50 protein-coding genes and 1 tRNA gene (1 of these 51 only partly in view) are annotated in these 56,966 nt (G+C 65.4%); 28 read left to right on the top strand and 23 right to left on the bottom strand.

Going from position 1 to position 56,966, the window contains the following annotated elements; translation table 11 throughout:
* The first annotated feature begins 368 nt into the window (after positions 1-368).
* The gene (pnp, locus tag XH96_RS00250; protein ID WP_194390563.1) at positions 369-2,531 is read left to right on the top strand and encodes a polyribonucleotide nucleotidyltransferase; all 2,163 of its coding nucleotides are present in this window, start codon (positions 369-371) and stop codon (positions 2,529-2,531) included.
* A gap of 111 nt (positions 2,532-2,642) precedes the next feature.
* On the opposite strand, the gene katG is transcribed toward pnp, so the two are convergent.
* Complete coding sequence (gene katG, locus XH96_RS00255) at positions 2,643-4,808, bottom strand: catalase/peroxidase HPI (protein ID WP_194390564.1); 2,166 nt, start codon at positions 4,806-4,808, stop codon at positions 2,643-2,645.
* A gap of 114 nt (positions 4,809-4,922) precedes the next feature.
* Here katG and XH96_RS00260 point away from each other — a divergent pair, with 114 nt between their 5' ends.
* The 5 genes from XH96_RS00260 (at position 4,923) to XH96_RS00280 (ending at position 8,872) form a co-directional block, all read left to right on the top strand.
* A complete protein-coding gene (locus XH96_RS00260) occupies positions 4,923-5,849 on the top strand; it encodes a hydrogen peroxide-inducible genes activator (RefSeq protein ID WP_061879924.1) in 927 nt (308 codons plus the stop codon).
* A 7-nt stretch (positions 5,850-5,856) separates the two neighbouring features.
* Entirely contained in the window at positions 5,857-6,321 is a 465-nt protein-coding gene (locus tag XH96_RS00265; RefSeq protein WP_194390565.1) for a GNAT family N-acetyltransferase, read from the top strand.
* Positions 6,322-6,412: 91 nt separating this feature from the next.
* Positions 6,413-7,249 (top strand): hypothetical protein, encoded by an 837-nt coding sequence (locus XH96_RS00270; protein ID WP_194390566.1) that lies wholly within the window; start codon positions 6,413-6,415, stop codon positions 7,247-7,249.
* Between the two features lie 62 nt (positions 7,250-7,311).
* On the top strand, positions 7,312-8,160 hold the full coding sequence (locus XH96_RS00275) for a hypothetical protein (protein WP_246789898.1): 849 nt from the start codon (positions 7,312-7,314) through the stop codon (positions 8,158-8,160).
* A 115-nt stretch (positions 8,161-8,275) separates the two neighbouring features.
* Positions 8,276-8,872, top strand: a complete 597-nt coding sequence (locus tag XH96_RS00280; RefSeq protein WP_194390567.1) for a glutathione S-transferase family protein — start codon at positions 8,276-8,278, stop codon at positions 8,870-8,872.
* A 117-nt stretch (positions 8,873-8,989) separates the two neighbouring features.
* Here the strand turns inward: XH96_RS00280 and fabI are convergent, their stop codons facing one another.
* The 3 genes from fabI to fabA form a co-directional block, all read right to left on the bottom strand.
* A complete protein-coding gene (gene fabI / locus XH96_RS00285) occupies positions 8,990-9,787 on the bottom strand; it encodes an enoyl-ACP reductase FabI (protein WP_194390568.1) in 798 nt (265 codons plus the stop codon).
* A gap of 165 nt (positions 9,788-9,952) precedes the next feature.
* Positions 9,953-11,176: a beta-ketoacyl-ACP synthase I gene (gene fabB / locus XH96_RS00290; protein WP_194390569.1), complete on the bottom strand. Its 1,224-nt coding sequence runs from the start codon at positions 11,174-11,176 to the stop codon at positions 9,953-9,955.
* Positions 11,177-11,215: 39 nt separating this feature from the next.
* On the bottom strand, positions 11,216-11,737 hold the full coding sequence (gene fabA / locus XH96_RS00295; protein ID WP_194390570.1) for a bifunctional 3-hydroxydecanoyl-ACP dehydratase/trans-2-decenoyl-ACP isomerase: 522 nt from the start codon (positions 11,735-11,737) through the stop codon (positions 11,216-11,218).
* A gap of 352 nt (positions 11,738-12,089) precedes the next feature.
* Here fabA and irrA point away from each other — a divergent pair, with 352 nt between their 5' ends.
* Positions 12,090-12,581 (top strand): iron response transcriptional regulator IrrA, encoded by a 492-nt coding sequence (irrA, locus tag XH96_RS00300; RefSeq protein WP_035674497.1) that lies wholly within the window; start codon positions 12,090-12,092, stop codon positions 12,579-12,581.
* 145 nt (positions 12,582-12,726) lie between these two features.
* On the opposite strand, the gene XH96_RS00305 is transcribed toward irrA, so the two are convergent.
* Positions 12,727-13,257 (bottom strand): SH3 domain-containing protein, encoded by a 531-nt coding sequence (locus tag XH96_RS00305; protein WP_028176484.1) that lies wholly within the window; start codon positions 13,255-13,257, stop codon positions 12,727-12,729.
* A gap of 323 nt (positions 13,258-13,580) precedes the next feature.
* Here XH96_RS00305 and XH96_RS00310 point away from each other — a divergent pair, with 323 nt between their 5' ends.
* Positions 13,581-14,582 (top strand): D-glycerate dehydrogenase, encoded by a 1,002-nt coding sequence (locus XH96_RS00310; RefSeq protein ID WP_194390571.1) that lies wholly within the window; start codon positions 13,581-13,583, stop codon positions 14,580-14,582.
* 3 nt (positions 14,583-14,585) lie between these two features.
* On the opposite strand, the gene XH96_RS00315 is transcribed toward XH96_RS00310, so the two are convergent.
* Positions 14,586-15,497, bottom strand: coding sequence for a LysR family transcriptional regulator (locus XH96_RS00315; RefSeq protein WP_194390572.1), 912 nt, complete (start codon positions 15,495-15,497; stop codon positions 14,586-14,588).
* A gap of 113 nt (positions 15,498-15,610) precedes the next feature.
* Between XH96_RS00315 and XH96_RS00320 the strand changes: the two genes are divergently transcribed.
* On the top strand, positions 15,611-16,618 hold the full coding sequence (locus XH96_RS00320) for an aldo/keto reductase (protein ID WP_194390573.1): 1,008 nt from the start codon (positions 15,611-15,613) through the stop codon (positions 16,616-16,618).
* Positions 16,619-16,627: 9 nt separating this feature from the next.
* On the opposite strand, the gene XH96_RS00325 is transcribed toward XH96_RS00320, so the two are convergent.
* Positions 16,628-17,431, bottom strand: coding sequence for a molybdopterin-synthase adenylyltransferase MoeB (locus XH96_RS00325; protein WP_194390574.1), 804 nt, complete (start codon positions 17,429-17,431; stop codon positions 16,628-16,630).
* A 232-nt stretch (positions 17,432-17,663) separates the two neighbouring features.
* Between XH96_RS00325 and XH96_RS00330 the strand changes: the two genes are divergently transcribed.
* Positions 17,664-19,022, top strand: a complete 1,359-nt coding sequence (locus XH96_RS00330; protein ID WP_194390575.1) for a serine protease — start codon at positions 17,664-17,666, stop codon at positions 19,020-19,022.
* Positions 19,023-19,099: 77 nt separating this feature from the next.
* Here XH96_RS00330 and XH96_RS00335 read toward each other — a convergent pair whose 3' ends face one another.
* Positions 19,100-20,041, bottom strand: a complete 942-nt coding sequence (locus tag XH96_RS00335) for a transposase (RefSeq protein WP_194389766.1) — start codon at positions 20,039-20,041, stop codon at positions 19,100-19,102.
* Positions 20,042-20,506: 465 nt separating this feature from the next.
* Between XH96_RS00335 and XH96_RS00340 the strand changes: the two genes are divergently transcribed.
* Positions 20,507-21,250, top strand: a complete 744-nt coding sequence (locus XH96_RS00340) for a ParA family protein (RefSeq protein WP_194390576.1) — start codon at positions 20,507-20,509, stop codon at positions 21,248-21,250.
* A 311-nt stretch (positions 21,251-21,561) separates the two neighbouring features.
* On the opposite strand, the gene mutM is transcribed toward XH96_RS00340, so the two are convergent.
* Complete coding sequence (gene mutM, locus XH96_RS00345; protein WP_194390577.1) at positions 21,562-22,467, bottom strand: bifunctional DNA-formamidopyrimidine glycosylase/DNA-(apurinic or apyrimidinic site) lyase; 906 nt, start codon at positions 22,465-22,467, stop codon at positions 21,562-21,564.
* Between the two features lie 81 nt (positions 22,468-22,548).
* On the opposite strand from mutM, the gene ubiE reads away from it, so the two are divergent.
* The 4 genes from ubiE to dut are packed head-to-tail and all read left to right on the top strand — an operon-like array spanning position 22,549 to position 26,845.
* Entirely contained in the window at positions 22,549-23,310 is a 762-nt protein-coding gene (ubiE, locus tag XH96_RS00350; protein ID WP_131870472.1) for a bifunctional demethylmenaquinone methyltransferase/2-methoxy-6-polyprenyl-1,4-benzoquinol methylase UbiE, read from the top strand.
* Complete coding sequence (gene ubiB, locus XH96_RS00355; protein WP_194390578.1) at positions 23,307-24,881, top strand: 2-polyprenylphenol 6-hydroxylase; 1,575 nt, start codon at positions 23,307-23,309, stop codon at positions 24,879-24,881. The genes ubiE and ubiB overlap by 4 nt, the downstream gene beginning before the upstream one ends.
* A 57-nt stretch (positions 24,882-24,938) precedes the next feature.
* The gene (gene coaBC, locus XH96_RS00360) at positions 24,939-26,390 is read left to right on the top strand and encodes a bifunctional phosphopantothenoylcysteine decarboxylase/phosphopantothenate--cysteine ligase CoaBC (RefSeq protein ID WP_194390579.1); all 1,452 of its coding nucleotides are present in this window, start codon (positions 24,939-24,941) and stop codon (positions 26,388-26,390) included.
* Positions 26,387-26,845 (top strand): dUTP diphosphatase, encoded by a 459-nt coding sequence (gene dut / locus XH96_RS00365; RefSeq protein ID WP_194390580.1) that lies wholly within the window; start codon positions 26,387-26,389, stop codon positions 26,843-26,845. Before coaBC ends, dut begins: the two co-directional genes overlap by 4 nt.
* Before the next feature lie 144 nt (positions 26,846-26,989).
* On the opposite strand, the gene XH96_RS00370 is transcribed toward dut, so the two are convergent.
* Complete coding sequence (locus XH96_RS00370; protein ID WP_194389004.1) at positions 26,990-28,003, bottom strand: IS5 family transposase; 1,014 nt, start codon at positions 28,001-28,003, stop codon at positions 26,990-26,992.
* Positions 28,004-28,411: 408 nt separating this feature from the next.
* Here XH96_RS00370 and XH96_RS00375 point away from each other — a divergent pair, with 408 nt between their 5' ends.
* The 8 genes from XH96_RS00375 to XH96_RS00410 all read left to right on the top strand — a co-directional run bounded on the left by XH96_RS00375 (position 28,412) and on the right by XH96_RS00410 (position 42,109).
* Positions 28,412-30,916, top strand: a complete 2,505-nt coding sequence (locus tag XH96_RS00375) for a PAS domain-containing sensor histidine kinase (protein WP_194390581.1) — start codon at positions 28,412-28,414, stop codon at positions 30,914-30,916.
* Positions 30,913-32,436 carry a tRNA (adenosine(37)-N6)-threonylcarbamoyltransferase complex ATPase subunit type 1 TsaE gene (tsaE, locus tag XH96_RS00380; RefSeq protein WP_194390582.1) on the top strand — a complete coding sequence of 508 codons (1,524 nt, stop codon included), beginning with the start codon at positions 30,913-30,915 and terminating at the stop codon, positions 32,434-32,436. The genes XH96_RS00375 and tsaE overlap by 4 nt, the downstream gene beginning before the upstream one ends.
* A gap of 87 nt (positions 32,437-32,523) precedes the next feature.
* Positions 32,524-32,841 (top strand): PilZ domain-containing protein, encoded by a 318-nt coding sequence (locus tag XH96_RS00385; RefSeq protein ID WP_194390583.1) that lies wholly within the window; start codon positions 32,524-32,526, stop codon positions 32,839-32,841.
* A 118-nt stretch (positions 32,842-32,959) separates the two neighbouring features.
* Positions 32,960-33,682: a nucleotidyltransferase family protein gene (locus tag XH96_RS00390; protein ID WP_194390584.1), complete on the top strand. Its 723-nt coding sequence runs from the start codon at positions 32,960-32,962 to the stop codon at positions 33,680-33,682.
* Positions 33,683-33,904: 222 nt separating this feature from the next.
* The gene (gene addB / locus XH96_RS00395) at positions 33,905-37,051 is read left to right on the top strand and encodes a double-strand break repair protein AddB (protein WP_194390585.1); all 3,147 of its coding nucleotides are present in this window, start codon (positions 33,905-33,907) and stop codon (positions 37,049-37,051) included.
* On the top strand, positions 37,045-40,554 hold the full coding sequence (gene addA / locus XH96_RS00400) for a double-strand break repair helicase AddA (RefSeq protein WP_194390586.1): 3,510 nt from the start codon (positions 37,045-37,047) through the stop codon (positions 40,552-40,554). The genes addB and addA overlap by 7 nt, the downstream gene beginning before the upstream one ends.
* A gap of 71 nt (positions 40,555-40,625) precedes the next feature.
* Positions 40,626-40,946: a thioredoxin gene (gene trxA / locus XH96_RS00405; protein WP_008540017.1), complete on the top strand. Its 321-nt coding sequence runs from the start codon at positions 40,626-40,628 to the stop codon at positions 40,944-40,946.
* A gap of 155 nt (positions 40,947-41,101) precedes the next feature.
* Complete coding sequence (locus XH96_RS00410; protein WP_194393977.1) at positions 41,102-42,109, top strand: ATP-dependent DNA ligase; 1,008 nt, start codon at positions 41,102-41,104, stop codon at positions 42,107-42,109.
* Between the two features lie 138 nt (positions 42,110-42,247).
* Here the strand turns inward: XH96_RS00410 and XH96_RS00415 are convergent, their stop codons facing one another.
* From XH96_RS00415 to trpA, 4 genes are all read right to left on the bottom strand, one after another.
* Positions 42,248-42,988 carry a metallophosphoesterase gene (locus tag XH96_RS00415; RefSeq protein ID WP_194393978.1) on the bottom strand — a complete coding sequence of 247 codons (741 nt, stop codon included), beginning with the start codon at positions 42,986-42,988 and terminating at the stop codon, positions 42,248-42,250.
* A gap of 144 nt (positions 42,989-43,132) precedes the next feature.
* Complete coding sequence (locus XH96_RS00420; RefSeq protein ID WP_194390587.1) at positions 43,133-44,476, bottom strand: folylpolyglutamate synthase/dihydrofolate synthase family protein; 1,344 nt, start codon at positions 44,474-44,476, stop codon at positions 43,133-43,135.
* Positions 44,473-45,414, bottom strand: coding sequence for an acetyl-CoA carboxylase, carboxyltransferase subunit beta (gene accD, locus XH96_RS00425; protein WP_194390588.1), 942 nt, complete (start codon positions 45,412-45,414; stop codon positions 44,473-44,475). Before accD ends, XH96_RS00420 begins: the two co-directional genes overlap by 4 nt.
* 105 nt (positions 45,415-45,519) lie before the next feature.
* Positions 45,520-46,356: a tryptophan synthase subunit alpha gene (gene trpA / locus XH96_RS00430; RefSeq protein WP_194390589.1), complete on the bottom strand. Its 837-nt coding sequence runs from the start codon at positions 46,354-46,356 to the stop codon at positions 45,520-45,522.
* Between the two features lie 72 nt (positions 46,357-46,428).
* Between trpA and XH96_RS00435 the strand changes: the two genes are divergently transcribed.
* Complete coding sequence (locus XH96_RS00435) at positions 46,429-46,773, top strand: endonuclease domain-containing protein (protein ID WP_194390590.1); 345 nt, start codon at positions 46,429-46,431, stop codon at positions 46,771-46,773.
* A gap of 79 nt (positions 46,774-46,852) precedes the next feature.
* Here XH96_RS00435 and trpB read toward each other — a convergent pair whose 3' ends face one another.
* The 8 genes from trpB to aroA form a co-directional block, all read right to left on the bottom strand.
* Positions 46,853-48,067, bottom strand: a complete 1,215-nt coding sequence (gene trpB / locus XH96_RS00440; RefSeq protein ID WP_194390591.1) for a tryptophan synthase subunit beta — start codon at positions 48,065-48,067, stop codon at positions 46,853-46,855.
* Entirely contained in the window at positions 48,064-48,735 is a 672-nt protein-coding gene (locus XH96_RS00445; RefSeq protein WP_194390592.1) for a phosphoribosylanthranilate isomerase, read from the bottom strand. The genes trpB and XH96_RS00445 overlap by 4 nt, the downstream gene beginning before the upstream one ends.
* 66 nt (positions 48,736-48,801) lie before the next feature.
* Positions 48,802-49,194, bottom strand: a complete 393-nt coding sequence (locus XH96_RS00450) for a lipopolysaccharide assembly protein LapA domain-containing protein (RefSeq protein ID WP_194390593.1) — start codon at positions 49,192-49,194, stop codon at positions 48,802-48,804.
* Between the two features lie 81 nt (positions 49,195-49,275).
* A complete protein-coding gene (locus XH96_RS00455) occupies positions 49,276-49,581 on the bottom strand; it encodes an integration host factor subunit beta (RefSeq protein ID WP_007598410.1) in 306 nt (101 codons plus the stop codon).
* A gap of 171 nt (positions 49,582-49,752) precedes the next feature.
* Positions 49,753-50,733 carry a signal peptide peptidase SppA gene (sppA, locus tag XH96_RS00460; protein WP_194390594.1) on the bottom strand — a complete coding sequence of 327 codons (981 nt, stop codon included), beginning with the start codon at positions 50,731-50,733 and terminating at the stop codon, positions 49,753-49,755.
* Positions 50,734-51,117: 384 nt separating this feature from the next.
* Positions 51,118-52,824: a 30S ribosomal protein S1 gene (rpsA, locus tag XH96_RS00465; RefSeq protein ID WP_194390595.1), complete on the bottom strand. Its 1,707-nt coding sequence runs from the start codon at positions 52,822-52,824 to the stop codon at positions 51,118-51,120.
* Positions 52,825-53,090: 266 nt separating this feature from the next.
* Positions 53,091-53,729, bottom strand: coding sequence for a (d)CMP kinase (gene cmk, locus XH96_RS00470; RefSeq protein WP_028180115.1), 639 nt, complete (start codon positions 53,727-53,729; stop codon positions 53,091-53,093).
* Positions 53,726-55,063 (bottom strand): 3-phosphoshikimate 1-carboxyvinyltransferase, encoded by a 1,338-nt coding sequence (aroA, locus tag XH96_RS00475; protein WP_194390596.1) that lies wholly within the window; start codon positions 55,061-55,063, stop codon positions 53,726-53,728. Before aroA ends, cmk begins: the two co-directional genes overlap by 4 nt.
* A 160-nt stretch (positions 55,064-55,223) precedes the next feature.
* Between aroA and XH96_RS00480 the strand changes: the two genes are divergently transcribed.
* The 3 genes from XH96_RS00480 (at position 55,224) to XH96_RS00490 (ending at position 56,201) form a co-directional block, all read left to right on the top strand.
* Positions 55,224-55,634 (top strand): TIGR02300 family protein, encoded by a 411-nt coding sequence (locus tag XH96_RS00480; protein ID WP_035673723.1) that lies wholly within the window; start codon positions 55,224-55,226, stop codon positions 55,632-55,634.
* Between the two features lie 95 nt (positions 55,635-55,729).
* Positions 55,730-55,805: transfer RNA gene (locus XH96_RS00485), tRNA-Ala, on the top strand.
* A 159-nt stretch (positions 55,806-55,964) separates the two neighbouring features.
* Positions 55,965-56,201 (top strand): GIY-YIG nuclease family protein, encoded by a 237-nt coding sequence (locus XH96_RS00490; RefSeq protein WP_194390597.1) that lies wholly within the window; start codon positions 55,965-55,967, stop codon positions 56,199-56,201.
* A gap of 3 nt (positions 56,202-56,204) precedes the next feature.
* Here the strand turns inward: XH96_RS00490 and XH96_RS00495 are convergent, their stop codons facing one another.
* A complete protein-coding gene (locus tag XH96_RS00495; protein WP_028180119.1) occupies positions 56,205-56,666 on the bottom strand; it encodes a MarR family winged helix-turn-helix transcriptional regulator in 462 nt (153 codons plus the stop codon).
* Between the two features lie 156 nt (positions 56,667-56,822).
* On the opposite strand from XH96_RS00495, the gene XH96_RS00500 reads away from it, so the two are divergent.
* On the top strand, positions 56,823-56,966 hold the 5' portion of the coding sequence (locus XH96_RS00500; protein ID WP_194390598.1) for an organic hydroperoxide resistance protein. The gene runs 282 nt beyond the window's last position; only the first 144 of its 426 coding nucleotides appear in the window; it begins with the start codon at positions 56,823-56,825; its stop codon lies off the right edge, out of view.

Raw genomic sequence — 56,966 nt, forward strand, 5'->3', positions numbered from 1 at the left:
GCGCGCCACTGGCGCGCGTTTTCGTACGTGGTTTCGAACGAAAGCGCTTCCTTAAAGGTTTTTGATCGAGGCTGCGTCCGCGTCGGATGCGCGTCTTTGAGGATTCGCATCCGGGCATGAAGAGTGAAGACCGCGGTTCGGTGTTCGCGTTCGTGCCGACTGACAGTCCAGCAGCAATCCGGCGGCTGGGCACAACGGGCAAGGCGCCCGTATGACCCGAAAGGATGGACGCCATCCGAAATCCAAAAACCATGGCAGGATCGCAGGACGCTGATCATGCGCTCCGATCAGCGGCCCGCAATCTTGCGCATGGTTTTTGTTTTTCGAGCGCCGTCCCTTCTTTCGAGAACCCATGAAAGAAGACCACTATGTTCAATAAGCATTCAGTCGAGATCGACTGGGGCGGACGCCCACTCAAGCTCGAAACCGGCAAGATCGCCCGCCAGGCCGACGGCGCCGTCGTCGCCACCTATGGCGAGACCGTGGTGCTCGCCACCGTCGTCGCGGCGAAGGCGCCGCGCGAAGGCGTCGACTTCCTGCCGCTGACCGTCGACTACCAGGAGAAGACCTACGCTGCGGGCCGCATCCCCGGCGGCTATTTCAAGCGCGAGGGCCGTCCGACCGAGAAGGAGACGCTGGTCTCCCGCCTGATCGACCGTCCGATCCGCCCGCTGTTCGTCGACGGCTGGCGCAACGAGACCCAGGTGATCGCCACCGTGCTGTCGCACGACATGGAGAACGACCCGGATATCGTCGCGCTGGTCGCGTCGTCGGCTGCGCTGACCCTGTCCGGCGCCCCGTTCAAGGGCCCGATCGGCGCAGCGCGCGTCGGCTTCGCCAATGACGAGTTCATCCTCAACCCGACGCTCGACGAGATGGTCGACACCCAGCTCGACCTCGTCGTCGCCGGCACCGCCGACGCCGTGCTGATGGTGGAATCGGAAGCCAAGGAGCTGAACGAAGACATCATGCTCGGCGCCGTGATGTTCGGTCACCGCCACTTCCAGCCGGTGATCAACGCGATCATCGAGCTCGCCGAGAAGGCCGCCAAGGAGCCGCGCGAAGTCACCGTGATCGACAACGCCGCGCTCGAGAAGGAGATGCTCGGCCTCGTCGAGCAGGAGCTGCGCGCCGCCTACGCGATTCCCGTCAAGCAGGATCGCTACGCCGCGGTCGGCAAGGTCAAGGAAAAGGTGATCGCCCACTACTTCCCCGAAGGGCAGGAGCCGAAATACGACAAGCTCCGCATCGCCGGCGTATTCAAGGAGCTGGAAGCCAAGATCGTTCGCTGGAACATCCTGGACACCGGCAAGCGCATCGACGGCCGCGACAGCAAGACGGTCCGCAACATCATCGCCGAAGTCGGCGTGCTGCCCCGCGCCCACGGCTCGGCGCTGTTCACCCGCGGCGAGACCCAGGCGATGGTCGTGACCACGCTCGGCACCGGCGAGGACGAGCAGTACATCGACGCGCTGTCCGGGACGTACAAGGAAACGTTCCTGCTGCACTACAACTTCCCGCCCTATTCGGTCGGCGAGACCGGCCGCCTCGGCGGCACCAAGCGCCGCGAGATCGGCCACGGCAAGCTGGCCTGGCGCGCGATTCATCCGGTGCTGCCACCGCACCACGAGTTCCCCTACACGGTGCGCGTGGTCTCGGAGATCACCGAATCCAACGGCTCCTCGTCGATGGCGTCGGTCTGCGGCGCCTCGCTGGCGCTGATGGATGCGGGCGTGCCGTTGAAGCGGCCGACCGCGGGCATCGCGATGGGCCTGATCCTCGAGGACAAGCGCTTTGCGGTTCTCTCCGACATCCTCGGTGACGAGGACCATCTCGGCGACATGGACTTCAAGGTCGCCGGCACGGAAGCAGGCATCACCTCGCTCCAGATGGACATCAAGATCGAAGGCATCACCGAAGAGATCATGCGCGTCGCCCTTGGCCAGGCCAAGGAAGGCCGCATCCACATCCTCGGCGAGATGGCCAAGGCGCTGACCAACGCCCGCGCCGAGCTCGGCGAATATGCGCCGCGCATCGAGACCTTCAAGATCCCGACCGACAAGATCCGCGAAGTGATCGGCACCGGCGGCAAGGTGATCCGCGAGATCGTCGAGAAGACCGGCGCCAAGGTCAACATCGAGGACGACGGCACCGTGAAGGTCGCCTCCAGCGACGGCGAAGCCATGAAGGCCGCGATCAAGTGGATCAAGTCGATCGCCTCCGAGCCCGAAGTCGGCCAGATCTATGACGGCACCGTCGTCAAGGTGATGGAGTTCGGCGCCTTCGTGAACTTCTTCGGCTCCAAGGACGGCCTCGTCCACATCAGCCAGCTCGCTTCCAACCGCGTGCAGAAGACCTCCGACGTCGTCAAGGAAGGCGACAAGGTCAAGGTCAAGCTGCTCGGCTTCGACGATCGCGGCAAGACCCGCCTGTCGATGAAGGTGGTCGACCAGACCACTGGCGAGGACCTCGAGGCCAAGGAGAAGGCCGCCGAGGGCGAGAAGGCCCCGCGCGAAGCGGCGGGCGAGTAAGCTCTCGCACCTCAACCAGAAACACGAAGGGCGGCCGAGAGGCCGCCCTTTTTTGTGACTGCTCCGGGGAGTGCTGCGCCCCCTCTCCCGCAAGCGGGAGAGGTGTCACGCTCACGCCACGATGTCGTACCGGTCGAGGTTCATCACCTTGGTCCATGCCTTGGCGAAGTCCTTGACGAACTTCTCCTTGGAGTCCGAGGTGGCATAGACCTCGGCGAAGGCGCGAAGCTGCGAGTGTGCGCCGAAGATCAGATCGACACGCGTGGCGGTCCACTTCACCGCGTTGGTCTTGCGGTCGCGCCCCTCATAGGAGCCGTCGGCCGACGGCGTCCACTGCGTGCTCATGTCGAGCAGGTTGACGAAGTAGTCGTTGCTCAGCGTACCCAGCTTCGAAGTGAAGACGCCGTGCTTCGAACCGTTCGCATTCGCACCGAGCACCCGCAGGCCGCCGACCAGCACCGTCATCTCCGGACCAGTCAGCCTCAGCAGCTGCGCGCGATCGACCAGCGCCTCTTCAGGATGCATGAACTGATGCCGCTTGCCGATATAATTACGGAAGCCATCGGCCCGCGGCTCCAGCGGCGCGAAGGAGGCCGCATCCGTCTGCTCCTGCGAGGCGTCCATGCGGCCCGGCGTGAAGCCGACCTTGACGTCGACGCCGGCGTCCTTGGCGGCCTTCTCGACCGCAGCGGTGCCGCCGAGCACGATCAAGTCTGCCAGCGAGACCTTCTTCGCGCCGGACGACGCGTTGAAGTCCTTCTGGATCGCTTCGAGCTTGCCGAGCACCTTGGCGAGCTGAGCCGGCTCATTCACCTCCCAGTCCTTCTGCGGCGCGAGACGAATACGCGCGCCGTTGGCGCCACCGCGCTTGTCGGAGCCGCGGAACGTCGAGGCTGACGCCCAGGCGGTCGAGACCAGCTCGGGCGCCGAGAGGCCGGAGCCCAGGATCTTGGTCTTCAGGGCGGCGATGTCCTGATCGCTGACCAGCTCGTGATTGACGGCTGGAATGGGGTCCTGCCAGATCAGCGTTTCCTTCGGCACCAGCGGGCCGAGATAGCGCTGGATCGGACCCATATCGCGATGGGTCAGCTTGAACCAGGCGCGGGCGAAGGCGTCAGCGAACTGATCCGGGTTCTCCAGGAAGCGACGCGAGATCTTCTCATACACGGGATCGAAGCGCAGCGAGAGGTCGGTCGTCAGCATCGTCGGCCGATGCTTCTTCGACTTGTCGAAAGCATCGGGGATGATCGCCTCGGCGTTCTTGGCCGTCCACTGCTGCGCACCAGCCGGGCTCTTCGTCAGCTCCCATTCGAAATTGAACAGGTTCTCGAAGAAGTTGTTGCTCCACTTCGTCGGCGTCGTCGTCCACGTCACCTCGAGGCCGCTGGTGATGGAATCAGCACCCAGGCCCGAACCATGCTTGCTCTTCCAGCCGAGCCCCTGATCTTCCAGCTCGCCCGCTTCCGGCTCCGGACCGACCAGCGATGCATCGCCGGCGCCGTGGGTCTTGCCGAAGCTGTGGCCGCCGGCGATCAGCGCGACGGTCTCTTCGTCGTTCATCGCCATGCGGGCGAACGTCTCGCGGATGTCCTTGGCCGCAGCGACCGGATCCGGCTTGCCGTTCGGCCCCTCCGGATTGACGTAGATCAGGCCCATCTGCACCGCGCCGAGCGGCTCGGCGAGCTGACGCTCACCGCTGTAGCGCTCATCGCCGAGCCAGGTGCCTTCCGGACCCCAATAAAGCTCTTCCGGCTCCCAGACGTCGACGCGACCGCCGGCGAAACCAAAGGTCTTGAAGCCCATCGATTCCAGCGCGACGTTGCCGGCGAGCACCATCAGATCGGCCCAGGAAAGCTTGCGGCCGTATTTCTGCTTGATCGGCCAGAGCAGACGGCGCGCCTTGTCGAGATTGGCGTTGTCGGGCCAGCTGTTGAGCGGCGCGAAGCGCTGCTGACCGGCTCCGGCGCCACCGCGGCCGTCGGTGATGCGGTAGGTGCCCGCACTGTGCCAGGCCATGCGGATCATGAGGCCGCCATAGTGACCGAAGTCGGCGGGCCACCATTCCTGCGAATCCGTCATCAAAGCGGTGAGGTCCTTGATGACCGCATTCAGGTCGAGCGACTTGAACTCCTTGGCGTAGTCGAAGTCCTTGTCCATCGGATCGGACTTGTCCGAGTTCTTGTGCAGGACCTCGATGTCGAGCTGAGTTGGCCACCAGTCGCGGTTTGTACGCGCGGGTTTTCCGCCCGAAAACGGGCACTTCGAAGTGTCGTCCATGAATACCTCCTCTGGCGGCGTCGAACTCGCGCCCTTGACCAGGTAGAAGCACTCTAAGCGCCGCATCCCATCAGGGGAAGTTGACTTTAATGATCGCTGCGATAGGATTTTCTTATGATAAATCTGACGCTACGTCAGCTCCGGTATTTCGATGCGCTGGCGCGTCACGGCCATTTTGGCCGCGCGGCCGAATCCTGTTCCATTTCGCAACCGGCCCTGTCGATGCAGATCAAGGAGCTGGAGGAGACGCTCGGCGGGCTGCTGCTGGAGCGCAGCGCGCGGCAGGTCGCGCTGACCCGGTTCGGCGAGGAACTCGCCCAGCGCGTCCGTGACATCCTGCGCTCGGTCGACGAACTCGGTGATTTCGCCCGGGCCTCGCAGGACCGCTTCGCCGGCCGCCTGCGCATCGGCATGATCCCGACCATCGCGCCCTACCTGCTGCCCAAGATCACCAAGAATCTCACGCGCATGCATCCGGAGCTCGATATCCGCGTGCGCGAGACCATGACCCCGCGGCTGATCCAGGAGCTGGTGGAAGGACGGCTCGACACCGCCATCGTGGCGCTCCCGGTGTCGGAACCCTCGCTCACCGAGGTCGCTCTGTTCGAAGAGAAATTCTTGCTGGTCCGGCCGGGCTCCGACGAGGGCACCCCGGTGCCGTCGCGCGAGATGATGCGCGAGATGCGGCTTCTGCTGCTGGAGGAGGGGCACTGCTTCCGCGACCAGGCGCTCTCCTTCTGCAACATGCAATCGGCGCCGCCGCGCGAGATGCTGGACGCCAACTCGCTCTCGACGCTGGTCCAGATGGTCAGCGCCGGCATCGGCGTGACGCTGATCCCGGAGATGGCGGTGCCGGTGGAGACGCGGTCTGCCTCGGTCTCGCTGGCGCGCTTCCGCGACCCCGAGCCGTCGCGCACCATCGGCATGGTCTGGCGCAAGACCAGCCCGCTGGCACGGCAGCTGCTGCAAATCTCCGAGGTGGTCTGCCTGTCGGCCGGCAAGGTCCGCGCGCGTCAGTCCGTGCGCAGCCAGCGGGCTTGAGCGGCGGATGCCGGATCCGATCATCCGCCCTGCCCGCCCGGAGGAGTACGACGAGATCGGCCGTGTCTGGATGGAGAGCTGGGTCTCGACCGGGCTTGCCGAGACGAGCGACTTCCTCCTGGCCAACCTGCGCGCGCGCATCAGGCGCGAGATCGCGAACGGCTGGAGCCTGTTCGTCGCCGACGACCGCGGCACGATCGCTGCGATGCTGGCGCTGCATCTGCCGAAGCTCTATCTCGACATGCTGTTCGTCGCGCCCGCCTATCAGGGCCGATCGATCGGCCGGCAATTGCTCGCCTTCACGCGCACGCAAATGCCCGACGAAATGTACCTGCGTTGCGTGCGCGAGAACGAAAAGGCCTGGCGCTGGTACGAGCGCGAGGGTTTTGTATTCGAGAAGGAAGAGATCGAGCCGTCGAACGGGTTCGTGATGAAGTATTACCGGTGGAAGCGGCAGCGGCCCGGCGAATAGATAGCGATCTCCGGCTGCAGCTTGCGGTTGTCACGATCCCCACCTAGTGTGGCGGGACCGATGACCTCCGCCTTCTAATTCCCTGGAATCCATGTTTCGATTTGCTGCCACGGTGCTTGTGCCGCTGTCCATTCTGGCTCCAGCGGTAGCGCAGACGCCGCCTGCAACCACTGCGCCTTCCGCTCAGACCGCACCACAGGTAAAGCCGACGACCAAGAAAGCGGCGGCGAAGCCGAAGGCGACAGCCAAGCCTGCGGAGCCGGCGACGACCGGTCCGTGTGGTGTCGGCGTGATTGCAGGGACCGAGGACATCTTCGTCGTCCAGAAGATCGGCCTGACCGTGTTCGGGAACGACTATGCAGAAGTCCCGGTATCCTGGGGCCTCGACGATCTCGTCTTTGCGCGGGCGCGGGCAGCAGCAGGCAGCACGCCGGTGCGACGGATCACTTACGCCAAGGGTGTGCTCGATTCCTACTATCATCCCAAGTCCGGCCTATTCCGCAATCGGCGCGAAGAGCTGTCGAACCTGATCCGGCAGGTCGCGGGGAATGCCGGTTGCGAGCGCTATCTCGTCATCATGCGTAGCGAAGGACAGCTCGACGGGACCAATCAGTCGCTCAGCGGCGTCGGAATCTTCAGCCGGGGTGTCGGTCTCATCTCCTATGCGTATGTCTTCGCCTATATCGGCGTGACATGGGTCGACGGCCGCACCTTCGAAATTATGAAAGGCCCGGCCGTAACGTTCGAAGGTGTCATGAAGCATATGGCGGACAACTTCGTCTCGAACGAGCTCTTGCAGAAAGTGGACAAGTCGATGTTTCCGGAGACGGCCACGGACTCCGCCAACAACACCGCCCTGCGCGACACCACGCGCGAATTTCTGACCAAACGGCTGGACAAGATCTTGCCGCCATATTTCGCGCAGTGACGATGATGACGGGAAGCCAAGCTCGCAAGAAAACGACGGTCAAGGCGACTCAGGCTTTCGCAATGATCATCGCGGCTCATCTGCTCGCAACGGCGGGAGCCGAAGCCCAGGCAACGCCAAAGACGAGCACGGCCAACGGCAAGGCGACCACCCGGCGCGATGTGACGGCCAAGCCCGCTTCTGCTGGCGGCGGCCCGTGCGACTTCGGTGTCGTGGTCACCACCGGCGATGAGTTCACCGTGCTGACGACCGGCCTCACCGTATTCCAGAACAAGAAGGTGGTGGTCCCGATTCGAGGCTGGGGGCTCAACGACCTGATCTTCGCGCGGACTCGCGCCGCGATTCCTGCCAGCGGGTCCGTTCTGAGAATCCCCTACAACCCGGCGAAATTTCCTCCCCGCGATGAGTCCAAGGACACATTGAAGGACAGGTTGTTCCGCGATCTCGACGCGGAGCTGGCCGAATACATGCGCCAGGTCGCGAAAGGTACGAATTGCCGACACTACATCCAGATCCTCAATTCAATCAGCCCTATCGGGTCATCCAACTACACGGTCCGCGGCTTCGGCATCCTCAACCAGGATGTGGTGCTCGGGCGTCGCATCTATCTCTACGCCCTGGCTTTTATCCGCATCTTTGACGGGCGCGACTTCTCCGTTGTCAGGCAGAGCTCTGCGCTGATCAACGTGCATCATTCCCTGGTGGTGCAGAGGCTTCTGGGCAGGCACATCAGCGGTCCCTATCGCGAATTACCCGCAGAATCGTTTCCAACGCGCCCTGAAGATGCCGCCGACAATCCCGCACTGCGCGACGGCGTGCGCGCCATGCTGACGGAAAGCCTCGACAAGACGCTGCCGCTTTTGCTCGGGGTTCGACCAGCAGCACGTCAAAGCGAAGCTGGAGAACGTTGACCCACATGTCGTTCACGCCGCTGCCTTCCGCCTAGGGTTAGTGCGTTGCGAATGCCCGGCAAACGCGCCATGAATTGCGCGTTGTTCGCCTCTCGCCTCCGGAGGGTTCTTCGCCATGATCAAGCTCTATTGGTCGCCCCGCTCGCGCTCGTTCACGACGCTTTGGCTGATGGAAGAGAGCGGCCTGCCCTACGAGCGCGTGCTGACCGATATCTCGACCGGCGCGCAGAAAACGCCGGACTTTCTCAAGATCAATCCGATGGGCAAGGTGCCGGCGCTGACCGACGGCGACGCGGCGCTCGGGGAAGCCGCTGCGATCTGCGCCTACATCGCCGACCGCTATCCCGAGACGAAGCTTGCGCCTGGCGTGACCGACCCGCGCCGCGCGCGCTACCTGCAATGGCTGTTCTTCTCGCCGGGCTGCATCGAGCCCGCCATCATCCAGATCTTCACCAAGATCGAGATCCCGACCTCAACCGCGGCGTGGGGCAGTGCGACGCAGGTGTTCGACGTACTGGAAGCCGCGCTTGAGAAAGGACCGTGGATTCTCGGCGAAGAATTTTCCGCCGCCGACATTGCGGTCGGCTCGGGCCTGAATTTCGCGGTGCGCCTGTTCAAGATGGTGCCGTCGCGGCCGGCCTTCGACGCCTATCTGGCGCGCTGCATCGCGCGGCCGGCGTTCCAGCGCGCGGAGAAGATCGCGGCCGGTTAAGCAAGCTCTCGTAGGTGGGCAAAGCGAAGCGTGCCCACCACTTTTCGTCGCGATCCTTGAGAGATCGTGGGCACGGCGCGAAGGGCGCGCCTTTGCTCACCCTACAAGAGCACGAAGCTATTCAGCCTTCAGATCGTCCGGCCGCGGCATCAGGATGATGTTGTAGCCGGAATCCACGTAGTGGATCTCGCCGGTCACGCCGCCGGAGAGATCCGACAGCAGATACAGCGCCGAGCCGCCGAGGTCGTCGAGCGTGACGCCGCGACGGAGCGGCGCATGCTTCTGCATGAAGGCGAACATCGCCCGCGCCTCGCCGATGCCGGAGCCGGCGAGCGTGCGGATGGGGCCCGCGGAGATTGCGTTGACGCGGATGCCGCGCGGTCCGAAATCGGCGGCGAGATAGCGCACGGAAGCTTCCAGCGCCGCCTTCGCCACACCCATCACGTTGTAGTTCGGCATCGCGCGCTCCGACGCGCCGAAGGTCAGCGTGATCATGCTGCCGCCTTCGGTCATCAGCTCGGCGGCGCGTTTTGCGACCTCGGTGAACGAGAAGCAGGAGATCACCATAGTGCGCGAAAAATTCTCGCGGCTGGTGTCGGCGTAGCGGCCCTTGAGCTCGTTCTTGTCGGCAAAGCCGATCGCGTGGATCACGAAGTCGAGCTGGCCCCATTGCTCGCGAAGCGCGGCGAAGGTGGCATCGACGCTGGCGATGTCCTCGACGTCGCAAGGCAGAACCAGATCCACGCCAAGCTGCTCCGCCAGCGGCTTCACACGTTTGCCGAGAGCCTCGCCCTGGAAGGTGAAGGCAAGCTCTGCGCCATGGGCATGCAGCGTCCGCGCCATGCCCCAGGCGATCGAGTGATCATTGGCGATGCCCATGATCAGACCGCGCTTGCCTTTCATCAGACCTTCCATTGCGAAATTACTCTCCGCTCTTCGTCATGCCCGGGCTAGTCCCGGGCATCCACGCCCTTTGCAGCCAGAACCTAAGACGTGGATGGCCGGGACATCTAGCGCGAAGACGCGCTTCGCGCTCTTGCCCGGCCATGACGAGAAATCACGAACGCGTCGACGACGCCGTCACGCATCCAGCCGGCTGAACACCAGCGTGGCGTTGGTGCCGCCGAAGCCGAAGGAGTTCGACAGCACGGTGCCGATCTTGACGTTGTCGATGCGCTTGCGCACGATCGGCATGTCGGCGAATACGGGATCGAGCTCCTGGATGTGCGCGCTCTCGCAGATGAAGCCGTTGTTCATCATCAGCAGCGAATAGATTGCTTCCTGCACGCCGGTGGCGCCCAGCGAGTGGCCGGTCAGCGCCTTGGTCGCCGAGATCGGCGGGCACTTCTCGCCGACGCCGAACACCTTTCGGATCGCCTCGATCTCCGGCGGATCGCCGGCCGGCGTCGAGGTCGCGTGCGGATTGATGTAGTCGACCCTGGTCTTCACCGTCGACATCGCCATGCGCATGCAGCGCTCGGCGCCTTCGCCCGAAGGCGCCACCATGTCGTGGCCGTCCGAGGTCGCGCCATAGCCGACGATCTCGCCATAGATCCTCGCACCGCGCGCCTTGGCATGCTCGAGCTCTTCCAGCACCAGCACGCCGGCGCCGCCGGCGATGACGAAGCCATCGCGATTGAGGTCGTAGGGACGCGAGGCCGTGGCCGGCGTATCGTTGTATTTCGAGGACATCGCGCCCATGGCGTCGAACAGCACCGACAGCGACCAGTCCAGCTCCTCGCAGCCGCCGGCGAAGATGATGTCCTGCTTGCCGATCTGGATCGTCTCGTAGGCGTTGCCGACGCAATGGTTCGACGTCGCGCAGGCCGAGGAGATCGAATAGTTCACGCCCTTGATCTTGAACCAGGTTGCAAGCGTCGCGGAGGCCGTGGAGGACATCGCCTTCGGCACCGCAAACGGGCCGACGCGCTTGGGTCCCTTGGAGCGGGTGATGTCGGCGGCTTCGACGATGGTGCGCGCCGAGGGACCGCCGGAGCCCATAATGATGCCGGTACGGATGTTGGAGACTTCGTCCGGCGACAGGCCGGAGTCCTGGATCGCCTGCTCCATCGCGACGTGATTCCACGCCGCCCCCTGGCCGAGGAAACGCATCGCGCGTCGGTCGACCACCGTCGACGGATCGAGCGTGGGCTCACCTTGCACCTGCGAACGGAAGCCGAGCTCGGCATATTTCCCTGCCCGCGAAATGCCGGACTTCGCCTCGTGAAGGCTCGCAAGCACTTCCTGGGTGTTGTTTCCGATGGACGAGACGATGCCCATTCCGGTGACCACAACCCGCCTCATGACAGCCTCGCCTCAATCGTTGTCTTCTTGGTGATGCGCTCAGCCCAGGCTCGCGCCCTGCTTGAACAGGCCGACCTTCAGATCCTTGGCGCGATAAATAATCTGGTCATCGACCGAAAGCCACCCGTCGGCGATACCGAGCACAAGCTTTGCCCGCATCACGCGTTTGATATCGACGTTGTACACAACCTTGCGGGCGTTGGTCAGCACCTGGCCGCCGAACTTCAGCTCGCTCAGGCCGAGCGCCCGGCCGCGGCCTTCGCCGCCGACCCAGCCGAGGTAAAAGCCGACCATTTGCCACAGCGCATCCAGGCCAAGGCAGCCGGGCATCACCGGGTCGTTCTTGAAATGGCAGCCGAAGAACCAGAGATCAGGCTTCACGTCGAGCTCGGCGCGCACCAGGCCCTTGCCGAATTCACCGCCATTGTCGGTGATTTCCGTGATGCGGTCGAACATCAGCATCGGCGGCAGCGGCAGCTGGGCATTGCCCGGACCGAACATCTCGCCGCGGGCACAGGCCAGCAGATCTTCGTAATCATAACCGTTGCGCCTGTTCAGCATTCACGAGCCTCTGTTCAATCCCGATTGAGCGGCGTTCTTTGGCGAAAATGGCCCCGTCTCGATCGGACAGCAACGCCAATTGCCACCATCGGCCGCGACTCGCGCAAGCCCCGGATGGACTGCGAACCAAGCCTTCATGCTCGGCTGCACCAAAATCGGCTAAGCGGAACCGCGCGCTCTCTAACACAGGCCATTTCGGGTGGCAAAGCGCATCCATGAAGGTAAAATGACGCGCTCACCACGCGGTTCCAAGCCTGATTAGAACCTCTCTAGTTGCGAGAAACTTGCATCTGCATCTTTCTGTTCTTATAGTAACAAAGAGATATTGTTCACGCGTGCCCGAAATCTGGAAATGACCGAGAATACCGCGTCCCACTACGACGACGACGCCCATGCTGCGGCCCTCCTGTCCGGCCGCCAGCCGGCCTTGACCGGCTGCCCGTGGCACGACGTCAACGAAATGCTCCAGTCCGCGGGGCTCCGTCCGACGCGCCAACGCATGGCGCTCGGCTGGCTGCTGTTCGGCAAGGGTGCCCGTCACCTCACGGCTGAAATGCTCTACGAGGAAGCGACGCTGGCCAAGGTTCCGGTATCGCTGGCGACCGTCTACAACACGTTGAACCAGCTCACCGATGCCGGCCTGCTCCGCCAGGTCAGTGTCGACGGCACCAAGACCTATTTCGACACCAACGTCACGACCCACCATCACTACTACCTCGAGAACAGCCACGAGCTGGTCGACATCGAGGACCCGCATCTGGCGCTGTCGAAGATGCCGGAGGTGCCCGAGGGCTACGAGATCTCCCGCATCGACATGGTCGTGCGCCTGCGCAAGAAGCGCTGAGATCGTCTTAAGATCGAACTGAGATCGTCATGGCCGGGCTCGTCCCGGCCATCCACGTTTTTGGACCAGGCGCAAAGGTCGTGGATGCCCGGGACAAGCCCGGGCATGACGCTGGAGCGGCGAGCGCGCCCTCCGCCTGTCGTCGTCAATTCACCTGCTCGTCCGAATAGACGCCCCAGAGGCGCTCCTGCTGGATCCAGCCGTCAAAGCCGTTGCCGATGACGCGGCACCAGTTTGCGGCGCACTTCTTCACCTGCGTGACGACGCCAGCCTGGAGCTTTGCTGCAACCGCGCTGTCGGGATCGGGCCGGTCGTAGATCGGGGCGAGGTCGTCCTTGTGCTTCATGGTGACAACCGCGGTGCGGCGGCCCGACAGCAGCGAGTGATAGACCCAGCCCTCGGCGCCCTCGGAATCGCGCACCCGGCGCCAGTTCTCGAACTCGGCGGTGATTTCGACCGGCAGGCCGGCGCGGGTGTAGACCCAAGCGACGTCATTGTCCTTGGTCGGGCCGGCGCGGACGTTCACGTGATCCGATTTGAGGCTGACATAGCGCGGCACCGGCAAGCCGCTGGCGGTCTGCGGGGTATTGTCCTTCGCCGAATGCGAGGGGCCGACCGAGGCGCTCAACCAGGTGCAAACGAGCGCCATCACCGAACAAAAACGCCCCAACGCCATCAACCCGTCTCCTGTCGAAGACCCGGCCAGGCCGGATCCTCACCCCAAATTCCAAAACCCTGCCGCGTCTGCCCCTTGTCCCGCCCCACGCGGGTTCCAAGCCTCGGCCCGTGGTTCTTGTCTTGGCCCGGCCTTCTGCTAGAGAGGACGGGCACTTGAACAACCAGTTTGCCCCGATTTTCCGGCCGGAAATGTCGGGAGAGCTTGGAGGAAGCGCCGGGGACGGACACGGCAAGGGCAGTGTCGAACAACCGGGTTAATGAGGCCTCAACGGCCGGCCTTTGGCGACAGAGGCGGACCGCGACGCCTCATGAGAGCAGGACATGTCGGTGAAGAAAAAGCCCCTCGTCGTGGTGACGCGCAAGCTGCCGGATTCGATCGAAACGCGAATGCGCGAGCTGTTCGACGCGCGGATCAATCTCGAGGACACGCCGATGTCGGCCGACCAGATCGCGGAAGCCGCGCGCACCGCCGACGTGCTGGTTCCGACCGTGACCGATCACATCAGCGCCGATGTCGTGAACCAGCCCGACTGCAAGCTCCGCCTGATCGCCAATTTCGGCAACGGTGTCGACAATATCGACGTCGCGGCCGCCCATGCCCGCGGCATCACCGTCACCAATACGCCGAAGGTTCTGACCGAAGACACTGCTGACATGACCATGGCGCTGATCCTCGCGGTGCCGAGACGGATGATCGAAGGCGCCTCGATCCTGACCGAAGGAAAGCCCTGGGCGGGCTGGTCGCCGACCTGGATGCTCGGCCACCGCATCGGGGGCAAACGCCTCGGCATCATCGGCATGGGCCGCATCGGCCAGGCGGTGGCGCGCCGCGCGCGCGCGTTCGGCCTGCAGATCCACTATCACAACCGCCGTCCCGTCGCTCCCGTCATCGCCGAAGAGTTAGGGGCGACCTACTGGGAAAGCCTCGACCAGATGCTGGCGCGGATGGACATCATCTCGGTGAACTGTCCGCACACGCCGGCGACCTATCATCTGCTCTCGGCGCGGCGGCTGAAGCTGATCCGCAAGGACGCCTACATCGTCAACACCGCGCGCGGCGAGGTGACCGACGAGGACACGCTGATCAAGCTGATCGAAGGCGGCGAGATTGCCGGCGCCGGCCTCGACGTCTACGAGCACGAGCCCGCGGTCAACCCGAAGCTGGTGCGGCTCGCCAGGGCCGGCAAGGTGACGCTGTTGCCGCATATGGGCTCGGCCACGATCGAGGGCCGCGTCGAGATGGGCGAGAAGGTGATCATCAACATCCGCACCTTCCTCGACGCCCACAAGCCGCCGGATCGCGTGCTGCCGAGCATGCTCTGAGGCTTACGTCCCGCGCCCTTCCCGCTTGCGCCAATCCGCAACGAAATCGATGAAGGCGCGCAGCGCAGGCGGCGTCTGGCGGCGGCTCGGATAGTACAGGAACGGTCCTGGAAACGGCTCGCACCAATCCTCCATCAGGCTGACCAGAGCGCCGGACTTCACGGCATCGCCGACATAGCCGTCCAGCGTGGCCCAGATGCCCACGCCGTCGAGCGCGGCGCGCATCGCAAGGTTCATATTGGTCGAGATCAGCTTCGCCGGCGGATCGACCTTCACGACCTGCCCGGCTCTCTCGAATTCCAGATCGTGCATGACGCCGCTCGAATAGCGCGCGCGGATGCAATCATGGTCGAGCAGGTCCTTCGGATGCTTCGGCCTGCCGCGCCGCGCGATGTAACCGGGCGAAGCGACCACGACATAGCTCTGCGGACCGCTCAGCGGGATCGCCACCATGTCCTGCGCGAGATGCTCGCCATAGCGCACGCCGGCATCGTATCCCCCGCTCACGATGTCGACGAAGCCGCTTTCGCTGACGATGTCGAGATCGACTTGCGGATGGGCGTTCAGGAACGGTCCGGCCATCGGCGCCAGCACCAGATCGACCGCGGGCGGCGGCGCATTGATGCGCAGGCGGCCCGAGGCGACCTCACGCAGGCCCCGCACCTGCTCCAGGGCATCGCCGACATCGCGCAGTGCCGGGGCGACGCGCGAGAGCAACAGCTCGCCCGCCTCGGTCAGCGCGACGCTGCGGGTCGTGCGGTTCATCAGGCGGACGCCGAGCCGTTCCTCCAGGTCCCGCAGCCGCTGGCTAAGGCTCGATACGGACACGCGAATTTCGACCGCCGCCCGCCGGAAATTCCGGGTGCGGGCAACCGCCACGAAGACATCGAGATCGCGCAAATCGGGCTCGGCCATTGTTCGCCAATGTGAACAAGCCATTCTGGATTGTCCAGCTTATCGGCGCAATCGGTCAGGCGCATATCTGCCCTCGTCACGCGGCGCAGCCGCCTTTTCGAGGGATAGAGATCATGGAACAGCGCAAACTCGGTTCAACCGGCCCCACCGTCTCGAGCCTCGGTCTCGGCTGCATGGCCATGTCCGACGCCTACGGTCCTTCCGATCGCGGCGAAAGCATCGCCACCATCCATGCGGCAATCGATGCGGGCATCACGCTGCTCGACACCGGCGATTTCTACGCCATGGGGCACAATGAAATGCTGATCCGCGAGGCGCTCAAGGACGTTTCACGCGAAAAGGTGCGGATCAGCGTCAAGTTCGGCGCACTGCGCGGTCCCGCCGGCGATTTCATCGGCATGGACTGCCGGCCGGCCGCAACCAAGAACTTCCTCGCCTATTCGCTCCAGCGGCTCGGCACCGATCATGTCGACATCTATCGTCCGGCGCGGCTCGATCCGAACGTTCCCATCGAAGACACCATCGGCGGTCTCGCCGATCTCGTGAAGGCCGGCTATGTCAGGCATATCGGCCTGTCCGAGGTCGGCTCCGACACCATCCGCCGCGCGCATGCGGTGCATCCGATCGCCGATCTCCAGATCGAATATTCCCTGATCGAGCGCGGCATCGAACGCGATATCCTGAAGACCTGCCGCGAGCTCGGCATTGGCATCACCGCCTACGGCGTGCTCGCACGCGGCCTGATCGGCGGCCACTGGTCGAAGGATTCGGGTAAGGCCGGCCGTGACTACCGGCTGTTGACGCCGCGTTTCCAGGGCGAGAACCTCGAGACCAATCTCGCGCTGGTGGAGCAGCTGCGCGCAATCGCGAACGAAATCGGCGCAACGCCGGCACAAGTTGCGATCGCCTGGGTCGCTGCACAGGACAACGCCATCGTACCGCTGGTTGGCGCCCGCACCCGCAACCGTCTCAGCGAAGCGCTCGGCGCAACGAAGGTGACGCTGACGCCGATGCATCTCGCGGCGCTGGCCAAGGCGTTTCCGCCCAACATCGCGGCCGGAACGCGCTACGCAGCCGAGCAGATGGCACATCTCGACAGCGAGAAGCCGGCGACAGCGTAATCGCGGCAATCAGGTGCGATGGGTGCTAAGATCCTCGAACACCGGCCCGTCGCCGTTGAGCGGATTGGCGGGATCGCGGCCGTAGCGCAGCGTCTCGAAGCGCATCGCGCGCGCATCGATCATCAGGAGACGGCCGACGAGGCCGTCGCCGAAGCCGACGATCTCGCGGATCGCCTCCAGCGCCATCATCGAGCCGAGCACGCCCGCCAGCGCCCCTATGACGCCGGCCTCCGCACAGGCCGGAACGGTTCCGGGCGGGGGGGCTTCCGGAAACAGGCAGCGATAGGTCGGATTGAACTCGCCCTGCTCGTTCGTCTCGTGCGCGCGGATGGTGGTGAGCGAGCCGTCGAAGGTGCCGAGCGCCGCTGTGATCAGCGGCCGCTTGGCGAAGAAACAGGCGTCGGAGACGAGATAGCGCGTCGAAAAATTGTCGGAGCCGTCGAGCACGAGGTCGTAGTCGCCGATCAGGCTGAGCGCGTTGTCCGCGTTGAGCCAGGTGGCGTGGCCGACGAAACGGACATGCGGATTGAGCGCAGAGATCCGCTCTGCCGCGCTCTCGACCTTGTGGCGGCCGATATCGGGCGTGGTGTGGATCACCTGGCGCTGCAGGTTGGACAGCGACACGACATCGTCGTCGACCACGCCGAGCGTGCCGACGCCGGCCGCAGCCAGATACATCAGCGCGGGCGCGCCGAGCCCGCCGGCGCCGATCACCAGCACGGAGGCCCGCTTCAGCGCGGCCTGGCCCGGCCCGCCGACATCGCGCAGCACGATATGACGGGCATAGCGTTCGAGTTCGTCCGGACTCAGCATCGTCCTAAATTCCTCTCACTCCTCATGGTGAGGAGCGCGGAACGCGCGTCTCGAACCATGAAGGGTCCCGATCTCGCCTGTGGCCATCCTTCGAGACGCGGCCTTTGGGCTGCTCCTCAGGATGAGGACCTGAGGTCGTGGCCTCTCAGCCATCTGAACCACCCCAACATTGTTCGCGACCAACGAGATGTGCTTCAATGACACTGCGTTCAATGGGTGGGCTGGATTTGTCATGAGATCGATGCTTGCGGCAACTCTGATGTTTGCGGCCGCCACAGGCGCGAACGCCCAGATGACGGCGCCGCAGGTCCCCGGCACCAAGCCGAAAACGGTTCAGACCGTACCGATCCAGCCTCCCGCAATGCAGACGCCGTCGGCGACGGCCGATGCCATGTCAAGAGCGGAGCGGCTGTCGCTCCAGTCCGACCTCGCCTGGGTCGGCCAATATAACGGCGCCATCACCGGCGACGTCAGCGAGCGCATGGTCAACGCCATCAAGGAGTATCAGAAGGCCAAGGGCGGCAAGCCGACCGGTGTGCTCAATCCGCAGGAACGCGCCACACTCGCCGAGGCGGCGCGAAAGAAGCAGGAGAGCGTCGGCTGGAAGATCGTGACGGAGCCGACCAGCGGCGCCCGGCTCGGCATCCCCGGCAAGCTGGTGCCGCAGCAGGCAAGCGACGCCAACGGCTCGAAATGGACCTCGCCGACCGGAACCGTGCAGGTGCTGCTCAGCCGGCGCAAGGAGGTGAACCCGACCTCGGCAAAGCTCGCCGACCTGGAGAAGGAGCCGTCCGGGCGCAAGGTCGATTACACCGTGGTGAAGCCCGACTTCTTCGTGCTGTCGGGATTGCAGGGCCTGAAGAAATTTTACGTGCGTGGCACCTTCAAGGGCGACGAGGTCCGCACCATGACGATCCTCTACGACCAGGCGACGGAGAACACGGTCGAGCCGGTGGTGATCGCGATGTCGAGCGCGTTCAATGCATTTCCGTCCGGACCGCTGGCCGGGCCGCCGCCGCGCAAGACGGTCGAATACGGCACCGGCATCGTCGTCAGCGACGACGGTGCGATCGTCACCGACCGCCTCGTCACCGATGGCTGCCTCGCGATCACGATCGCCGGTCATGGCAGCGCCGACCGCCTCGCCGAGGACCAGGAGCATGATCTCGCGCTCCTGCACATCTACGGCGCCCGCGGCCTGAAGCCGCTCAGCCTCGCCGGCGTGGCCGCGAAGACGAGTGTCGACATCGTCGGCATCGCCGATCCGCAGAGCCAGGGCGGCGCGGCCGGCGTGTCGAGCCTCAAGGCTGCGCTGGCGCCGGTGACGAGCAGCAATTCCGCACTCTCGCCGCCGCCGGCGATCGGATTCTCCGGCAGCCCGGCCGTCGACGCCGACGGCAAGTTCGCCGGCATGGCGCTGCTGAAGCCGGCCATGGTCGCAGGTCCCGCGACATCGGTCCCGGCGTCACAGGCTTTGATGGTCTCCGCAGAGGCGGTGCGCGGATTTCTGAAGGCGAACGGGGTCACGGCGAACGGCACGTCGACGGACGCCAAGGCCGCTGTCGTGCGCGTCATCTGCGTCCGGAAGTAGGCCGCGCGAAAGCACCCATTCTCCCGTGTCCCGGACGCGGCGCGTCACGAAGTGACGCTCCGCAGAGCCGGCAACTGTTATGTTGATGGTGCGATTTTATAGGGTTTTCGGTCGCGCAGCATTGCGTTGAGGATGGTCAGCAGCTTCCTTGCGACAGCAATGAGGGCGAGCTTTGCTGGTTTGCCGGCCAGACGGAGCCGGTCATAGAAGATTTTGAAGTGATCGGCGCGACGAACGGCGTTGAGAGCAGCCATGTAGAGGGCGTCGCGGACGCGCTTTCGTCCGCCGCCGATCTTGCGCTTGCCACGATAAGCCCCGCTATCGACATTGAAGGGAGCCAGGCCGGCAAGAGCGGCCACCTCCTTTGGCCCGAGACGCCCAAGTTCGGGCATCTGGGTGAGGAGTTGCATGCAAGCGACGGGTCCCACGCCGGGCACCGAGCGCATCAACTGTGCATCATTGGCAAGCTCCGGTTCGGCTTTGACGAGCGCATGAATCTCAGTGTCGATTTCGGCGATCTCATCATTGAGGACCTCGATGAGGCGAGCGATGCGTTCCACCATGGCGCGGTCCTCGGCTTCGCTGCGGCGGTTCTTTTCCTGGGCCCTCATGGCAACCAGTTGGTCCCGCCGTTTTGCAAGCCTTGCCAAAGTGTTGCGAGCAGGCGTCGCGGCCTGCTCGGTGGCGGGCTTCATGGCGCGGGCAAAGGCCGCCAGCATCCGCGCATCGATCGGATCGGTCTTGGCGAGCTGGCCGCTGGCGCGGGCAAAGTCGCGGGCACGGGCCGGATTGATCCGGGCAAAGCGGATGCCGGCCCGATGCAGAGCCTCCCGAAGCTCGAGGTCATAGACCCCCGTAGCCTCGAAGACGATCAGCGCATCGCATCGCCAACGCGCCACCAGCTGTGTGATGGCCTGTGTCGCGTTGGCGATGCGTTCCGCTACGCCGATGGCCTCATCGAAAATATCAAGGTGATGTTTGGAGATGTCGATCCCGACGCAACGAGAGGATATGATCACGGTGCCTGTCCCTGTGATGCGAGGTCTGTTGACGCAGCCTCGTGCAACTGTTCAGGTTGATAGATGGAACGGGCGGGAGACCGAGCCGGCTCACGGCGTCAAGCGCCAAGGACCCAACGGCTTCCCGCCCACCATCATCATGCCAGACTTCCCAGACACAGGGACCCATGCGCCCTCAAATTCCGTGCAAGTGGTTTTCTGGGCCCCGGCTCAGCAGCGCGTCACTGACGTGCTGCGCTGCGTCCGGGGCACGAGATCAACTCGTCCGCGCGCACTCTCACACGTACGACTAACGGATTCGCTGGCATTCCCGATTCCGCCATCATCGTTACCGTTGATTCGGACCCCCGCGATCCCCCTTTGGATCGGGCCGGCACGTCCTGAGCGAGAAGAGCTCAGCATCGCAAAGCGGTGCACGTTCGCGTGGCGTATTCCTGATCCAGCCCTCCAAAGGATTGAACTTCAATGCACACGATCGTACTGGCCACCCAAAAGGGCGGCAGTGGCAAGAGCACACTCGCCGTCGGTCTCGCGCTGGCGGCCAAGCAGTCCGGCTTCACCGTTCGCCTGATCGAGACCGACCCGCAGGGCACCCTCTCCAACTGGCAGCGCCGTCGCAGCACCGACGATCTCGTCGTCGAACCGATCTATCACGCCGCGGATATCCAGCCACGCCTGAAGATGCTCGCCGACAGCGGCCTACAGCTCGCGATCGTCGACACCGCGGCCGGTCTCAGCGCCGCGACCACCGCCGCAATCCGCCATTCCGATCTCTGCCTGATCCCGGCGCGCCCAAGCGTCGCCGACATCGAGGCCACCGTCTCGACGCTCAGCGTCGCCCGCGCCTGGAAGCGGCCCTACAGCTTCGTGCTCAACCAGACGCCGATCCGTGGCCAGCGCATCGACAACGCCGCGGGCGTGCTCGCCGAGGAAGCTGCGCTCGATCTTGCCGACGTGCTCGCGCGTCCGCTGATCGTGATGCGCAACGATCATCAGGACGCGCTCGCCAGCGGCCTTGCCGTGAGCGAATTCGCGCCGAACGGCAAATCGGCGGATGAGATCCGCGGCCTCTGGCGCTGGATCCAGACCCGGCTCGAGCTCGAAGCCACCACCAATGTCCTGATCGACCAGGTCATCTCGGCTGCGCACGGCATGCTGCAGATCGCTGCAGAACAGGCGGCGGACGAGACCACGACACTGGCGTCCTGAGCGGGGCGATCGCTCGGACGACAGTCGGGCTCCCGCCATCCGGTGAACGAGCCCAAGCGGCGAAGCAGTCCGGCCACCAGCCCGGCCGGATTGCTTCGCCTCGCGCGTTGTAGCGAAGGCTCTATCCTCCCGTCATTGCGAGGAGCCCTTGCGACGAAGCAATCCAGACTGCTGCTGCGGAGGGGATTCTGGATTGCTTCGCGGAGCCTGTCATCGGGCCGCGCTTTGCGCGGACCCGGTGGCTCGCAATGACGCGCGGTTGGTCATCGCCTTCGCCGAGACTTAGGCCCTCTCGGCGACAATCCTGATGGTCACTTCTGACATTTCGGGCACCAGAAGGTCGAGCGGCCGTTCTGCACGAACCGCTTGATGATGCCGCCGCAGCGCGGGGTCGTGCATTTTTCGCCTTCGCGATCATAGACCTTGAACGAATGCTGGAAATAGCCGAGCTCGCCGGTGGTCTGGCGGTGATCGCGCAAGCTGGAGCCGCCGGCCTTGATCGCGTCGTTCAGCACGGTGTGGATCGCACCGACCAGTCTCTTGGCATGATCGGTTGGCTCGCCCCCGGCAGCGCCTTTGCGTTGTCCGGACTTCGTCGACAAGGTCGCGGCGATCCGGCGCGGCGACAGATGCGAGCGGTGCAGCGCCTCGCAGACATAGATGTTGCCAAGCCCTGCCACGACGCGCTGGTCGAGCAGCGCAGCCTTCAGGCTGGTGGTCTTGCCGGCGCAGGAGCGCGCCAGCATCGCGGCGTCGAACTCGTTGCCGAGCGGCTCGGGTCCGAGCCCGCGCAGCAGCGGCTCGTCGTCGAGCGCATTGCGCGCGATCACCTTCATGTAGCCGAAGCGGCGCGGATCGTTGAACACGATGTCGGCGCCGGAGGACATCCGAAACAGCACGTGATCGTGGGTGGAATCCTTGTCCCGCGGATAATGAAACTCGCCAGGTCGGGTGTCGTTGTCCGGCTTGATGACACGGAACGAGCCCGACATGCCGAGATGCATCAGCAGAACGTCGCCGGAGGCGAGATCGGCCATGAGATATTTTGCACGGCGGCCGAGGCCCGTGACGACCTGCCCCTTGAGCCGGGCCACGAAGTCCGGCTGGAACGGAAAGCGCAAGTCCGGCCGGCGGGCCTCCGCGACGAGGATTTTCGCACCCTCCATCACCGGCTGAAGCCCGCGGCGGACGGTCTCGACTTCTGGCAATTCAGGCATGGTCAGGCATTCACCTTATGAGGGCGGTGTGATAGCGCCATTGCGGCGGGCGCGCTATGGTCCGCCTCGCGGAGTAGAGTAATGGATCGGCCGGGCGAAACCACGCATTTTGGCTTCAGGGACGTCCCCCTGGGCGACAAGCAGACGCTGGTGAACGATGTGTTTCACAGCGTGGCGTCGCGTTATGACTTGATGAACGACCTGATGTCCGGTGGCCTGCACCGGGTCTGGAAGGACATCATGATCACGGCGCTCGACCCGCCCCGGGGCGACCGGCCGTTCGCGTTGCTCGACGTTGCCGGTGGCACTGGCGACATCGCGTTCCGCGCCGCCAAGGCCGCAGGTGCGGGTTTCCATGCCACCGTCTGCGACATCAACACCGACATGCTGGCCGTGGGCCGCGAACGCGCTGCCAAGCAGCATCTCGACACCCGGGTCGACTTCGTCGAAGGCAATGCCGAAGCGCTCGCCTTCGCCGATCGCAGCTTCGACGCATATACGATCGCTTTCGGCATTCGCAACGTGCCGCAGATCGACCTGGCGCTGCGCGAGGCCTATCGCGTGCTCAGGCCCGGCAGCCGCTTCCTCTGTCTCGAGTTCTCCACCGTCGAGATGCCCGGGCTCGACAAGCTCTACGATCTGTTCTCGTTCAAGGTGATCCCGCCGCTCGGCCGCATGGTCACGGGCGACGCCGAATCCTACCAATATCTCGTCGAATCGATCCGCAAGTTTCCGAGGCCCGCCGCGTTCGCCGACATGATCCGCGAGGCCGGCTTTTCCCGCGTCAGCTGGCAGACACTCTCCGGCGGCATCGTGGCACTGCATTCGGGCTGGCGTTTGTGATTTCTGCCATCACCCACATGACGCGCCTGATCCGCGCCGCGTTCGTGTTCGCGCGCGAGGGCGTGTTCGGCTCGGTCGATCCGAGCCTGGTGCCGCCGCCGGGACAGCTCGCGCTGAAACTGGCGCGCCTCGTCGAACGCCGCGGCACCAAGCACGGCCCGCGGATAGCGCGCGCGCTGACGCGGATGGGCCCGGCCTATCTCAAGCTCGGACAATTCCTGGCGACGCGTCCCGACGTGGTCGGCGTCATCATGGCGCGCGACCTCGAAAGCCTGCAGGACCGCCTGCCGCCGTTTCCACAGGACGAGGCCGAGGCCGCCATCGCGACGTCGCTGGAACGGCCGCTGAAGGACATTTTCGCGAGCTTCGGCCCGCCGGTCGCAGCGGCCTCGATCGCGCAGGTGCATCGCGGCGAGGTGCTGCGCGACGGTATCCGCAAATCGGTCGCCGTGAAGGTGCTGCGGCCCAACGTCGCCGCACGCTTCCGCCGCGACCTCTCCGATTTCTTCTTCGTCGCGCACAAGGCCGAAGCCTATTCGGCCGAGGCGCGGCGGCTGCGCCTGATCGAAGTCATCAACACCATGTCGCGCTCGGTCGCGATGGAGATGGATTTGCGGCTCGAAGCCGCCGCGCTGTCGGAGATGGCAGAGAACACGCGCGACGATCCTGATTTCCGCGTGCCGACCGTCGATTGGGACCGCACCACGCACAACGTGCTGACGATGGAGTGGATCGACGGCATCGCGCTGAACGACCACAAGCGCCTTGCTGAGTCGCAGGTCGACCTGCCCGACCTCGGCCGCAAGGTGATCCAGAGCTTCTTGCGGCACGCGCTGCGCGACGGTTTCTTCCACGCCGACATGCATCCGGGCAATCTGTTCCTGGACGATGCCGGCCGCCTCGTCGCGGTCGATTTCGGCATCATGGGCCGGCTCGGCATGAAGGAGCGGCGCTTCCTCGCCGAGATCCTGCTCGGCTTCATCACCCGCGACTATCGCCGCGTCGCCGAGGTGCATTTCGAGGCGGGCTACGTGCCCGCGCACCATTCGGTCGAGAATTTCGCGCAAGCCATCCGCGCCATCGGCGAGCCCATTCACAACCGCACCGCCGAGGAGATCTCGATGGCGCGGCTGCTGACGCTGCTGCTCGAGGTCACTGGCCTGTTCGACATGACCACGCGGCCCGAGCTGATCCTGCTGCAGAAGACCATGGTGGTGGTCGAGGGCGTGGCGCGCGGCTTCGATCCCAAGCTCGACATCTGGAAGATCGCCGACCCCGTGGTACGCGAATGGATCGAGCGCAATCTCGGGCCGATCGGCCGGGTGCAGGGCGCGCTGGCCGGGACCGGCGACATCGCGCGCGTACTGATGCGCCTGCCGGAGATCGCCGAGCGGTCGGTGAAGGTCCTCGAGCAGCTCGAGACCATGACTCGCGAGGGCGTCAGGCTGTCACCGGAGAGCATCGCGGCCATGGGGCGCAGCGAAGGCCGCAAGAACCGCTGGCGCACCGTGGCGCTGTGGATCATCGCCGCGACATTCATCGGCATCCTGATCGCCGTCCGGAATCTATGATTGCACTGCAATCACGCAAGTGATAGCATCGCTATCATTTCGTGCTGGAGTGGCGTCATGGCAAGCCTGACCATCCGCAAGCTCGACGACAGCGTCAAAACCTATCTGCGGCTGCGCTCGGCCAAGAACCGCAGGTCGGTCGAGGAAGAGGTTCGGGTCATCCTGCGGGAGCTGATCGAGGGCCGCGAGGAGCCGCTGACGCCGTTTGCGCTGCCGCCTGCCCCGTCCGCCACACCGGCGCCGCAGCGCACCGGCGCCCTCCCCGAGGCCAGCGTCACCCTGATCATCGGCGGCGGGATCGCGGCGTACAAGTCGCTCGACCTGATCCGCAGGCTGAAGGAGCGACGCATCGAGGTCCGCTGCGTGCTGACCAAGGCGGCCCAGCAATTCGTGACACCGCTGGCCGTCAGCGCGCTCTCGCATGAGCGCGTCTACACCGACCTGTTCGACCCCCAGAGCGAATTCGACGCCGGCCATATTCGCCTCGCGCGCGACTGCGACCTGATCGTGGTGGCGCCGGCGACCGCCGACCTGATGGCGAAGATGGCGAACGGACATGCCGACGATCTCGCCAGCGCCATCCTGCTGGCCAGCAACCGCAAGGTGCTGCTGGCGCCGGCGATGAACCCGCTGATGTGGAGCAACGCGGCGACGCGCCGCAACGTCGGCTTGCTCCAGCGCGACGGCGTGGTGTTGATCGGCCCGAATTCCGGCGAGATGGCCGAAGCCGGCGAGGCCGGAATCGGCCGCATGTCGGAAGCGATCGAGATCGCCAATGCCGCCGAACGGCTGCTGCGGCCTCCGGTGCCGCGGCCGCTCGCCGGCAAGCGCGTGCTGATCACCGCGGGTCCCACGCACGAGCCGATCGACCCCGTGCGCTACATCGCCAACCGCTCCTCCGGCAAGCAGGGCTTTGCCATTGCCGCCGCCGCGCAGGCCGCCGGCGCCGAGGTGATCCTAGTGAGCGGCCCGGTCGACCTCGACGATCCACCTGGAGTGACGGTGAAGCACGTCGAATCGGCACGGCAGATGCTGGAGCAGGTTCAGGCGGCGCTTCCCGCCGATATCGCGATCTTCGCTGCCGCGGTCGCCGACTGGCGCGTCGCCAACGAGGGCGAGCAGAAGCTGAAGAAGACCGCGGCCGGCATGCCGCCGCTTCAGCTGGTCGAGAATCCCGACATCCTCGCCACGATCTCGAAGCTGACCGACAAGCGCCCGCCCCTGGTGATCGGCTTTGCCGCCGAGACCGAACATCTCATCGAGAACGCCAAGACCAAGCTCGCGCGCAAGGGCTGCGACTGGATCGTCGCCAATGACGTGTCGCCGGCGACCGGCGTGATGGGCGGCGACCGCAACACCGTCCACCTCCTCAGCCGCAAGAACGGTGCGAAGGACGGCGAGATTGCAGTTGATTCCTGGCCGGTGATGACCAAGGAACAAGTCGCCATCGAACTGGTCGCGCATGTCGCCAGAAGCGTGACCGACAAATCCCTGGAGACGGCATCTTGAGCACGAAGGTCACGGTCGAACTGCAGCGCCTCGCCCATGCCGAAGGTCTGCCGTTGCCGGCCTATCAGACCAGCGAGGCCGCCGGCCTCGATCTGATGGCAGCCGTTCCGGACAGCGAGCCGATGACGCTCGCCCCGGGCCAATACGCGCTGGTGCCGACGGGCCTTGCGATCGCGCTGCCGCCGGCGCACGAGGCGCAGGTGCGGCCGCGCTCGGGGCTTGCCGCCAAGCACGGCGTCACCGTGCTGAACTCGCCGGGCACGATCGACGCGGACTACCGCGGCGAGATCAAGGTGATCCTGATCAACCACGGCGCGGCGCCCTTCGTGATCAAGCGCGGCGAGCGCATCGCCCAAATGGTGATCGCACCCGTGGTGCAGGCTGCCCTGGTTCCCGTCGCGACGTTGTCGCCGACCGATCGCGGCGCCGGCGGCTTCGGCTCGACGGGGCGGTAGCTTTCTTGCCTCTCCCGCTTGCGAGAGCTTTGCTTAATTGGACGCGGGGGAGTGATTGCCGCTGTTGGGCGTTTTTTGCGTAGCGTTGGACGTCGGCGGCATCGAAGGTTTGCGCTTTCGTGGTCGACTGATTGGGTTGGGCGGTCATGCGGCAACTCCCGCAGGAGACAACGCCACCCATCGTTTGAGATTCATTGCCAGGCAGATCAGGCGCAGATGCGTCTGGTTGCGCGCCCAGCCCAGATAGCGGGCGCGCGCCCAGCGGTAGCTGCCCTTGAGGCGCGCGAAGACCTGCTCGACCGGTGCGCGGCGCTTTCCCACGGCACCGTTGAAGCGCTTCTGCCGCGCGGTCAGCGGATGATGCTTGTTGGGCCGGAACATCAGCCGCGGCTTGATGCCTCGCGCGCGCAGGCCGCTACGGCGCTCGTGCTTGTCATAGGCCTGGTCGGCATAGACCGCCTTCTCATCACCACAGACCAACTCGTCGGCGGGCACCGTATCGTTGACCGCAGCATCGGTCAGCTTGCTGCGGCGGATGATTGCCGAGCCCTGGTCGATGCCAACATGGGCCTTGTAGCCGAAGTATCGTTTGCCGCCCTTCTTGGTCCATCGCGCATCCGGATCGCGCTTGCTGTTGACCAGTTTGCTCGGCGCCCGACCGTCCGGGCCGGGGGGCTGCGGCTCCTCTGGTGGCTTCGGCGGCTTCACCGCCGCCGGGATCAGGCTCGCGTCGATTAGTGTACCCCGCCGCACCACCAGCCCATGCGCATCGATCTGGCGCAGAATCTCACCGAACAGCCTCTCGTCCAGGCCGGCCCGCTGCAAACTGTCGCGGAAGCGCCAGATCGTGGCGTGATCGGGTGTCTCATCGCCGAGCACAAAGCCGCAGAAATCGCGGAATGAGGCGCGGTCATCAAGCGCCTCTTCAAGCTCCGGATCGGACAGCCCGTACCATTGCTGCAGCAACAGCGCCTTGAACATCACCAGCCGCGGATAGGCCGGCGCCCCACGCTCCGGTTCCGGCAGACCGCCTAGCACGCCCCCTACCGCTGCCCAATCGACCAAGTCCCCAATCCGTCTCAGCACCGGATTGCCTTTTCCCCGTCGCGACACCAGCGCGTCCGCAAAGCTCGGTTGTCCAACCTGTCGATAGGCCATTCCCGTCCTCCCTCAGCGGTCTAGGGAATCGCAGATTCGCGAATATGCAAAGCTCTCGCTTGCGGGAGAGGCCGCCGCGCTCGCAGAGCACGGCGGGTGAGGGTTTTCTCCGCTAAGGGATTGTCCCATCGCGGAGACACCCTCTCCCCAGCCCTCCCCCGCGAGCGGGGGAGAGAGCGCACCGCGATCGTGGCAGGCGATGCGCATGACACGCTAACGCACGGCAATCCCAGCGAAAATCATCTGCAGAATCACGCGCCGTGGAACCGCGCGCCCCGCATTTTTGTTGGCCCGTCTTTACGTTCACGATCTGGACTCTTACCGGCGGAGTCACGGTGGGGGTATTGTCTTTTGATTCGCGCGCGACGGGGGTCGCCGCGCGCAAATTCGTGCGATCTTGGGGCAACTATGTCAGGCGTGATCGTGTCGATGCGTCGGACGCTGCTGTCTTGCACGTCGCTGGCGCGCAGCGGCTTGGTTGGGAGCGCTCTTGCGGCGCTGCTGCCGGCTGCGCCGGCCAGGGCCGCCGACCTCATCGACACCCTCTCCACCATGCTGGATTTCAACCGGCAGGAACTCGCCGTCCTCGCCACCGCGCTGGCGCTGCTCGGCTTCTCGGTGGTGGCCGCGATCCTGTTGATGCGCACGCGGGTGCGCCTGGTCAAGAACGAGGCGCGGCTGCGCACCCGGATCGGGGAACTTCAGCTCCAGGCCGACCGCTTCGGCGCACTCCTGTTCGCCGAGCCGCAGATCCTGATCTCCTGGCCGGCCGGCGATAACCGCGTTCAGATTTCCGGCGACATCTCCATGGTGCTGCCGCGCGACTCCTCCCCGCAGCGCGTGCTGGCGTTCGGAACCTGGCTGCCCCCGGAGCCCGCGCTCCAGATGGACCATGCTGTCGACGCGCTGCGCGATCGCGGCGACGGGTTCCAGCTGACCTTGACCACCGCGCACGGCCATACGCTGGAAGCGATCGGCCGCGCCATCGGCGGCCAGGCCATCGTCCGCATTCGCGAGCTCTCAGGACTGCGCCGCGATCTGGCCGAGACCCATCTGCGCTACAAGGCGCTCTCCGACGAGACCGAGATGCTGCGTGGCTTTGCTGCGGCCGCACCGTGGCCGATCTGGGCAAAGGGCGAGAATGGCGCACTGACCTACGCCAACCCGGCCTATGTGCGCGCCACCGAGGCAATCAGCGCCATCGATGCCCAGGAGCGCAAGCTCGAGCTGCTCGACAGCGCCGACCGCACTGCGATGGAGCGGGGGCTGAAGGACGCCGCCAGTTTCACGTCGCGGCTGCCGATCGTGGTCGGCGGCGAGCGGCGCATCTACGACGTGCGCGCCGTCAATGTCGGCAGCGGCAGCGTCGGCATCGCAATCGATGCCAGCGAGGCGGCTGCGCTGAGCTCGGCGTTGGTGCGAATGGCGGAGGCGCACCGCCGCACGCTGGACCAGCTCTCCTCCGGCGTTGCCGTGTTCGACGGCCAGCGCCGCCTTGCCTTCTACAACGATTCCTATCGGCGGCTGTGGGACCTCGACCGCACCTTCCTCGACGCCAACCCTGACGATTCCAGCGTGCTCGACCAGCTCCGCGCCGCGCGCAAGCTGCCGGAGCAGCCGGATTTCCGCGCCTGGAAGGCCAAGCTGCACGAAGCCTATCGCGCGGTCGAGACCGCCAAGGACACCTGGTTCCTGCCTGACGGCCGCGCGCTCTCGGTCGTCACCACGCCGAATCCCGAGGGCGGCGTCACTTACCTGTTCGACGACGTCACAGAAAGCCTCGACCTCGCCCGCCGCTTCGACGGCCTGATCCGCGTTCAGCGCGAGACGCTGGACAGCCTCGCCGAGGGCGTCGCGGTGTTCGGCAGCAACGGCAAGGCGCAGCTGTTTAATCCGGCCTTCGTCCGGATGTGGAAGCTCTCCAGCGACGCCATGCGCGACGAGCCGCACATCCAGACGGTGGAAGGCTGGTGCCATCAGCTCTACGACGATCCCGTCGTCTGGCGACAGATCCGCGAGGCCATCACCTCGATCGAAAACCGCGCCGACGTGCCGCTGAAGCTGGAGCGCAAGGACGGCAGCGTGCTCGACGGCATGATCCGGCCGCTGCCCGACGGCGCCACCATGCTGACGTTCCAGGACATCACCGACACCGAGAATGTCGAGCGCGCGCTGCGCGAGCGCAACGAGGCGCTGGAGGCCGCCGACCAGATGAAGGTGGATTTCGTCCACCACGTCTCCTACGAGCTGCGCTCGCCGCTCACCACCATCATCGGCTTTGCGCATTTCCTCAGCGATCCCTCGACCGGGCCGCTGACGCCGAAGCAGGCCGAATATCTCGACTACGTCACCAAATCGACCAACGCGCTGCTCGCGCTCACCAACAACATCCTGGATCTCGCCACCATCGACGCCGGCGCGATGAAGCTGGAACTCGGGCAAGTCGACGTCAGCAAGGCCATCGAGCTCGCCGCGGAGGGTATCCAGGACCGGCTCGCCACCGACCGCATCCGCCTCAAGGTCGAGATCGCGCCCGACGTCGGCAGCTTCGTCGGCGACGAGAAGCGCGTGGTGCAGGTGCTCTATAACCTCCTCGCCAACGCCGTCGGGTTTTCTCCACAGGATTCCACCGTCGGCATCAGCGCGCGCCGCACCGAACGCAGCGTGGTCTTCACCGTGACAGATTCGGGACCTGGAATACCTGCCGACATGAAGGACAAGGTGTTCAACTGGTTCGAAAGCCGCTCGCAGGGCTCGCGTCACCGCGGCGCCGGGCTCGGCCTGTCGCTGGTGCGCTCCTTCGTCGAGCTGCATGGCGGCAAGGTGCGGGTGGATTCGATCGTCGGCCGAGGCACGGTCGTGATCTGCGATTTCCCGACCGACCAGGCGGCGCATCGCGACGCCGCCGAATGACGGATACAACCACATTCTCGGTCGCGCTCCACAACGAGACGGCCACCGCGCAATTGATGGCCGACCTCGCGCTGCTGGTAGGCCCCGGTGACGTCGTCACCCTCACCGGCGATCTCGGTGCCGGCAAGACCGCGGCGGCGCGCAGCCTGATTCGCTACCTCGCCGGCGACGAGACGCTGGAGGTGCCGAGCCCGACCTTCACGCTGGTGCAGGGCTACGAGCTGCCGCCCTTTCCGGTGATGCATGCTGATCTCTACCGCGTCGAGGACGAGAGCGAGCTCGAGGAGATCGGCCTGTCGCCGCTCCCGGATGCCACCCTCGTTCTGATCGAATGGCCCGAGCGCGCACCGTCGGCGATGCCCGAGGACCGCATCGACATTGCGCTGACACACCGACCGGCGCTGGGATCGAGCGCACGCGCCGCCGACATCACCGGTCACGGCAGGGCCGCCGCCATCGTTGCGCGGCTGCAGGCGCTGCGCGAGTTCCTCGACGCATCCGGTTACATGGAGGCGACGCGCAAGCGCATGGCCGGCGATGCCTCGACGCGCTCCTATGCGCGGCTGCTGCGCGACGACAGCATCGTCATCCTCATGAACTTTCCGCAGCGGCCGGACGGCGCGGCTCTCTACAACGGAAAGTCCTACAGCGCCGCGGTGCATCTTGCGGAGAACGTCAAACCCTTCGTCGCGATCGCGGAAGGCCTGCGCGCGCAGGGAATCTCCGCGCCCGCGATTCATCATTCCAACCTCGATCATGGCTTCCTGATTACCGAGGACTTTGGCAGCGAAGGTGTGATCGAGGGCGATCCGCCACGCCCGATCGGCGAGCGCTACGAAGCCGCGACCGACCTGCTGGCGATGCTGCATGGCAAGGCGCTGCCGGAGACGCTGCCGCTGGACGGGAAGACCTACGAGATCCCCCTCTTCGACGTTGAGGCGATGCTGATCGAAATCGGATTGATGCCGGAATGGTACCTGCCCGATCGCAACGCGCCGTTGAGCGACGAGAAGCGCGCGGAATTCTTCGCGATGTGGCGCGAGCTGCTCAGGACACCGCTGGCGGCGCCGAAGACATGGATCATTCGCGACTTTCACTCACCCAATTTGATCTGGCTCGCGGAGCGCACCGGCATCGAACGCGTCGGCGTGATCGATTTCCAGGATACGGTGCTCGGACCTCAATCCTATGACGTCGTCTCGCTGCTCCAGGACGCCCGCATCGACGTGCCCGAGACCGTCGAGCTGACGCTGCTGTCGCGTTACATCAAGGCGCGCCGCGCGCAGGACACGAGCTTCGATGCGGCCGGCTTTGCCGAGCTCTACGCCATCATGTCGGCGCAGCGGAACACGCGCCTGCTCGGCACCTTCGCCCGCCTCAATCGCCGCGACGGCAAGCCGCACTACCTGCGTCACCAGCCGCGGATCTGGACCTACCTCCAGCGCTCGCTGGCGCATCCCGCGCTGAGCTCCTTGCGCGAGTGGTATCTCGCCAACGTCCCGCCGCCCCAACAAGCCTGATTCGGGCTCGATTTACCGGCCGTTAGCCAAGATGTCGCTATTCTAGCGGCGAGGCAGCCGGATGATTGCGGGGCTGGAGCGGGACAGATGGCGGTACAGACGGACCATCGCGGCAATGGCCGGGTTGTTTTCGAACGCGGGATTCCGGCCCAGATCATGGGAATCGACGGTACCTGGCGGCGCGACTGCACCATGGAGGACGTCTCCGAGAGCGGCGCCAAGCTGACCATCGACGGCTCGGTGGAAGGGCTCCATCTGAAGGAATTCTTTCTGCTGCTGTCGTCGACCGGGCTGGCGTACCGGCGCTGCGAGTTGGCCTGGGTCAATGGCGACCAGATCGGCGTGAATTTCCTCAAGATCGGTGACAGAAAGAAAAAGGCGCGTTCCGCGACCATTGGGGCGTGACGGCAACACCCGTCGTACAACCGTCACGGCGGGTGGTTAAGGCGGTCGAGATGCAATGCGGCTGATCGAGCCTCGTGGTAAGATTGCTGCGAACGCGAAAGGTCTGAGAAAGCGAAGGATGCCCGTCAAACCGACCAAAGCCATGGTGCTCGCCGCAGGGTTTGGCCTGCGCATGCGCCCCCTGACGGACACGATGCCGAAGCCGATGGTGCCGGTGGCCGGGCAGCCGCTGCTCGACCACGTGCTCGACAAGCTCGGCCAGGCCGGCGTGACCGAGGCGGTGGTCAACGTGCATTACCTGCCGGACCAGATCATCAATCACGTCGCGTCGCGCCAGCACCCGCGCGTGACCATCTCCGACGAGCGCGACCAGGTGCTCGGCACCGGCGGCGGCGTGGTCAAGGCGCTGCCGCTGCTCGGCGACGCGCCGTTCTTCCACGTCAATTCCGACACGCTGTGGATCGATGGCGTGCGTTCGAACCTGACGCGGCTCGCTGAAAATTTCGACCCTGATCGAATGGATATCCTGCTGCTGATGGCGCCGACCGCAACCAGCATCGGCTATGGCGGCCGCGGCGATTACGGCATGCTGCCCGACGGCGCCCTGCGCAAGCGCAAGGAAAAAGAGGTCGTTCCGTTCGTCTATGCCGGCGCGGCGATCCTGTCGCCGTCGATCTTCGAAGGCGCCCCCAAGGGTGAGTTCTCGCTGACCAGGATGTTCGATCGCGCCAACGAGCAGGAGCGGCTGTTCGGCCTGCGGCTTGACGGTGTCTGGATGCATGTCGGCACGCCTGATGCCGTTCACGCCGCGGAAGAGGCGTTTCTGGAGAGCGTGGCGTAGGGCTACAGCAAATGGTGCCGTAGGGCAAAGCGAAGCGTGCCCGCCCCGCGAGGTTGTCATTCCGGGGCGCGCGTACGCGCGAACCCGGAATCTCGAGATTCCGGGTTCGATGCTTCGCATCGCCCCGGAATGACGGTGGGACAGCGGGGAAGACCCCGCACCAACGCATGACCATTTGACCCCATCTCCCTATATTGCCCTGATTCTCGAATCAGGCGGCTCATGCGCGTTTTCAGCGTTCCCATCTCAGTTCCGTTCCTGCGCACGGTCGTCACGGCCCTGCTCGAGGGACGGCTGGTCGAGGGATTCGAGGCGCGCAAGGAGCCGGCGCGGCTGGCCGATGCAACGCTGTATTTGCCGACACGGCGCGCCATGCGCGTCGTCCGCGAGATCTTCCTCGACGAGATGAAGGCGGACGCGGCGGTGCTGCCGCGCATCGTCGCGCTCGGCGATATCGACGAGGACGAGCTCGCTTTCGCCGGCGAGAGCGAGCAGTTTTCCGGTGCAGCGCCGCTCGACATTCCGCCGCGACTGGGCGAGCTCGAACGGCGGCTGACACTGGCGCAGCTCGTCGCCGCCTGGGCCAAGGGCCCGGTGCTGTCGCCGCTGGTGGTCGGCGGGCCGGCCTCGACGCTGGCGCTTGCATCCGACCTCGCGCGCCTGATCGACGACATGGTCACGCGCGGCGTGGACTGGAGCGCGCTCGATGGACTGGTGCCCGACCAACTCGATCGGTACTGGCAGCACTCGCTCGAATTCCTGCGTATCGCGCGCATCGCCTGGCCCAATCATCTCGCGGAGATCAACCGGATCGAGCCGGCCGCGCGGCGCGATCTCCTGATCGCGGCGGAAGCCAAACGGCTGACCGCGCATCCGAACGGGCCGGTGATCGCGGCGGGGTCGACCGGCTCGATGCCGGCCACCGCGAAGTTCTTGCACGCGGTCGCGTCGCTGCCGCATGGCGCGGTGGTGCTGCCGGGCCTCGACACCGATCTCGACGACGACGCCTGGCGCACCATCGGCGGCGTGCGCGATTCGCTCGGCAAGTTCGCGGAGCATCCAGCCTCGAACCATCCGCAATATGCCATGCACGCGCTGCTGCAGCGTTTCGGTATCAAGCGTGACGATGTCGAATTGCTTCAGGCCCCAGCGGAAGACGGCCGCGATCTGCTCGCGTCCGAATCGATGCGGCCGTCCGCCAGGACGGAAGTCTGGCATGACCGGCTGAAGCAGCCCGACGTCGCCGCGAGGATCGCCGGCGGCATGAAGAATCTCGCTGTCGTCGAAGCCCCCAACCCTGAAATGGAAGCCCTCGCGATCGCCATTGCGATGCGGGAGGCGCGACATCTCGACAAATCGGCGGCGCTGGTGACGCCCGACCGCGCGCTGGCGCGGCGGGTGATGGCGGCGCTGACCCGATGGGACCTCGCCTTCGACGATTCCGGCGGCGATGTGCTGATGGAAACATCCGCCGGCACCTTCGCGCGTCTCGCGGCAGAGGCGGCGACAAAGGGGCTGGAGCCGGCAACATTGCTGGCGATGTTGAAGCATCCGCTATGCCGGCTCGGCCGCGCACCCGGCGCGTGGAAGAAGGCAATCGAAGGCCTCGAGCTCGCAGTCCTGCGCGGCACGCGCCCGCCGGCGGCCACCGCAGGCCTGTTGCGCGAATTCAACCGTTTCCGCGAGGAACTCGCAAAGCTCTGGCGCCGCGAGGTCTCCGCGCTGCATCGCGCGGAGCCGCGCGCGCGGTTGAAACCGGAGGATCTCGATCGTATCCAGGCGCTGGTCGACGTCCTGCAAAGCGCATTGGCGCCGATCGAGAGCCTGCCGCCCTCAAAGCCATATGACTTCGCCGAGCTCGCGCATCGGCACCGCGAGATCCTGATCGAGCTGTCGCGCGACGAGCAGGGCATCCCGCTCGCCTTCGAGGATCGCGATGGTCTCGCGCTGGCCAGCGCCTTTGACGATCTCCTGCGCAGCGGTACGGCCAGCGGGCTGATGGTGCCGCTGCCCGACTATCCAGACGTCTTCCAGACGGCGTTCGGCGATCGCGCGGTGCGGCGGCGCGACAGACCCGGCGCCCGCCTGCAAATCTACGGCCCGCTGGAATCGCGGCTGATGCAGGCCGACCGTATCATCGTGGGCGGCCTGATCGAAGGTGTCTGGCCGCCGGCGCCGCGCATCGATCCCTGGCTCAGCCGGCCGATGCGGCACGAGCTTGGGCTCGACCTGCCGGAGCGCCGCATCGGCCTCTCCGCCCATGACTTCGCGCAGCTGCTCGGCGGCGACGAGGTGATCCTCACCCATTCCGCCAAAGCCGGCGGTGCACCGGCGGTCGCCTCGCGCTTCCTGCACCGTCTGGAGGCGGTCGCGGGCGATGATCTCTGGAGCGCGGCCGTCCGCGCCGGCGAGAAGTATGTGCGGTTTGCGGCCGCACTGGACCAGCCCGACGAGGTCAGACCGATCAAGCAGCCGGAGCCTCGGCCGCCGCGCGCAATGCGGCCGCTCAAGATGTCCGTCACCGAAATCGAAGACTGGCTACGCGATCCCTACACGATCTACGCCAAACGCATCCTGCGGCTCGATGCGCTCGATCCCGTCGACATGCCGCTCTCGGCTGCCGACCGCGGCTCCGCTATTCACGATGCGCTCGGCGAGTTCACCGAGGCCTATGCCGCGCATCTGCCCGCCGATCCCGCGCGCGTGCTGCGCGCGATCGGCGAGAAACATTTTGCGCCGCTGATGGAGCGCCCCGAGGCGCGGGCGCTGTGGTGGCCACGCTTCCAGCGCATCGCGCGCTGGTTCGGCGAATGGGAGACGGCGCGGCGCGACGCGATCGAGGCCATCACGGCCGAGACCCGGGGCGAGATCTCGATCCCACTCGACAATGCGCGCATTTTCCATCTTTCCGCGCGCGCCGACCGCATCGAGCGCCGCCAGGGCGGCAGCTACGCCATTCTCGACTACAAGACCGGGCAACCACCGACCGGCAAGCAGGTCCGCATGGGCCTGTCGCCGCAGCTCACGCTGGAAGCCGCGATTCTGCGCGAGGGCGGCTTCCCTGATATCGACGCCGGCTCCTCGGTAAGCCAGCTCGTCTATGTCCGCCTCAGCGGCAACAATCCGCCGGGCGAGGAGCGCATCCTCGAGCTCAAGTTCAAGCAAGGCGACGAGCCGCAGCCGCCGGACACCGCGGCAGCCGAGGCGCGGACCAAGCTGGAAGCGCTGATCCGTGCCTTCGAGGACGAGAGCCAGGCCTACACCTCGCTGAACCTGCCGATGTGGGCGAACCGCTACGGCACCTATGACGACCTCGCCCGGATCAAGGAATGGTCCGCCGCCGGAGGATTGGGGATCGAGGAATGGTGAAGGCGCCGCGGCCCATCCCCGACGAGGTGCGCGCGCGGCAGGCGCGTGCATCCGATCCGACTGCATCGGCCTTCGTCTCGGCCAATGCCGGCTCGGGCAAGACCCATGTGCTGGTGCAGCGCGTGATCCGCCTGTTGCTGTCGGGCGTGCCGCCGGAAAAGATCCTCTGCATCACCTTCACCAAGGCCGCCGCCGCCAACATGGCCGAGCGCGTGTTCACCACGCTCGGCCATTGGGTGACGCTGGATGATGCCTCCCTCGATGCCGCGATCCGCGCCGTCGGCATCCCGCATCCGAGCGCAAAGCTGCGGCGCGAGGCACGGAAGCTGTTCGCCTGCGCGCTGGAGACCCCGGGCGGGCTGAAGGTGCAGACCATCCACGCACTCTGCACGCGCCTGCTCCAGCAGTTTCCGTTCGAGGCCAACGTTCCCGCGCGCTTTGCCGTGATCGACGAGCGCGACCAGACCGACATGATGGAGCGCGCCAATCTGAAGGTGCTGCTGGAGGCCGCGCGCGACCCGGAGAGCGTCACCGGGCGCGCACTGCTGACCGCGATGGCGAGCGCCGCCGACGTCACCTTCAAGGAGGTCGTGCGCGAGGCTTGTCTGAGCCGTGATCACTTCATGGCCTGGACCGACGAGGCCGGCAACGCCGGGGCGGCAGTCGAACAGATGGCGGCCGTGCTGGGCGTCGATGCGGGCGACCGGATCGAGGACGTCGAGACCGAGATTCTCGACGGCCCGTATCTGCCGCGATCGCGCTGGGACGACATCGCCTTCGCGCTGGAAGACGGCAGCAAGTCCGATAACGACCAGGCGGGCCGGCTGCGCGCGGCAAAAGTGTTCTCCGGCAGCGACCAGGTCGATGCCTATCTCTGCGTCTTCCTCACCGACGACAAGCTGCCGCGCAAGGCGGTTCTGACCAAGAAGTTTTGCGACCACAACCCGTCCGTCGCGCGCCTGTTCGAAGCCGAGGTGCAGCGCCTCGGCGGATTGATCGAGAAGCGCCGCGCAGTGACCATGCGCGACCGCACCGCGGCCCTGCTGCATATCGCGACCGCTGCCGCCGCGAACTACCGCCGCGAGAAGCAGGAGCGCGGGCTGCTCGACTATGACGACCTCATCGACAAGACGCTGGCGATGTTGAACCGCGTCTCCTCGGGCTGGGTGCATTACAAGCTCGACCGTGGCGTCGACCACGTGCTGATCGACGAGGCGCAGGACACGAGTCCCCGGCAGTGGGACATCGTCGCGCACATCATCTCCGAATTCACTGCCGGCGAAGGCGCGCGCGAGGGGTTGAACCGCACCATCTTCGCGGTCGGAGACGAGAAGCAGTCGATCTTCTCGTTCCAGGGCGCGGCGCCCCATGAGTTCGATGCGCGCCGGCGCGAGCTGCATCGCAAGTTCACGGCAGCCGGGCTGAAATTCGATCCGGTGGCCTTCACCTATTCGTTCCGCTCGGGCGCGACGATCCTGCACTCGGTCGACCACGTCTTCCGTGATCCCCAGATCTACAAGAGCATCCATTCGGTCGAGATCGGCCATCCCCTGCACAATGCGCTCGCCGATGCCGGGCCGAGCGTGATCGAGCTATGGGATCTGGCCGAGGCGGACGACAGGCAGGACATCGAGGGCTGGCGCGCGCCGTTCGACGGCGTCGCCGTCACCAGTCCCGAGGTGAAGCTTGCCCGCCGCATCCAGGCCGAGATCAAGCGGCTGGTCGAAAGCGGCACGCTGACGGGGCACGAGGGCGAGCGCCGCCCGCTGCGCTATGGCGACATGCTGATCCTGGTGCGGCGGCGCGGCAACGCCTTCGACGCCGTGATCCAGGCATTGAAGCACGCCAATATCCCGGTCGCCGGCGCCGACCGCCTCAAGCTCACCGAGCACATCGCCATCATCGATTTGATGAACCTCGCCGACGCGCTGCTGCTGCCGCAGGACGATCTCGCGCTCGCGGTGGCGCTGAAGAGCCCGCTGTTCGGGCTCGATGACGACGACCTGTTTCAGCTGGCCCATGATCGCAAGGGATCGCTGCGCCGCGCGCTCGGCGAGCATGCGGCTGAGAGCGAAAAGTTCGCCACAGCGTTGCGGCGCCTGGAAGCCTGCGAGATTCGTGCGCGCGAGGAGACGCCGTTCGCGTTCTATGCCTGGCTGCTCGGCGGCGATGGCGGACGCGCGCGCATCCTGCGCCGTCTCGGCCACGAGGCCAACGACGCGCTCGACGAATTCCTGGAACTGGCGCTGAACTACGAGCGCAAGGCGCCGGCCTCGCTTCAGGGCTTCATGGCCTGGCTGCGTTCGGCCGACACCGAGGTGAAGCGCGACATGGAGATCTCGCGCGACGAGGTGCGGGTGATGACCGTGCACGGCGCCAAGGGGCTCGAGGCCTCGGTCGTGTTCATGGTCGACACGACATCGTCACCCGCGGACTCGCAGCGGGTTCGGCTGATTCACGTGCCGCGCGGCAATGGCGGCGAGGTGGTGGTCTGGGCCGGCCGCAAGGCGGATGATCCGAGGCCGGTTGCCGAGGCGCGCAAGGCGATGCTCGAGGAGACCGAGGACGAGTATCGCCGCCTGCTCTATGTCGCGATGACGCGCGCGGCCGACCGGCTGATCGTCGGCGGCTGCATGCCCGGCAACATGAGGACGGTCCGCAAGCTGAGCTGGTACGACCTTGTCGACACCGGTCTCGCCGGCTCGGGCCTGGACAAGCAGATCATCGAGACGCCGCTCGGCAAGGTGACCCGATTCGCCCGGCCGGAGGATGTCGCGGCGCTTGGCACGCCGGCGGCGCCCCGGGACCAATCGGTCGTGCTGCCGGACTGGCTGCGAACGCCGGCACCGTGCGAGCCCATCGACGACGACCCGGTGCGCCCCTCGGGCCAGTCTGCCGAGGAGGGCCGCAGCGTGCGGACCGGCGAATCGATCCAGTCGCGCGCTCTGGCGCTGCAACGCGGCACGCTGGTGCACCGTCTGCTGCAATCCCTGCCCGACATCGCCATGGAGCGCCGGCGCGAGGCGGCGCTCGGCTTCATGGTGCGCAATGCCTCGGACTGGCCGGAGGCCGACCGCATTGCGCTGGTCGACAAGGTGCTCGCCTTGATCACTGAACCGCGTTTCGCCCCGGTCTTTGCCGCCGGCAGCCGGGCGGAGGTTGCCATCGCCGGCCGGCTGGAGCGGCCGGGCCGCACCCCGGCGCTGGTGTCGGGGCAGATCGACCGGCTGGTCGTTCGCCCCGACGAGGTCCTGATCGTCGATTTCAAGACCAACCAGGCGGCCCCCGAAAGCGCCGCAGAGGCGCCGGCAGCCTATGTCCGCCAGCTTGCGCTGTACCGGGCGGTGCTGTCGCGGCTTTATCCCCGAAAGCCTGTCAGGGCCGTCCTGCTCTGGACGGAGGCCCTTGAATATATGGAGATTTCGGCCCCCGCGCTGGACGCGGCGCTGGCATCCCTTCATCTCGGTGTGAGCGTCCTTGACCCGGCAAGGAGCCGTTCATAGGTTGGCCACATGATCCCGGGCGCGATTCCAGGTCGCGCCCGATTCTCTTTCAACCGAGTGAGGTACTCCCAATGGCCGTTAGCAAGGTTTCCGACGCCGATTTCGAAGCCGAAGTGCTCAAGGCGAACGGCCCCGTGGTCGTCGATTTCTGGGCCGAATGGTGCGGCCCCTGCCGCATGATCGCCCCCGCCCTCGACGAGATCGCCGGCGCGATGGGCGACAAGGTCAAGATCGTGAAGCTCAACGTCGACGAGAGCCCGAAGACCGCCTCCAAGTACGGCGTGATGTCGATCCCAACCCTGATGATCTTCAAGGGTGGCGAGATGGCCTCGCGCCAGGTCGGCGCAGCGCCCAAGGCGAAGCTGCAGCAGTGGATCACCTCCGCGGTCTGATCCCGCCTCGAAGATTATTTTCGGAAGCGGCCGGCGAAAGCCGGCCGTTTTGCGTTGATGGGACGTGTCCAGCGTATGACTCCAGCGTGTGACGAGTCCCGCCCTTGCCAGCCCCACCTGCGAAGCGCGCCCGAAGATCGAGCTCTCTCGTCGCGATGGAGGCGCGTTCGGTCGACGAGATCCCGCGCGGCAAGGAATGGCAATATGAACCCAAGTGGGACGGCTTCCGCTGCCTGCTGTCGCGCGAGCGCGGCAACGTCGATCTGCGCTCGAAATCCGGCGAGGACCTTGCGCGCTATTTCCCCGAGATCGTTGCCGCCGCGCTGAAGCTGAAGGCGGATCGCTTCACGCTCGACGGTGAGATCGTGGTGCCGCAAGGCAAAGGTTTTTCGTTCGACGCGCTGCTGCAGCGAATTCATCCTGCCGCAAGCCGGGTGAAGAAGCTCGCCCAGGAGACGCCCGCGCTCTACCTCGTTTTCGACCTGCTCGCGACGGCTGGGGACAAGCAGCTTGCCAAGGCGCCGCTTCGCGAGCGACGGCCGGCACTGGAAGCTTTTGCGAAGTCCCATCTCAAGGGCAGCATCTTCCGGCTTTCGCCTGCGACGGCAAGCTACGCCACGGCCGGGAAATGGCTCGCGCAATCCGGCGGCGGCTCGGATGGCGTCATCGCCAAGCGCGTCGACCTGCCTTATCAGACGGGTAATCGCGACGGCATGCAGAAGATCAAGAAATTCCGCAGCGCCGATTGCGTGGTCGGCGGCTTCCGCTACGCCACCAACGAGATCGCCGGCCGCAAGGTGGTCGGCTCACTGCTGCTCGGACTCTACGACGATGACGGCCTGCTGCATCATGTCGGCTTCACCTCGGCCATCAAGGCGGAGGAGAAGCCCGACCTGACCGACCGGCTGGAGGCGCTGATCGGCGAGCCCGGCTTCACCGGGAACGCACCCGGCGGGCCGAGCCGCTGGTCGACCGAACGCTCGGCGAAATGGTGTCCACTGAAGCCGAAGCTCGTCGTCGAAGTCTGCTACGACCATTTCAGCGGCGAGCGCTTCCGCCACGGTACCTCGATCCTGCGCTGGCGCCCAGACAAGGCGCCGCGGCAATGCCGCTTCGAGCAGCTGAAGCAGAAGGTGGCGGATCCCATGAAGCTGTTGAAGTAAGCCGCGCTCGTACCCCGGACGCAGCGCAGCGCCTCGTCAGCGATGCGCTGCAGAGCCGGGGCCCATGTCGCAGCATTCTGAGTCCCGCCTCTGCGTCGCGTCATTTCATGCCGCGCCGCGTCCGGGACACGGGCGTGACTACCCGATCCATCCCGTCGCGAGTGCGTTCGCCAGTTCCGGCTGCCCATTTCGGCGGGCCAGCGCCACCATGGCGTCGTGATCATAGACGACATGTCGGAACGTCACCTGCCAGGCCGCGTTCACCAGCTCGAGAATCGCATAACGCGCGTGCGGCGTGCCGGCTTCCACCACATGCGGATACGGATGCTTGTCGCGATAACCCGGGCTGCCGACGCTGCCGGGATTGACGATCAGCCGGCCGTCGCGCAGGCGCACGGCACGGGCGAGATGGGTGTGGGCGCAGAGGATCAGCGACTGCGTGATCCCAAGCGCAAATTGCTCGATGCGATCGAGCGGCGACAACGCGACCGTGCCGTCGGGATGCACGGTGTCGAGCCAGTAGACTTCATCGTTGCCGGGCGTCGCGTGGCAAAGAAACACCTGCTCACGGAAGACACGCGTCATCGGATGCCCGCGCAGCCAGTCGAGCTGCGCGGCATCGAGCTGTGCGTGGGCGGGCCGATCCCACGAACCCATCTTCTCCGGCGGACGGTCGAGCAGATAGCGGTCGTGATTGCCGAGCACATGCACGGCATCGAGCCGCATCAGGATCTCGACCGTGCGGCGCGCATCGAGCGGGCCGCTCAGCATGTCGCCGAGATTGACGATGTCGGCGATGCCGTGCGCGCGGATGTCGGCGAGGACAGCTTCGAGCGCGAGGTAGTTTCCGTGGATATCGGCAATCGCGGCAAAGCGCATTGGCATTTCTCTCTCGTTCCTCGGACGCAGCGCAGCGCTTCTTCAGCGGTGTGCTGCAGAGCCGGGGCCCATGTTGCGGCATTCTGGGTCCGGCTCTGCGGCTCATCGCTTGCGCGATGCGCCGCGTCCGGGACACGAGACCGTCTATGCAGGAGGCGTGCCGTTGATCGCCAGCACGTGGCCGGCGAGATACAGCGAGCCGGTGATCAGGATGCGCGGCGGCACCTCATAGGCGAGCTTGGCCAAGGCGCGCAGCGCGGCTTCGACGCCGGAAACGGTCTCGACGCGCATGCCGAGGCTGCGCGCGGCATCCGCGAGGCGATCGACCGGCATCGCGTTCTCGGTGTCTGGAATCGGCACCGCGATGATATGGCGGGTGAGGCCGGCGAAATTGGCGAGAAATCCCCGCGCGTCCTTGTTGGCCATCATGCCCGCGATCACCACCAGCGGCCGCGACACCCGCTCCTCGAGGTCGCCGAGCGCCGCCGCTGCGACACGCCCGCCCTCCGCATTGTGGCCGCCGTCGAGCCAGATCTCGGAGCCCTGCGGACCCCAGGACAGCAGTTCGCCCGAGGTGAGGCGCTGCATCCGCGCCGGCCATTCGGCACCGACGATGCCGGCTTCGAACGCGGCGTGGTTGACCTTGATGGCTGGAAGCGCACGCAGCGTCGCGATCGCAAGCCCGGCATTGGCGAATTGGTGGCGGCCGAACAGACGCGGCGCCGGGAGATCCATCAAGCCGCGATCGTCGGAATAGACCAGACGCCCGCGCTCGACATTGACGTGCCAGCTCTCGTTCGCGGCAAACAGCGGCGCACGCATGCGTTTGGCCTGTGCTTCGATCACGGCCATCGCCTCCGGCATTTGCTCGGCGCAAATCACGGGCACGCCGCGCTTGATGATCGCGGCCTTCTCGCCGGCAATCGACGTCAGCGTATCGCCGAGGAAATCCATGTGGTCCATGCTGACGGGCGTGATCACGCAGGCCGCCGGCGCATCGACCACATTGGTCGAATCGAGCCGGCCGCCGAGGCCGACTTCGAGCAGCACCACATCGGCCGGTTTCTGCGCGAACAGGTGAAACGCGGCAGCCGTCTTCAGCTCGAACACGGTCGCGGCCTCGCCGGCATTGACGCGCTCGACCTCTTCCAGCGCGGCGCGCAACTCGTCGTCACCGACGAGCACGCCGCCGCCCACGCGGCCGAGCCGGAAGCATTCGTTGATGCGGACGAGATAGGGCGAGGTATAGGCGTGGACCCGCAAGCCCGCAGCTTCCAGCGTCGCGCGCAGATAAGCCAGCGTCGAACCCTTGCCGTTGGTGCCGGCGATGTGGATCACCGGCGCAAGCTTGCGTTCGGGGTGGCCGAGCCGTTCGAGCAGGCGGTGCATCCGCTCAAGCCCGAGATCGATGCGCTTCTGATGCAGGGCCGACAGCCGGCCGATCAATTCGCCGAGCGGTGTCTTTGCACTGTCAGAGGAGGCGTTCACGCGTGGGGCGCAGCCGGCGCCGTCTCGGCCGCCGATACGATCTGCGCCGGGCTCGCGACCGGCTGCACTGATTTCGATACGCCTTCCAGCGCCGGCGCCTTGGTCAGCAGTCGGCAGAGCCGCGCCAGCGTCGGCCGCAACTCGTGGCGATGCACGACCATGTCGACCATACCGTGATCCTTGAGGTACTCGGCGCGCTGGAAACCTTCCGGCAGCTTCTCGCGAATGGTCTGCTCGATCACGCGCGCGCCGGCGAAGCCGATCAGCGCACCGGGCTCGGCGATCTGCACGTCGCCCAGCATCGCATAGGACGCGGTGACGCCACCGGTGGTCGGATTGGTCAGCACGACGATGTAGGGCAGTTTTGCCTCGCGCAGCATCTGCACCGCGACGGTGGTGCGCGGCATCTGCATCAGCGACAAAATGCCTTCCTGCATGCGCGCACCGCCCGAGGCAGCGAACACGATGAACGGCGACTTCTTCTCGACCGCGAGCTCCATCCCGCGCACGATGGCCTCGCCCGCGGCCATGCCGAGCGAGCCGCCCATGAAGTCGAAATCCTGCACGGCGACGACGACGGCGGAGCCTTCGAGCTTGCCGTAGCCGACCTTGATCGCGTCATTCAGATTGGTGCGCGCCCGCGCATCCTTGATGCGGTCGACATATTTCTTCTCGTCGCGGAACTTGAGCGGATCGGGCGTAACCTCGGGCAGCGCGACGTCGAACCAGGTCTCGTTGTCGAAGATCGACTTCAGCCGGGCCACCGCGCCCATGCGCATGTGGTAGTTCGAGCCGGGAATGACGAACTGGTTGGCCTCGACGTCCTTGTAGAACACGAGCTGCCCGGAATCCGGGCACTTGATCCACAGATTCTCCGGCGTCTCCCGCCGCAGCATGTTGCGGATCTTCGGCCGGACCACATTGGTAAGCCAGTTCATGGTTTGCTCCGATGTGCGACCCCGCTGGGAATCGCCTGAAGGATATATGGCGGCCGGGCCGCTGCCCGGCAAGCCGCCGTCTCGCCCGCCCGGGAAGCGGAATGGCTATTCCGCCGCCTGTTGTGCGCCCTTGACGCCCTGGGCCAGGGCGGCCGTCAATTCCGCGACGGCGTTAACGGTTTTGGCGGTCGCCCGCCCTTCCGCGTCGAGGCTGTTCTTGAGCGCATCCACCAGCGCGGTGCCGACCACCGAACCATCGGCCTTCTCGGCAATGGCGCGCGCAGCCTCCGGCGTGCGGATGCCAAAACCAACGCAGATCGGCAGCTTGGTATGCCGCTTGATGCGCGCGACCGCTTCACCGACGACATTCGCATCCGCCGCCGCAGCACCGGTGATGCCGGCGATAGAGACGTAATAGACAAAGCCCGACGTGTTCGCGAGCACCGCGGGGAGACGCTTGTCGTCGGTGGTCGGAGTCGCCAGGCGAATGAAGTTCAGGCCCGCCTTCAGCGCGGGAATACAGAGTTCGTCGTCTTCCTCCGGCGGCAGATCGACGATGATCAGGCCGTCAACGCCCGCCGACTTGGCATCAGCAAGAAACTTGTCGACGCCGTAAATATAGATCGGATTGTAATAGCCCATCAGCACCAGCGGCGTGACGTTGTCGTCCTTGCGGAAGTCGCGCACCAGGCCGAGCGTCTTCTTCAAGGTCATGCCCGCCTTGAGCGCGCGCAGACCTGCAGCCTGGATCGAGGGACCATCCGCCATCGGATCGGTGAAGGGAATGCCGAGTTCAATGACGTCGGCGCCTGCCTTGGGCAGCGCCTTGACGATATTGAGCGACGTCGTGAGGTCGGGATCGCCAGCCATCACATAAGTGACGAAGGCCGAGCGGCCCTGCTTCTTCAGCTCGGCAAAACGGGTATCGATACGCGTGGTCATGATCCGGCCGCCGCTGTGCTATACCTCTCCCCTCCGGGGAGAGGTCGGCTGCGAAGCAGCCGGGTGAGGGGGATGGAGAGATTCAAGTCCAGAGCGCGAAGGCTCCGCGAGTCGCAGACGAGTGCCGAAGCGAAGCTTTGGCAGGCGCTGCGCAACCGGCAGCTTGCCCGCTGGAAGTTTCGTCGCCAGCATCCGGTCGATCGATATGTCGTCGATTTCGTGACGCTGGACGGGAAGCTCATCATTGAAGTCGACGGGGTCACACATTCCAGCTTGTCCGAGATCGAACGCGACGAAGCAAGGACCAAGGTGCTTGAGGCCTGCGGTTTCCTCGTCATTCGCGTCTCGAACACGGATGTGTACGAGAATCTCGAGGGCGTGCTTGAGCTCATCCAGACATCACTAAGGTTCGAGTGAGCTGAGAGACCCCTCACCCGGCTGCTACGCAGCCGACCTCTCCCCGGCGGGGAGAGGTGCAGAGAGAGCGACGCCCGCCTCACTTCTTGCCCCTCAGGATGTCGCCGACTTGCGGGACGTCCTTGTCGCCGCGGCCGGAGAGATTGACGACCATCAGGTGATCTTTTGCGCGCTTCGGCGCGAGCTCCATCACCTTGGCGATGGCGTGCGCGGGCTCGAGCGCGGGAATGATGCCTTCGAGCTTCGACAGCAGCTGGAACGCTGCGAGCGCCTCGTCGTCGGTGGCGGAGAGATAGTTCACGCGGCCGACCTCGTGCAGCCAGGAATGCTCGGGCCCGATGCCGGGATAGTCGAGGCCGGCCGAGATCGAATGCGCGTCCTGGATCTGGCCGTCCGCATCCATCAGGAGATAGGTGCGGTTGCCATGCAGCACGCCGGGACGGCCGCCCGCGATCGAGGCCGCATGCAGTTGCGTCAGTCCATGGCCTGCGGCTTCGACTCCGAAGATCTCGACCGTGGGATCATCGAGGAACGGATGGAACAGGCCCATCGCGTTCGAGCCGCCACCGATGCAGGCGACCAGCGAATCCGGCAGGCGTCCCTCGACCTCCTGCATCTGCGCCTTGGTCTCGTTGCCGATGATCGACTGAAAGTCGCGCACCAGCGTCGGATAGGGATGCGGACCTGCGACCGTACCGATGCAATAGAATGTGTTGTGCACGTTGGTGACCCAGTCGCGGAGCGCCTCGTTCATGGCGTCCTTGAGCGTGCGCGTGCCCGACTGCACCGGCATCACCTTCGCGCCCAGCATTTCCATGCGGATGACGTTGGGCTGCTGCCGCTCGACGTCGACGGCGCCCATATAGACCACGCATTCCAGGCCAAAGCGCGCGCACAGCGTCGCAGTGGCGACCCCGTGCTGGCCGGCGCCGGTCTCGGCAATGATGCGCTTCTTGCCCATGCGCCGCGCCAGCATGATCTGGCCGAGCACATTGTTCACCTTGTGCGAGCCGGTGTGGTTCAGCTCTTCGCGCTTCAGGTAGATCTTGGCGCCGCCGAGATGCTCGGTCAGGCGTTCGGCGAAATAGAGCGGCGAAGGCCGGCCGACATAGTTCTTGAGATAGCCGTTCATCTCGGCCTGGAAGGCCGGATCGGCCTTGGCGGCGGTGTAGGCCTTTTCCAGGTCGAGGATGAGCGGCATCAGGGTTTCGGCGACGAAGCGGCCCCCGAAGATGCCGAAATGGCCGCGCTCGTCGGGGCCGCTGCGGTAGGAATTGGGTTTGGCGACGGTCATCGGACACTCAACTCTTGACTTGTATCTTGGCTGGCGCGCGCGGCGCGAATGAAGGCCTTGATCATCTCGGGATCCTTGACGCCTGGGGCGCTCTCGACACCGGAGGACACGTCGACGCCGCCGGCGCGGGTGAGGCGGAGGGCTTCAGCGACGTTGTCGGCGTGAAGCCCGCCCGAGACCATGTAGGGCAGTTTCAGATCGAGATTTTCCAGCAGGTGCCAGTCGAAGGGCTCCCCCAGGCCGCCGGGCCGCGTCGCATCCTTCGGCGCGCGCGCGTCGAACAAAATGCTGTCGGCGACTGCGGCGTAGCCCGGCAGCACGGCAAGATCGGCCGATGTTGCGACCGGCACCGCCTTCATCACCGGACGGCCGAAGCGCTGCTTGATGTCGCGCAGCCGCGCCACGCTCTCCCTGCCATGGAGCTGGAAGATGTCCGGCGACAGCGTGTCCATGATGTTGTCGAGCGTGGCGTCGTCGGCGTCGACCGTGAGCGCGACCTTGAGCGCGCGCTGCTTCACCTGGCGGCCCAGCTCGCGCCCGGCCTCCAGAGAGAGATGTCGCGGCGACGGCGGAAAGAACACGAATCCCACCATGTCGGCACCGGCGTCGAGCGCCGTTTGAAGCGTCTCCCGCGTGGACAGGCCGCAGATTTTGACGAGCAGGGACATGGTCTCAAAGCAGATGGAGGCCGCTGGTCCGCGGCCGGAAAACGGGGCTTTCGGTCGGGGCCGCTTCTACAACGTCGCGCGCTGCTTGTCTCGCCCGATGGGCCCATACAGGCCCACCCCGGAGGGAGAGGGAAGGCGCTGGGGCTCGGGCCTGGCCGCGGCCGTCTGGGCCCGAAGATCGGCCAGTTCGGCCCTGGCGGTCCGGGCTTCCGCGTCATTCCGGCGCGCCGCGCGCCGCCAGCGCCGCTGGCCGAACCAGACGGCCGAGCCGCCGACCACGACGCCCAGCGCAGCCACCAGGATCAGGAGCAGGAACAGCGGCAACGTCAGCGACAGCGACGGGTCGTCGGAAATGAAGGGATCGAAGGAGACCGTGACGAAATGCCGGTTGGCGACGGCGAACGCGACCAGGACCACGCCCAGCGGAATCACGATCAGCGCGGTCAGGAACTTTCGCATCTCGCTTCGCTCGCCTTGAATCAAGCCTGCGGCCGCATCCGCGCGACCGCAAAAAACCCTAAAGCGCGCTCACATCGCGCTTTAGTCTGGCGCGCCGGGATCCGGATGGTCGCGGTTCAGCCGCTCGCGCATTTCCTTGCCGGTCTTGAAGAACGGAACGCTCTTCTGGTCGACGGGCACATGGGCGCCGGTGCGTGGATTGCGCCCTGCGCGCGCAGGGCGGTGCTTGACCGAGAAGGCACCGAAGCCGCGCAGCTCGACGCGGTCACCGCGCGCAAGCGCGGCTACGATCTCCTCGAGAATCGCATTCACAATGTTCTCGACATCCCGCTGGTACAGATGCGGGTTGTGCTCGGCGATACGCTGAACAAGTTCGGATTTGATCATCGAGAGATAGGACCCGGGAGCGTGCGGATGACCATTTCCGTGAAAATACCGTGATCTGTCAAGACGCTAAATCAAGGCTGGGCATCGCGAAAATACGTGACAAATGCCGAAAAAGCGTGCTGCGCCGGCACTCGCAGGGCGAGAAAACCTCGTGGAACTCGCCTGTTCCAGTCAGTTTGATGCGGCCGGTTGCCACAAGGCCAGCATGCCATCCATTCCGAGCCGGTCGACCGCCTGCGCGACGCCGGTTTGGCCGATCTGATGCGCAATCGAGCTCAAACCGAGCGCTTCCAGCGTCACGGCGGCCGCCGTCTTGAGGAAAGTCAGATCGCCAAAGCGCGGCTGAAGCTTGTAATCGCGTACCGGAAGCCCCTTCTTGACGCCCTTGTGCTCGACCAGCCAGGCCACCGCCGTCTTCTCGTCGCCGATCTGGTCGATCAGCTTGAGATCGATCGCCTGGCGCCCGGTGAAGACGCGGCCATCGGCGACTTTTTCGAGCTGCGTGTCATCCATGCCACGCCGTTCCTTCACCATCCCCTTGAACCAGGCGTAGGAATCCTTGACCAGCGCATCGAGCGCGGCCCGCGCCTCGGGACTGGTCGGCTCAAAGCCGTTGGGTGCCGCCTTCAGCGGTGAGGACTTCACCTCCTCGACCTTGACGCCGATGGTCTTCAGCAGCTCGGAGACGTTGGGGTACTGGAACAGCACGCCGATCGAGCCGACCAGCGAGCTCTGCTGGGCGACGATGTGGTCGCTCGCAATCGCCGTGATGTAGCCACCCGATGCGGCGAGACCCTCGACGACGACGACCAGCGGTTTCTTCGCCTTCAGGCGGGTGAGCGAGTCGTAGAGCTGCTCGGAGCCGGCAGTGGTGCCGCCCGGCGAGTTGATGTGAACGATGACGGCGGCGGCGGCCGAATTCTCCAGCCGCTCCAGCGCCTCGGTGCGCTCGGAATCGCTGCGGATCAACCCATCGATATGCACGCGTGCGATCGAGCCGACGGATGCGAAGGTGCCGCGCGCCCCGGGTGTCGCGATCAGCGCGAAGCTCGCGATCGCCGCGATCGCGATCAGCGCGGCCATCACACGCCAGAACGTCAGCTTGCGGCGGATCCTGCGGCGATCGACGATGATGTCCGAATCGAGCGACATCGGAATATCTCCAAATGAAAGGCTGGGCGCGTTGTGCCGTCACAGCGTGACCATTGGCTTATCTGGATACATCAATTGCGGCGCAATTTGAAGAAAACAAGGCTTGGTGAGGGGCGAGCAAGCCGCCGCAGACGCAGTCGTCATCCCCGCGAAGGCGGGGATCCATAACCACAGGGAGAAGTTGTCGCGCGAGCTGGCAACCGCGAATCTTCGCCAAACTCGATCCTGTGGTCATGGATCCCTGATCTGCGCTCCGCTCTGGACAACGCTACACGTTGTCCAGAGCTGCGCTTGTCAGGGACGACAGCGGAATATGAGGCTCCAAAAATAAAAAAAGCCCCGGCTCGCGCCGGGGCCTTGATGTCAGCGAAACGTACGATTCGCTTACTTGCTGTCGCGGTTCTTGAGCGCGGTGCCCAGAATGTCGCCGAGCGTCGCGCCCGAATCGGAAGAGCCGTACTGCGCGATGGCTTCCTTCTCTTCGGCGACTTCAAGCGCCTTGATCGACACCTGGACCTTGCGGGCCTTCTTGTCGAACTGGATCACGCGGGCATCGACCTTCTCGCCGACGGCGAAGCGTTCGGCACGCTGGTCGTTGCGGTCACGCGCAAGCTCGGAGCGCTTGATGAAGGTGGTGAAGTCGGTACCGGCGATCTTCACCTCGATACCGCTCTCCTTCACTTCGAGCACTTCGCAGGTCACGACCGCGCCCTTCTTGACATCGCCCGGCTCGGCGAAGGGGTCGCCTTCGAGCTGCTTGATGCCGAGCGAGATGCGCTCCTTCTCGACGTCCACATCGAGCACCACGGCCTTCACCATGTCGCCCTTCTTGTAGTTGTCGATCACCTGCTCGCCCGGAAGCTTCCAGTCGAGGTCGGAGAGGTGGACCATGCCGTCGACGTCGCCCTCGAGACCCAGGAACAGACCGAACTCGGTCTTGTTCTTGACCTCGCCCTCGACCACCGAACCGGTCGGGTGAGCTTCGACGAAGACCTCCCAGGGGTTGCGCATGGTCTGCTTGAGGCCGAGCGAGATGCGGCGCTTGACGGAATCGACTTCCAGCACCTGCACGTCGACTTCCTGCGAGGTCGAGACGATCTTGCCGGGATGCATGTTCTTCTTGGTCCACGACATCTCGGAGACGTGGATCAGGCCTTCGATGCCCGGCTCGAGCTCGACGAACGCACCGTAGTCGGTGATGTTGGTAACGCGGCCGGTGAAGCGGGCACCCAGCGGGTACTTGGCTTCGATGCCCTGCCACGGATCGTCCAGCAGCTGCTTCATGCCCAGCGAGATGCGGTGCGTCTCGTGGTTGATCTTGATGATCTTGACCTTCACGGTCTGGCCGATCGAGAGCACCTCGGTCGGGTGGTTGACGCGGCGCCACGCGATATCGGTGACGTGCAGCAGGCCGTCGATGCCGCCGAGGTCGACGAACGCACCGTAATCGGTGATGTTCTTGACCACGCCGTCGATGACCTGACCCTCTTCGAGGTTCTGCACCAGCTCCTGACGCTGCTCGGCGCGGGTCTCTTCCAGCACCGTGCGGCGGGAGACGACGATGTTGCCGCGGCGGCGGTCCATCTTGAGGATCTGGAACGGCTGCGAGTTGTTCATCAGCGGCGCAACGTCACGGATCGGGCGGATGTCGACCTGCGAGCGCGGCAGGAACGCCACGGCACCGTCGAGGTCGACCGTGAAGCCGCCCTTGACCTGGTTGAAGATGACGCCGTTGACCTTCTCGTTGTTCTGGAACGCCTTCTCGAGCTTGCCCCAGCTCTCTTCGCGGCGCGCCTTGTCGCGGGACAGCACGGCTTCGCCGAGCGCGTTTTCGATGCGATCGAGGAACACTTCCACCTCGTCGCCGACCTTGAGGTCGCTTTCACGGCCGGGGCCGGAAAATTCGCGCAGCGCGACGCGGCCCTCGGTCTTCAGGCCGACGTCGATGACGGCCATGTCCTTTTCAATTGCAACCACCTTGCCCTTGACGACGGAGCTTTCCTGCAGGTTGCCGCCTGCGAAGGACTCGTCGAGCATCGCGGCGAAATCGTCACGCGAGGGGCTATAGGTATCAGCAGAAGTCGAAGCCATTTGTTCTCCAGTTGCGGGTGTCTTGCCGGCCGTTGGGTTCATGGGCGCATCGCACGCGCAGTGTCGGAAGGTCCGCAAAAACCTTCGAGCGACCGCTCGCTGCCCCGGCTCGGCGCCGGAACAGCGGAAGCGGGCCGGCAGAGGCCCGCGCGTTCGATACGTGGAATCTTTGTCCGGAGCCTGGATCGCGCCGGCCCCGAAACAGGGACCGAGGTATCGACATCAAAGAGGCGGGAGCGGGCGCTTCCTCCAATGACGGCTGCGGCTTAACCCCGCGACCGGCCCGCTCGGACGGCCTCGATAATGTCGATGGCGGCCCGGACGCCGCCTTCTATATCCAGTTGGGAGTTATCTAGCAAGTAAGCATCCGGGGCCGGCTTTAAAGGCGCAATCGGCCGGTTCTTGTCGCGTTCGTCGCGCTGGATGATGTCGGCGAGCACGGCCGCCTCGTCCGCCTCCTCGCCCCTCGCCCTGGCCTCCATGGTGCGGCGGCGCGCGCGGACCTTGGGGTCTGCGACGACGAAGATCTTCACGTCGGCATGGGGGCAGATCACGGTTCCAATGTCCCGGCCGTCCAGCACCGCCCCGGGCGGATCGGCGGCGAATTGCCGCTGGAAGTTGACCAGGACCTCGCGGACCCTGGGGATCGCCGAGACGATCGAGGCACCCTCGCCGGCCTTCTGGGTCTTCAGCGCCGGATTGCCGAACTTCTCGGGATCGAGCTCCAACGCGGCCTGCACCGCAGCCGCCTCGTCGTTGAGATCGTGCCCTGACTGCATCAAGGCATAGGCGACCGCGCGATAGATCACGCCGGTATCGAGATGACGATAGCCGTAATGGTGGGCGAGGCGCTTGCCGAGCGTCCCCTTGCCCGAAGCCGCGGGCCCGTCGATGGCGATGATCATGAGAACTCGGCCCCTAGCGAACGCATCATCGGAATGAAGTCCGGAAAGCTGGTGGCGATGAAGGCGGTGTCGTCGACCGTCACCGGCTGATCGGAGGCGCAGCCCATCACCAGCGCGGACATCGCGATGCGATGGTCCATGTGGGTGGCGACAGTGCCGCCGCCCGGGACGTGGCCGCGGCCTTCGACGATCAGATCGTCGCCTGAGACCTCGACCTTGACGCCGTTGACGCGAAGCATGGCGGCGGTCGCCTCCAACCGGTCGGATTCCTTGACGCGCAGCTCCTGCAGCCCGCGCATGATCGTGGTGCCTTCGGCGAAGGAGGCTGCGACCGCCAGCACCAGATATTCGTCGATCATCGAGGGCGCGCGCTCCGGCGGCACCTCGACGCCGCGCAGCTTCGACGCACGCACGCGCAGGCGCGCCATCGGCTCGCCGGCATCGCCCCGCACTTCGCTCTCCTCGATCGAGGCGCCCATTTCGCGCAGCGTGGTGAACAGACCGGTGCGCAGCGGATTGGTCATGACGTCGGACAGCACGATATCGGAGCCCTCGACGACCAGCGCCGCAACAATCGGGAAGGCCGCCGAAGAGGGATCGGCGGGGACGACGACATTGGCGCCATGCAGTTCGGGCTCGCCCACCAGCGTGATGCGGCGGCCATGCTGGCCTTCCTGGGCCGAGTTGATGTCGGCGCCAAAATGCTTCAGCATCAGCTCGGTGTGGTCGCGGCTGGCCTCGCTCTCGATCACGGTCGTGGTGCCCGGCGCAGCCAGGCCCGCCAGCAGCACAGCCGATTTGATCTGGGCCGACGCGACCGGGGTCCTGTAGGTGATCGGCAGCGGATCGCGCGCGCCCTGGAGGGTCAGCGGCAGGCGGCCGCCCTCGCCCCCGGACACGACCCTGGCGCCCATTTTTTCCAGCGGATCAAGGATCCGGCGCATGGGGCGGCTGCGCAGCGAGGCGTCGCCGTCGAACACCGCCGAGATCGGGCAGCCGGCAACGGCGCCCATGACCAGCCGGCAGCCGGTGCCGGAATTGCCAAAATCCAGCGGCGCCTTGGGCTGGGCGAAGCCCCCAACGCCCACACCTTGCACCTTCCACGCGAAATCGCCGGTACGCTCGACCCTGGCGCCGAGCGCCTGCATGGATTTGGCTGTGTTGAGGACGTCCTCGCCCTCCAGCAGGCCCGAAATCCTGGTCTCGCCGACCGCGAGCGCGCCCAGGATGAGGGCGCGGTGGGAGATCGATTTGTCCCCGGGCACCCGTACTTTCCCGGTCAGGGGACCGCTGGCGCGAGCCTGGAGCGGCCTCGGTTGGTCGGAATGGGTCAAGATTGTGTCCTTGGATGCGCCCTCACCGGGCTGCGGCGCAGGTACCACATGGTCCGCGCCTCGTCACGGGCATGTCGTTCTCCTGTAATGCGCTATTGACAGCGGGCCGCCAACTAGCCAAGTGAAGCACCGCTTTTCAGACATTCCCAGGATTCCTGCCGTGGCCAAGTCCGAACTCGGAACCAAACGTATTTGCCCGACCACGGGCAAGAAGTTCTATGACCTCAACAAGAATCCGGTGATCTCGCCCTATACCGGCGAGGTGGTGCCGATCGCCCCGGTGGCACCCGCTCGCGTCCCCCGCGGCGCCGAAGCCCGGCACGCGGCGACAGCGGATGCCGCGCCCGAGCCGGCGGAGGCCGAAGAGTTGGTCTCCCTCGAGGAGGCCGATGCCGAGGAAAATACCGGCAAGGTCAAGGCCGTCGTGCCGGAATCCGAGGATGATATCGAGGTCGATGAGACCATCGACGACGACGATGATGATGATTCGACCTTCATTGCCGACGAGGAAGAGGGCGATGAGGACGTGACCGACATCATTGGTGACGTCGGAGGTGATGAAGAGACTTGAGATCAGCCCTGATCTGTGAAAAAGGGTGCACCGCGCGAGTCGCTGGGCTCGCCGGTCCGGGGTGATCAACCAGGTTCACCCCGGTGAAGGACTAAGGGGCCATAGCTCAGCTGGGAGAGCGCTTGCATGGCATGCAAGAGGTCGGCGGTTCGATCCCGCCTGGCTCCACCAGCCTTCGCTCGCTTCGCGAGCTTCGGCTCGGCAAGCCAGCCCCGCTCCATCGTAGCGAAGCGAGCGAAGGCTGCCGCGGCGTAGCCCGACGGGCGAAGCCGGGCTTTCCCGGACCAAAACTGGATGTAAGCTCCTCCCTCGACAACCAGGGAGAGTGCGATGAAGTACGTCTACATCCTGGAGAGCCTCGATTCCCTCCATTTCTATGTCGGGATCACCGACGACCTGCGGGCCCGACTGGCGAAGCACAATGCTGGTGAGGTACCACACACGTCGAAATTCGGGCCCTGGCGTCTCAAGACCTACATAGCATTCAGCGACGAGAAGCAGGCCGTCGGGTTCGAGCGATACCTGAAATCAGCTTCCGGCCGTGCCTTCGCCAAGAAGCGCCTCTAGCCCCTACTCCCCGATCACCGCATTCAGCCTGTCGCGCAGCGCCACGATCTCGTCCTTCATCGCGACCAGTTCCGACACCGAGCAATCCGACGCCGCCAGGATCGACTGCGGCACGGCGCGGGCCTTTTCCTTGAGCGCGTATCCCTGCGGCGTCAGCGCGATCAGCACCTGACGCTCGTCCTCGCGCGAGCGGCTGCGCTTGACGAGATGGGCGGCCTCGAGCCGCTTGAGCAGCGGCGTCAGCGTGCCCGAATCCAGGAACAGCTTCTCGCCGATGTCCTTGACCGGCACGTCGTCGCGCTCCCACAGCACCAGCATCACCAGATATTGCGGATAGGTCAGGCCGAGCCGGTCGAGCAGCGGCTTGTAGACGCGGTTGAAGGCATGCGCTGCGGAATAAACCGCAAAGCAGATCTGGTTGTCGAGCCGCAGCGGCGCGTCCGCTGCCGATGGTTTCCGGGCCATTGCAGAATCTCACGAGGTTCGGCCGCATTGTGAGGCCGGTCGGCGGCACATTCAATTGCGAACAATTAAATGTGAGACGTCGCAATTTCAATTGCGCACAATCTAATTGCCTGCAATAAAGATCGCGCCCTACCCCAAAACCCCAGGGAGACCACAATGTCCGTGAACGTCCTCTACAAGACCAGCGCAAAAGCCACCGGCGGCCGCGACGGCCATGCCGCGACCCTCGACGGCGCGCTCGACGTCAAGCTCACCACGCCGAAGGAGCTCGGCGGCGGTGGCGGCGCCGGCAACAATCCC

It is taken from the genome of Bradyrhizobium sp. CCBAU 51765, from assembly GCF_015291725.1.
Taxonomy (GTDB): domain Bacteria; phylum Pseudomonadota; class Alphaproteobacteria; order Rhizobiales; family Xanthobacteraceae; genus Bradyrhizobium; species Bradyrhizobium liaoningense.

Bases quoted from the DNA above. Each gene is read 5' to 3' on its own strand.
- pnp (WP_194390563.1), top strand. From the start codon at position 369: ATGTTCAATAAGCATTCAGTCGAGATCGACTGGGGCGGACGCCCACTC.
- katG (WP_194390564.1), bottom strand. From the start codon at position 4,808: ATGGACGACACTTCGAAGTGCCCGTTTTCGGGCGGAAAACCCGCGCGT.
- XH96_RS00260 (WP_061879924.1), top strand. From the start codon at position 4,923: ATGATAAATCTGACGCTACGTCAGCTCCGGTATTTCGATGCGCTGGCG.
- XH96_RS00265 (WP_194390565.1), top strand. From the start codon at position 5,857: ATGCCGGATCCGATCATCCGCCCTGCCCGCCCGGAGGAGTACGACGAG.
- XH96_RS00270 (WP_194390566.1), top strand. From the start codon at position 6,413: ATGTTTCGATTTGCTGCCACGGTGCTTGTGCCGCTGTCCATTCTGGCT.
- XH96_RS00275 (WP_246789898.1), top strand. From the start codon at position 7,312: ATGATCATCGCGGCTCATCTGCTCGCAACGGCGGGAGCCGAAGCCCAG.
- XH96_RS00280 (WP_194390567.1), top strand. From the start codon at position 8,276: ATGATCAAGCTCTATTGGTCGCCCCGCTCGCGCTCGTTCACGACGCTT.
- fabI (WP_194390568.1), bottom strand. From the start codon at position 9,787: ATGGAAGGTCTGATGAAAGGCAAGCGCGGTCTGATCATGGGCATCGCC.
- fabB (WP_194390569.1), bottom strand. From the start codon at position 11,176: ATGAGGCGGGTTGTGGTCACCGGAATGGGCATCGTCTCGTCCATCGGA.
- fabA (WP_194390570.1), bottom strand. From the start codon at position 11,737: ATGCTGAACAGGCGCAACGGTTATGATTACGAAGATCTGCTGGCCTGT.
- irrA (WP_035674497.1), top strand. From the start codon at position 12,090: ATGACCGAGAATACCGCGTCCCACTACGACGACGACGCCCATGCTGCG.
- XH96_RS00305 (WP_028176484.1), bottom strand. From the start codon at position 13,257: ATGGCGTTGGGGCGTTTTTGTTCGGTGATGGCGCTCGTTTGCACCTGG.
- XH96_RS00310 (WP_194390571.1), top strand. From the start codon at position 13,581: ATGTCGGTGAAGAAAAAGCCCCTCGTCGTGGTGACGCGCAAGCTGCCG.
- XH96_RS00315 (WP_194390572.1), bottom strand. From the start codon at position 15,497: ATGGCCGAGCCCGATTTGCGCGATCTCGATGTCTTCGTGGCGGTTGCC.
- XH96_RS00320 (WP_194390573.1), top strand. From the start codon at position 15,611: ATGGAACAGCGCAAACTCGGTTCAACCGGCCCCACCGTCTCGAGCCTC.
- XH96_RS00325 (WP_194390574.1), bottom strand. From the start codon at position 17,431: ATGCTGAGTCCGGACGAACTCGAACGCTATGCCCGTCATATCGTGCTG.
- XH96_RS00330 (WP_194390575.1), top strand. From the start codon at position 17,664: ATGAGATCGATGCTTGCGGCAACTCTGATGTTTGCGGCCGCCACAGGC.
- XH96_RS00340 (WP_194390576.1), top strand. From the start codon at position 20,507: ATGCACACGATCGTACTGGCCACCCAAAAGGGCGGCAGTGGCAAGAGC.
- mutM (WP_194390577.1), bottom strand. From the start codon at position 22,467: ATGCCTGAATTGCCAGAAGTCGAGACCGTCCGCCGCGGGCTTCAGCCG.
- ubiE (WP_131870472.1), top strand. From the start codon at position 22,549: ATGGATCGGCCGGGCGAAACCACGCATTTTGGCTTCAGGGACGTCCCC.
- coaBC (WP_194390579.1), top strand. From the start codon at position 24,939: ATGGCAAGCCTGACCATCCGCAAGCTCGACGACAGCGTCAAAACCTAT.
- XH96_RS00370 (WP_194389004.1), bottom strand. From the start codon at position 28,003: ATGGCCTATCGACAGGTTGGACAACCGAGCTTTGCGGACGCGCTGGTG.
- XH96_RS00375 (WP_194390581.1), top strand. From the start codon at position 28,412: ATGTCAGGCGTGATCGTGTCGATGCGTCGGACGCTGCTGTCTTGCACG.
- tsaE (WP_194390582.1), top strand. From the start codon at position 30,913: ATGACGGATACAACCACATTCTCGGTCGCGCTCCACAACGAGACGGCC.
- XH96_RS00385 (WP_194390583.1), top strand. From the start codon at position 32,524: ATGGCGGTACAGACGGACCATCGCGGCAATGGCCGGGTTGTTTTCGAA.
- XH96_RS00390 (WP_194390584.1), top strand. From the start codon at position 32,960: ATGCCCGTCAAACCGACCAAAGCCATGGTGCTCGCCGCAGGGTTTGGC.
- addB (WP_194390585.1), top strand. From the start codon at position 33,905: ATGCGCGTTTTCAGCGTTCCCATCTCAGTTCCGTTCCTGCGCACGGTC.
- addA (WP_194390586.1), top strand. From the start codon at position 37,045: ATGGTGAAGGCGCCGCGGCCCATCCCCGACGAGGTGCGCGCGCGGCAG.
- trxA (WP_008540017.1), top strand. From the start codon at position 40,626: ATGGCCGTTAGCAAGGTTTCCGACGCCGATTTCGAAGCCGAAGTGCTC.
- XH96_RS00410 (WP_194393977.1), top strand. From the start codon at position 41,102: ATGGAGGCGCGTTCGGTCGACGAGATCCCGCGCGGCAAGGAATGGCAA.
- XH96_RS00415 (WP_194393978.1), bottom strand. From the start codon at position 42,988: ATGCGCTTTGCCGCGATTGCCGATATCCACGGAAACTACCTCGCGCTC.
- accD (WP_194390588.1), bottom strand. From the start codon at position 45,414: ATGAACTGGCTTACCAATGTGGTCCGGCCGAAGATCCGCAACATGCTG.
- trpA (WP_194390589.1), bottom strand. From the start codon at position 46,356: ATGACCACGCGTATCGATACCCGTTTTGCCGAGCTGAAGAAGCAGGGC.
- XH96_RS00435 (WP_194390590.1), top strand. From the start codon at position 46,429: ATGGAGAGATTCAAGTCCAGAGCGCGAAGGCTCCGCGAGTCGCAGACG.
- trpB (WP_194390591.1), bottom strand. From the start codon at position 48,067: ATGACCGTCGCCAAACCCAATTCCTACCGCAGCGGCCCCGACGAGCGC.
- XH96_RS00445 (WP_194390592.1), bottom strand. From the start codon at position 48,735: ATGTCCCTGCTCGTCAAAATCTGCGGCCTGTCCACGCGGGAGACGCTT.
- XH96_RS00450 (WP_194390593.1), bottom strand. From the start codon at position 49,194: ATGCGAAAGTTCCTGACCGCGCTGATCGTGATTCCGCTGGGCGTGGTC.
- XH96_RS00455 (WP_007598410.1), bottom strand. From the start codon at position 49,581: ATGATCAAATCCGAACTTGTTCAGCGTATCGCCGAGCACAACCCGCAT.
- sppA (WP_194390594.1), bottom strand. From the start codon at position 50,733: ATGTCGCTCGATTCGGACATCATCGTCGATCGCCGCAGGATCCGCCGC.
- rpsA (WP_194390595.1), bottom strand. From the start codon at position 52,824: ATGGCTTCGACTTCTGCTGATACCTATAGCCCCTCGCGTGACGATTTC.
- cmk (WP_028180115.1), bottom strand. From the start codon at position 53,729: ATGATCATCGCCATCGACGGGCCCGCGGCTTCGGGCAAGGGGACGCTC.
- XH96_RS00490 (WP_194390597.1), top strand. From the start codon at position 55,965: ATGAAGTACGTCTACATCCTGGAGAGCCTCGATTCCCTCCATTTCTAT.
- XH96_RS00495 (WP_028180119.1), bottom strand. From the start codon at position 56,666: ATGGCCCGGAAACCATCGGCAGCGGACGCGCCGCTGCGGCTCGACAAC.